This window comes from Nostoc sp. CCY 9925, assembly GCF_963920935.1.
Lineage (GTDB): Bacteria > Cyanobacteriota > Cyanobacteriia > Cyanobacteriales > Nostocaceae > Nostoc.
In genome coordinates, this window is the sequence record NZ_CAWUDO010000026.1 from 1 (window position 1) to 57,671 (window position 57,671).

Consider the following 57,671-nt stretch of genomic DNA (forward strand, 5'->3'; position numbering starts at 1 on the left):
TTCGTGGCAGTGCGGCATCAGCATTGGGCAACCTGGGAGAGGCGGCTACCAAGTATATCCCTGACATCCTTAACTTCCTCAAGGATGAAAAGGTTGACTCAAATCTTCGTGGCAGTGCGGCTGAGGCATTGGAAAATATAAAACAACTCAAGTTGGAAGAGGTTGTTGTAGTTTTGAATTATGCCTATGAACCAAACCAGTCAAGCCTTAAATCAGACGGAAATTTTGAATATTGGCGGTTTTTGACTTATTTCCTGAGTGGTGGCAATGATGAAGTAAAAACGCTACTCACATGGGTAGGCAGACCAGATAGAAAAGCAGTTCCTCCTAAACTTACCCACGAACAGGGCAAGAAAACACTAGAGGTTTTTCTCAAAGCCTGGGAACCTAGTCAGGAGTTCACAGAATTAAGTGAAGACTTAGCCAAGCAAATTTCCGAAGTTGCCACTAACAAAAACGTGCCTTGGAAATTAGATAATCTTCTCTTACTGCAAAGCCATTACAACAACCTCAAACAAGTCAACTCCACCCATGCGAATGCGGTGCAGTCAGTTATAGATAATCTGGAGGTGTGGCGATGGTTTGTCCGCGGCAGAAATACTATCCTCATCCATGCTGCCTTGTGGCTAGCCCTCATCTTTGCCTACCCCAAATTTCCCCAAGTCCAAGCCATCTTTTTTTGGAACCCGTGGGTACGCCGAATTTTTGGTATCGGCTATGTCGGCTTTCTCCTCGCCTGGGTTCCGTTCCTGCGCCGCAAACTGTTTGAGCCGTTCCAGCCTTCTCTATTAGCCGATGCAGGCTTAGATAACTTTAATGACCAATCATACTTCCCAGAGTCCAGAGTCAAAATTCCCGCCTCCGAAGAAATCCTCCCAGTCACCGCAGCATTACCCAGTATCAAAGGGCAAATTGTCTTAGAAGGCGATTCTGGTTTAGGCAAGTCGATGTTTTTGCGCCATCTGGTCAAAAACTCCCAGCAAATTCTTGTCTATCTCCCCGCCCAAAAGTGTCATAAAGGCGTAATTGAAGCCATCCAAGACAAGCTACACGGCCAAGCCCAAGATGCCGACTTCTTAAAAAACCTGATTTACAGTGGTGCAATTGACATCTGCATCGACGGACTCAACGAAGTCACCGCCGAAACCCGCGCCAAAATCTGCCAGTTTGTCGAAAGCTATTTCCGGGGCAACATTATAATGACTACCCAGCCCCTAGAGTGGACGCCCCCCTCAACAGCCAAAACCTACTACTTGCAGCCCCTCGAACAACAACAAATTCAAGAGTTTTTGATCTCCCGTCAGCCGCGACTTCCCCAAGATGCCAAAATTCAAGGTGCTGATTATGCCCAAGCTTGCACCAATTATTTAAAAGAAGTCCTCAATAACCAGCAATCCCAAGAAGAGTTAGATGCTGTCCGCCGAATTCTTTCCAATCCAATGGATTTAACAGTGGTAGCGCTGATGTTATCACAAGGCAAACACCCAAACTTGTTTCGCCTGCAAGAACAGCAATACAATTTAATGGCGGCAGAATACCTCAAAGAATGGAATCAAGAATTTCCCTTAAAGAAATTCTCCGCCGCTGTCTACCAAATGCGACTCGAAGACAAACAAGCCTTACCCGCAGATGAATTTTACCAAGTTGCTATGTCTTTAGAAGACGAAAAATACAAAATGGTAGTCAGCCGTCAGTGGCAAGATGAAAAAGGCGAAGCCAAGAAAGAATGGAACTTCCGCCACGATAAAATCATGGATTTCTTCTTAGTGCAAAACTTTCTGGGTGAAACTGATGCCGCCGAAGGACTATTAGTTGATAGAATGGGCGACCCCCGATTTCGTGGCGTTTACTTCCTGCTAGCAACCTTACTTGAGATAGATGCAGCCAAAAAATTGCGGGAAGAATTGATTCAATACGCCGCCGACACCAAAGACAATACGGTGAGTAATACTTTTGTACAGTTGTTAAGGACAAGGTAATGAGGCAAGGGGCAAGGGGCAAGGGGCAAGGGGCAATGGGCAAGGGGTAAGGGGCAATGGGCAAGGGGCAATGGGGCAATGGGGTAATACGGTTCAGTTAAGGGGTAATTGTACAAAATTGTGGGTTTTACCAGACGCGATAAATCGCCGTCTCTACAAGTGTTTTGGTCTTATACCATTTCACGAAAATTCTTTCTCCCCTGCTCCCTGCTCCCCTGCCGCCTATTTGTATCAATCTATAAGACTAGTATTTGATTTCGTGAAAAAACTCAGTACACCTTGAGCCGTCTTTTTTACTATTACCTATTGCCTATTGCCTATTGCCTATTGCCTATTACTTTCAGAGAATGTTAGGAGCGATCGCGGGTGTTGTTATCTTGCCAACTATTATCCTTGGTGTTAATGTGACCACTGTTACTACTTTTAGTCTGAAGAATGTTGTCACTAACTATTACACCCATAATACCAAAATTGATGCACATATCTGCGTGCAATCTGGCACAAGTGCGATCGCCACAGATATCCGCGTGTTTATTTGACGCCTCAAATCTCTTTAAAGTTGATTTTATATAGCTTTTGTCTGATGCTCGCCGAGCAAGTTTACAAGAATAAATGGTGATTTTTCAACAAAAAATTACTCTAACAACACTTTGCATACTTTGAAATTCATCTCGAATATAGAGAATATATAGCCAATTTTATTTTTTAATCAATGTTTTTAGTTAGTTTTAAATTCTGGATTCAAGTCCGTAATGTTGGCAATCGTGAATTAGTGGTAAACTGGACACCATAAACTAGAATTCTATCTGAAGGTTAATTATGTATAAATAAATTATTTACTATTTAATTAAATAATTTCATCATAAGTTAGAGGCAAAAAGGTTGATTTTGTATTCAAGAAACTTGAGGATATGCAAAAGGCACATCTCGGGGAGTGTGACTACTTGAAAATATATGCTAAATAATACCTTTGGTAATTGATTTGTCAGTATTTAAGATGGTAATATCACGATACAGTTGATTTTGAGTTGATTATTTTCAATAATTGATTTTTAATGTATCGAAGAGGGAAATTCATTAGTCTTGCCAATGAGTAGATTAGCGGTGTAAAAGGGCTATGTGTCTGGGTATCTAGACTTGATACCAATAAATTCATGAGGTTACATAGGAGTGAATAACCATGAGCAACTTAACATCTCCACAAACCGAAGTTCAAAAAACAAAGAAGAAAAGTTTAGTTGCAGATAAAAAAGCTCGAACTACAGATGATATTGTGCGTATTTATCTGCAAGAGATCGGGCGTGTAGATTTGTTGACTCGTGAGCAAGAAGTTATTTTTGCCCAACAAGTGCAGCAGATGATGAATTTAGTAGTAGCTAAAGAAGAATTGGCTGTGAAACTAAAGCATGAACCCACGCTGCAAGAATGGGCAGACCAAATGAACTTGAGTGTTCAGGAGTTGGAGCAACAGCTAAATACAGGACAGCAAGCCAAGCAGAAAATGATTCAAGCTAACCTCAGGTTAGTGGTAGCTGTGGCGAAAAAATACCAGCACCGCAACTTAGAATTTATGGATTTAATCCAAGAGGGGACTTTGGGTTTAGAACGAGGGGTAGATAAATTCGATCCTGCTCTTGGTTATAAGTTTTCTACCTATGCTTACTGGTGGATTCGTCAAGGAATCACACGAGCGATCGCTCAACAAGGACGTACAATTAGACTACCAATTCACATCTTTGAAAAACTGAATAAAATTAAGCGGGTACAGCGAGAATTATCTCAACAGTTAGGTCGCGTTCCCAGTACTGCTGAAATTGCCGAAGCTTTGTCTTTGACACCCAGCCAAATTCGTGAGTGTTTGTTTTTAGCGCGTCAGCCATTTTCGCTAGAAGCACGAGTTGGCGAACAACAGGATACAGAATTGCAAGACATATTGCAAGATGACGGACTTTCTCCCGAAGATTACGCCACTGAAGAATCCTTGCACCATGACTTACAAAACTTATTGTCAAAGCTATCTCCCCAGCAACGAGAAATATTAACCTTGCGTTTTGGGCTGACAGATGGACATGAACTTTCTTTAGCACAAATTGGCGATCGCATGGGTATTAGTCGAGAACGCGTGCGTCAGATAGAACAAAAAGCTCTGAGTCTTCTGAGGCGTCAAAAGGAACAAGTACGTAGTTATCTAGCTAGCTGAGATTGTTTTCGGGGTAGAATTCAGAATTCTGAATTCTGAATTCTTATAAGAAACCTATTTCAAAAAAATTTCATATGAGCAGTTCACAAACAGTACAACAATTGCAGGCGCAATGGGTAACGCCAGAAAACTTTTCGCCTTACGGACAGGTAATTTTTGCGAGTCAAGACGGCAAAGCTTATGATACTGAAGATGCCAACTTAAACTTGCAAAATGGAATTCCGCGATTTTATATCATGCGGTTGGATAAAAGGGGGCGAAAGTTTCATAAAATTACTCGCCACGTGCAATGTACTCAATGTTTGGGTTCTTTGGCAGGAAAAGATTGGTTAATGGCAGTTTGTCCGCCAAATAATGATGTGAATCAACCAGCGTTAGAAAAAATCGCTGCTTTCCGCATTCCCGGAAATTGTTTTATTAAATTACATCAGGGAACTTGGCACGCTGGGCCATATTTTGAACATGAAACAGTGGATTTTTATAATTTAGAACTAGCTGATACAAATGTGGTAGATCATTTCACCCATGATTTTCTCAATAGTCATCAGTTAGAGTTTGAAATGGTCTAACAGGCTGAGGTTTTGTGTAACAGTCTTAAGGTAAATTGAAAGAGTGGAAATCTAACCACTAAAAATTGAAGGGCAGATACAGTGGTAACGTCCATCGCTCTCAAAGCAAGATTGTCGCCATGAACAACTCAACCCCATTAGATGATAATAAAACTCTCCCCAAGAAAAAAGGTCGGTCGCTTCCTCCAAAGCTGATTATTTGGCTGGGGATGTTTGTTTGGACAACGCTTTGGCGGATAATGATGTCAAAGCTGGCTCCTACCAATAAATCGGGAGCATATATTCGTCCTAATAGCCAGTTTCGCAACTTCATCGGCACGGAAGAGGGGAATCCTTACCAACCAGCAGCTGGGCGCTATAGACTTTATGTTGGGTTGGGTTGTCCTTGGGCGCACCGAACTTTAGTAGTGCGATCGCTCAAAAAACTTGAAGCGGTAATATCAGTATGTATCGTCTCTCCTTCTCCCATCGAAGGCGGTTGGGTATTCAACGAAGAAGAACTAGGTTGTCGCACACTAGTTGAATTTTATCAGCGAGTAGAACCAGGCTACAGCGGACGCGTTACAGTTCCAATCCTGTGGGATAATCAAACAAAAACCATCGTCAACAATGAGAGTTCAGAAATTATTGTCATGCTCAACTCTCAATTTAACGAGTTCGCCAACAACCCAACATTGGATCTTTATCCAGAAGAACTCAAAGAAAAAATTGACTGGTGGAATGAGAAGATTTACCACGCGGTAAATAACGGCGTGTATCGCTGCGGCTTCGCCCAGAGTCAAGAAGCATACAATCAAGCCTGTAATGAAGTGTTCGCAACTCTCGATGAGATTGACACTGCATTGCAAACTAATCGATATCTCTGTGGTGATAATCTTACACTTGCAGATGTGCGTTTATTTACCACGTTATTTCGCTTTGATAGCGTCTATTACAGCTTATTTAAGTGTAATCGGCGACGCATTCGAGACTATGAAAATCTGGGAACTTACTTAAGAGATTTATATCAGCTTCCAGGTGTTGCTGACACCTGCGACGTAGAAACAGTCAAACGCGACTACTACGGTAACTTGTTTCCACTCAACCCCGGTGGAATTATTCCCGATGGCCCTGATATGTCCTATCTTAATCAACCACATAATCGCGATCGCATCAGCAAAGTGAATGCTTTATAAGCTACATTGAGAAAAATACCTCGATGGCTGCATAACAAAGTTGGTGCGATGTGAACCAAATGAATCGAGTTGCAATTATCGGTGGAACTCATGGTAATGAGTTTACAGGGGCTTATTTAATCCAAAAATTTGCCCAGTTTCCCGAATTGATTACTAGATCGAGTTTTGAGACAGTTACTCTATTAGCAAATCCTCAGTCCTTTGCAGCAACAAGGCGATATTTAGACAAGGATTTAAACCGCTGTTTTCTCAGACAAGATTTACAAAATCCGACTCTTAATAGTTACGAAGAATTGCAAGCTAAATCAATTCAAAGTAGTTTAGCATCAAATGGGGATAAACAAGCGGATTTCATCTTAGATTTGCATAGCACTACAGCTAATATGGGTCTGACAATTATTTTGGTAAACACTCATCCATTTAACTTAAAGCTGGCTGCTTATCTGAGCAAAATAAACCCTTTAGTTAAAGTTTATTACTGCTATTTTAAATCAGTTGAAGAAAATCCATTTGTAAATTCTCTGTGTGAATTAGGCTTTGCGATGGAGGTTGGTCCCATTGCCCAAGGTGTCTTAAAAGCATCGTTGTTCCAACAAACCGAGGAACTGATTCATGTGGTTCTAGACTATCTCGAACAATTTAACCAGGGTGAAATTCCAACAACTAATGAAACATTAACTATCTATCACCACTTATCTGTTGTAGACTACCCCAAAAAACAGGATGGTACAATCTTTGGCATGATTCATCCACAGCTTCAAGACAAAGATTACCAAGCCTTGAATCCAGGAGATCCAATGTTTCTCACATTTGATAACAAAACAATTGTTTATCAAGGGGAATCTACGGTTTGGCCTGTTTTTATTAATGAGGCAGCTTACTACGAAAAAGGAATAGCAATGGCTTTTACTCACAAACAGCAATTAAAAATTTAATTGTTCAGCAATTTGTTTGTTGGGGAAGCACTCTTCTATCCATCATAAAAACTATCCACTCTGATCTCCCGCCAAATATCAGAAGGTTGCCAGCCTGAGTTACCAACAGATTGAACTAAAGGATTGTCGCGTACTGGAATATAATTAGGTTCTTTATACTCCTCACTGATTACTCCATACTCCGAATTAATTAGTGGTTTCTCTTCAACCACACCTTCGGATAAATCAACGGTTTCACCTAGAAGAAGCAGATCTTCAGCTTCTTCCATTTCCTTCATTTTCTTCAGAGTTAGCTTTTCAGACTTTTTGATGATTTTCATATATTCTCAAGGTTTGGAAAAGAGGTCATAAAAAAAAGAGAATCTGGGCGTTGATTCTTTGAGAGGCGGATGTAGCCTTTCAACAAGGTTCAGCCAGATCTATAAGATGCTGTGATAGAGTTGAGTACTGAACAATTGGACAGAATAATTACAATACACCAAATTTGTGGAAAATACGAGTACTCGGCTGAAGAATTTATAACAAGAAGTGTGCGATTTGCAGCCCGCACATCACAGTCTCATTATCTGTAGGCGTCTTATGGCGAATTAGTATTACTTTCCTATAGGTGTAGCCTTAGTTGAGCTAAGTTAATGAACGATTCGCGAATTTGGGAATTCGGAGTTGGAGTGGCTTCAAAGTACACCACTCCAAGCGCTTCAACCATTTGATGATTATATTCCTCTGCTTCGTCTGGCGATCGCAACGATTGTTTATTCCAAGATGGAAAAATGCTCCCTTTGCGTGTTAGCAAAGCGGGACCGTAGCCCGGCAAATCCATATTCTTAATCAGCAACGCCATTCACTTAAGTTAATCTTAAATTCTCAGCAGATAAATGCTTTGCATTACGTCGAGGACAAACTCATTTTGTCGAAAACATCCATGATGGTTTGTGTTGCAAGCATATCCTTGTTTCGTGTCTAAGTACTACAGTATGTATTCCAATGGTTACTCACGATAAAACTTGTGCAGATGCCGCTTTGTATCAGGCAAAAGCACAAGGACGCGATCGCATTTAGGGCATCCAGAATAGCCAAAGTATTGCTGAGTGCGGACTGTTGAGCGTTTCAATGGTCTGCTCGTTAGTCCAATCCTTGGCGAATAAAAACTAATACCAATTCAATTAATGATTGCAACACATCCTTGGCTAAAGACGCGATGAATCGCGTCTCTACAGATGGTCTATTTGTCGCATTCTTTTTTCCAATTGGTATAACTTTTAATTTATGACTCCGGAAAGTGGGTGCAGTATTGTTAAATGAAAGCTATGCCTGGTTTCAATTTTCAGATATCTTTCTTGTAAGGGTTGCCACTGCTGCCAGGATTGGTAACGATTTTCAGTTAACAAACTAGCAAGAGTAGGTAGCTGAGTTTGAATTTCTGACTTGAAGACACCTTCCAGCCACTCACCTAAAACCGCAGTATCTTGCATGATACCCAAAATTTCTTGGATATTTTTGACTTCTGTCATATAAGCCTCGAAAGACTCGCCATATAAATCCGTAAATAACTCCATCTGATAGCGTATACGTTTAGCTTCTTTTCGCAAACTATGTAGAATTTCGCCTTCGGTTGTCAGTTGGTGTTCTATCTTTTCTCGTTCCCAGTTTTTCTGGACTTTCAACTCTGATTCCACAAATTCCGTGCCAATTAGCCAACCTGGATGCAGTAAGAAATTACTCACTTCCGGTAAAAGTAAATCTGGTAATACTTGCTGGATAGTAACAGATGCTAAAGGTTGATAACTGGGTTTCTCCAGCCACTTTTGGGACGCTTCTTTCAAAGACTTGTAAGACTCATCCTTTAACGTTTTCTGCACACTCAAGAGTACGTCTTCACGTTGTTTAGCCAAAGCTGCAAAAGCTGTTTGCAGTAATTCTTGTTCTTTGCGAGGTAAATTTGGTTTGTAATTGTTTTCCAAACTTTCTTTGAGTACGTCTAAATCTCTCAGACTACCAAGACGACGAGCTATTTTTCCGATATTCTTATCGCTGACTGGTTTGGGCAAATCTACCGCTATCCCAAACCTAGTTACAGCCGTGCGGAGACGACGCATTCCAACTCGCATTTGGTGAAGTGCTTCTGGATCTTCATCTTTCTTCACTGATTTTTCCCACTTCAAGCTTTTCTTAAAGTGTTTTTGAATCGCTTGGTAGGCGTAGTCCCCTAGAGTTTTTACCGTGGGTTGTGTGGCTAATTTCATAATTAATCTTAATGAGACACCTAATCAGGTTATTGCATAATAACATTAGTTAAAAAATTGCACCTGCTTTTGATATTTTTATTAAAAAATACTTTTAACTTATTATTCTACTTATTAAATATTGATATTTTTATCAAAAATACCAATATCTATCGAATGTAGAACCAGCAGATTATCCTTATAATTTGATATCAATGATAAGTAGCTGGGCGAAATTAAATACAAAATGTCATTGCGAACGAAGTCAAGCAATCTCAGTCTTTGCAATTGCTTCACTTCGTACCCTTCGGGAACACCAAGAGCGAACGCAATGATGAACTATCTTATATTTATTTAGATCCATCTACTTAATGTTTAGATATTTTCTAGAGATGTTAAATTATACATTATAGGAACACGAGCAATATTTTCGCAAATATATAGATGATTCAAAATGTCCGATTCACAGTTGCTTAATCAAGTTTTATTGACTTTTGTAGATACTTTTAAAGAACACATACAACAATTATCAGCGGTGCTATTAACACAGCAGAAGTATTTGTGGTTGGGGTCAGATGAAAGTTCCACCATTGAACGTTTGTCTTTAGTTAATGCTGATAAATTTACGGATCATCAACAATTTAGAGTAGCAGAATTTATCAACTTACCTGCACCAGAAGACGAGGAAATTGATATAGAAGGACTGGCTTATAGTGATTATTACTTATGGTTTGTTGGTTCTCACAGCTACAAACGCAAAAAACCAAAACCCGACAATACTGATACCAAAAACCTGAAAAGGCTAGCAAAAATTGAATCAGAACCCAACCGTTACCTCTTAGGACGGATTCCTTTAATAGACGGGAAGTTATTCTCATCTTGCCCACACCCCCAAAAGCCAGATATGCAGTTAAATGCTGCTAAGTTAGAGGTCACAAACCAGGGTAATTTACTAATGACAGCTTTGGCAGAAGACTCTCATTTAGGGTCATTTATTAAAGCAGCAATTCCCGGAAAAGATAATGGCTTTGATATTGAAGGCATAGGTATTTATCAAAATCGAATTTTTCTGGGTTTGCGCGGCCCTGTATTGCGGGGTTGGGCTGTGGTGCTGGAAATAGAGTTAGAAGATTCTAGTCCTGGACTTTTGAAACTAAAGCAAATTGGGGAATTGAAGGAGTTATATAAAAAGCATTTTATCTGGTTGAATGGTTTAGGAATTCGGGATTTGTGTGTAGATGACAAAGACTTATTGATTTTAGCCGGGCCAACGATGGATTTAGATGGTCCCGTGCAAGTTTATCGCTGGATAAACGGTGTAAATTTACGAGAAAATGTCTTCAGTAATCCAAATTTGGTACAAGATATCCCCTATGGAAATCGGGAAGAACATGCTGAAGGAATTACACTTTTTCAGGAGATCGCTGGCGTACCTTCGGTCTTAGTAGTTTACGACTCTCCAGCAAAAAATAGGCTGGTGGGTGATGCTGGTGTAATGGCAGATGTGTTTGGGCTGGGGTAATATCAATTTTGGATTGTTAAAGATTGGTAGAGATTGCTTGTACGGGACAGCTGGGAATACACTGTTCGCAGACAATACAACGCGATCGCGTGAATGTTAACTTATATGTTTCTGGGTTCAGAGTCAGGGCTTCCGTAGGACAAACCCCAGTACACAAGCCACAGTGGACACAGACATCTGGATCGATGGCAATTTCACCTAAAGTATGAGAAACATTAACATGGCGCGATCGCATCCACTCTATCGCCGCATCCAATTGATCGATATCTCCCGATAGTTCTAATACCAATTTGCCAATTTGATTTGGGGCAACTTGGGCACGGATAATATTGGCAGCAACATTGAACTCTTTAGCCAGTACATAAGTTACTGGCATTTGTACGGCGCGTTTGGGGAAGGTGAGGGTTACTCGTTTTTTCACAGGTTTAGCAGAGGCTTTTTTCTGTTGTAGCGTACTCAGAGCTTTATGACTTCAAAGCTTATTAAGTACTTTGAAGATACTACATATTTTTCTTTCTTCGTCATCTACCATAAGATATATAATTATACTAATTTTAGATAAACATTTGATAATCAAATCTAGTTTTTCTGTGTTGCTTCAAGCTCGATATGAAAGATAATTTTAGTATCGTATTTCGTTCTTTAACCCAACTTATTTTGATTATAAACAATTACCAAAGCACGACATTTCACCATTTTCTAAAATCTTTGCAATAGATAAATAGACTGTAGGGATGTATAGATGTACACCCCTACTTAATCAGGTATTTCCTAAAATGGTATTACAGTAGAAGAATCCAGAGGTTACCATCAAGTTAACCTTGGCGAAACACTTCTTACAGGCATTATATTTGCTGCTCAGTAAGCAGGTAGAAAAGATTCCACTGAAAATAAATCAATATTGATTGATATTTATTAATGAGTATTAGCCTAAAAGATAAAACTTGTCGAAAATGCTTTAAAATTCAAAGTTGATATTAATTATTTTGCTATTTAAATTTTCGCTGGTTATACAAATTGGAAAAAAGAACGCGACAGATACATACTCCCAAACCTTTCTTCTGTCTAGCTTTCTGAATTTTGAATTTTGAATTTTGAATTGGTATTATTTTTTCTATCCACTCCTGTTGGGAAAGCTTTTAAAATGAAAATTTTAGTTGTAGAGGATGATGAGTTCAATGCCTATGCACTCACTTCCGTTTTAACTAACCAAAACTATGCTGTTGAAGTTGCCAATGATGGTGATGTTGCTTGGGATTTCATCCAAACTTGTAATTTTGATTTAATACTTTTGGATGTCATGTTGCCCAAGTTGGATGGCATTAGCCTTTGTCGGCAGATCCGGTCTCATGGTCTGCAAGTCCCAATACTATTATTGACAGGGCGTGATAGTAGTCATGAAAAAGCGATCGGATTAGATGCAGGCGCAGATGACTATGTAGTTAAACCCTTTGACCAAGAGGAGTTAGTTGCTCGCGTCAGGGCCTTATTGCGTCGTGGAAGCGTAACTTTGCAACCTATCCTAGAGCGTGGTAATTTGCGCCTAGACCCTAGCAGCTGCGAAGTCAACTATGCTGGAAATCTGCTGCCACTCACCCCAAAAGAGTATGCTCTATTGGAACTATTTTTGCGAAATAGTCAGCGGGTATTTAGCTGCAGCATGATTTTAGAACATCTTTGGTCTTATGAAGATACTCCACAAGAAGAAGCTGTTCGCACCCATATCAAAGGGTTACGACACAAACTCAAAGCCGCAGGAGCGCCCAGTGATTTCATTGAAACAGTTTATGGTATCGGTTATCGTTTGAAACTACTCGAAGAGGGAGCAGGGAATGGGGAGCAGAGGGGCAGAGGGGTAGGGAGAGCAGGGGAAGCAGAGGAAGCAGGGGAAGAATTCCTAATTCCTAATTCCTCAGAGGCTAAACGCCCCGCTTCCGCTAACAGCACTCCCAATGGAACGCTAAGAGCGAACAAGTCGGCAAAGCCGCCCAACGCAGTGGCTCCCCAATACCCAATCCCTAGCCCCCAACCACAGCAACAAACATTAATGGCAGTTGCGGAAATTTGGCAACGATTTCAAAAGCGGGTGGACGAGCAGGTGAGGATGCTGGAGCAAGCGATCGCTGCTTTAAACCAAAATACTCCAAATCCTGAATTTCAAAGCCTTGCAGCCAAAGAGGCGCATACCTTGGCAGGATCTTTAGGTACTTTTGGCTTGTCTCTTGGCTCAAAATGGGCACGGAATATTGAGTTGCTACTCAGTTCTAGTCAAACTTTGAATAGATCTCAAATCAACAACCTGGAAACTTGGGTAAAGTTATTGCGTCGAGAAATTGAGGAAAAGAATGCAGCGGTAATATCTGCACCACCGACTATCCAGGTATTAGAAACTGCGACGCCGACGCCAGAAAATTCCTCGGACACAGAAACTAAAATATTGGTTGTGGACGACGATCCGCAAATTCAGGCATTGTTGCAAACCTTACTTAGTCCTTGGGGATTCAAAGCGATCGCTCTTGAAGATCCGCGTCAGTTTTGGGAAACCCTGCAAGCAGTTGCACCAGATCTACTAATTTTAGATCTGGAACTACCATTTACCAATGGTATTGAGCTTTGCCAAGTAGTACGCAACGATCCACACTGGAGTGAGTTACCCATCGTCTTCCTCACAGTGCATAACGACGCCGAAATAGTAAATCAGGTGTTTAGCGTTGGTGCTGATGACTTTGTTAGCAAGCCCATTATCGGGCCAGAACTAGTAACCCGAATTGTCAATCGTTTAGAACGGGTAAAATTGCGGCAACGTGTAGCCCAAAAGAGCAAGGAAGCCGGAAAAGCAAAACAAGAAAATACTACTACTCCCTCATCTCCCCAGTCCCCAGTCGCCAATCTCCAAGCGATCAACGAACTTGAATTGAGAGTAGCAGAGCGCACTGCTGAGTTAATTACCGTGAATCGACAGTTGCAGTCACAACTTGATGAACGTCAGCGGACACAGGAAGAATTACGGTTTTCTCAAGCCCGATTTGCACGCATCTTAGATATTGCTGATGATGCAATTATTTCCATTAACGGTTTCCAATGCATCACATTGTTTAATCAAGGAGCAGAGAAAATTTTCGGCTACTCTGCCCAAGAAGTAATTGGACAAAAACTTGACTTACTCTTGCCGCAGCGCTTTTACGAGGTGCATCGCCAGCATGTAGCTGACTTTGGCAAATCTCCTAATCTTGCCCGCCGCATGGGAGAACGGCGTGAAATATATGGTCGCCGCAAGGATGGCACTGAATTTCCAGCAGAGGCTTCCATCTCCAAAATCGACATGGCTGACGAAATATTTTATACAGTTATATTGCGTGATGTAACTGAACGCAAGCAAATCGAACGTATGAAAGATGAGTTTATTTCTGTGGTCAGCCATGAACTCCGCACACCTTTAACTTCAATTCATGGCTCTCTAGGAATGCTAGCCAGTGGTTTGCTACCGACGGACTCAGAACAGGGAAAACGCCTGCTACAAATTGCGACTGATAGTACTGAACGCTTAGTACGCTTAATCAACGACATCCTAGATATTGAGCGCATCGAGTCGGGTAAGGCGAAAATGGAGCCAGAGGTTTGCAATATGGTTGACTTAATCACTCAAGCTGTAAATGTCATGCAGCCTCTGGCTGATAAAGCAGGAGTGAAGCTAGTAATTTCGGATGTCTCCGGTCAAGTATGGGCAGATGGCGATCGCATTGTTCAGACCCTGACTAATCTCTTGAGTAACGCTATTAAATTTTCGTCTCCTGGATCTACGGTTTGGTTGCAAGTCCAACAACAAGGAGATGAAGTTTTATTAACAGTCAAAGACAATGGACGCGGTATTCCAACTGACAAACTTGAGAGTATCTTTGAGCGCTTTCAACAAGTTGATTCTTCTGATTCACGCAATCATGAAGGTACTGGTTTAGGCTTGGCAATTTGTAAGAGCATTATGCAACAGCATGGTGGACGCATCTGGGCTGAAAGTGTGTTAGGTGAGGGTAGCAGTTTTTACGTTACTCTCCCGTTGATCCGGACTTCCCAAAATACTAATAGAAATAATCAATTTAATGTAGATTTTGTTAATTGGGTAAATAAACCATTCTCAGAGAACCATTTGTTAGAGTCACTCAGACAAGTGTTAGCTAAATCTTCAAAGGGAGTCCGTGTTCTAATTGTTGAAGACGATACCGATTTAGCCCAACTGCTTATTACTCTGTTTGAAAGGCATAAGATCGAAACCTTCCTAGCCAAAACTGGACGAGAAGCAATCCGCTTGAGTCAAGAAGTGAATCCTGACTTCATGATTCTCGACCTGATCTTGCCAGAAAGTGATGGGTTTGCAGTGGTGGATTGGCTACAGCAGCACAATCATCTGTGTAATACTCCTGTGCTAGTATACTCAGCTAGGGATTTAGATGAGTCCGAACACAATCGACTGAAGTTAGGACATACAGAATTTTTGACTAAAGGGCGTGTGACTACTGAGGAATTTGAACAACGGGTGATGGAGTTACTTCAACGAATTACTCACAACCAACAAGAGGATAGCGGTAATGACAACAAAGCGAATTCTAGTGGTTGATAACGAGCAATATATTCAAGAAGTTGCCAAGATTTGCTTGGAAACAGTCGCAGGCTGGAAAGTAGAGACAGCGGGTTCTGGTGAAGAAGGTATAATTAAAGCCGAGACTTTCCAGCCAGATGCGATTTTACTGGATGTGATGATGCCAGAGATGGATGGCATTGCCACCTTTGAAAAGTTGCAAGCAAATCCAGTAACCAAAGAAATTCCGGTAATTTTATTAACTGCTAAAATCCAGGCTTCCGATCGCCGTCGCTATGCCCAAATAGGAACGCTCGGTGCGATCGCTAAACCCTTCAATCCCCTAGAATTAGCTCAACAAGTAGCAATAGCCCTGGGCTGGAACTTGGAGAAGTAATACCAATTCGTAATTCGCTGCGCCCTGCTGCACTAAATCAATTCATTGCTATATTCAGCAACGCCCAATTTTGGATTTATCTCGTGTCCCTCAATCCAAAATCCAAAATCTAAAATCTAAAATCCTCCAATAATGCCTGATTGGGCGTTAACTGAGTTTCAAAACGGCTGTAAACAATTTGGGTTGGATACCAAGAACAAAACCAATAGGAATCTTGAATAATTTGGTAAGAACTAGCCGCATCTGGAAACTCAAACTGAACCAAACCTAAGTTATTTAATCCAACTACTTCTCGCCCTTCTTGAAACCAGCGAGATTTCCAAAACATTAGGGGTTGTAAATATCGTCTTTTGGTATTTTTCGCTCGTTTCCAAGGAGCGATAAATGATGAAATATCTGCTGTGCAGTTAGAAGTCTGAGCGCGTTGTCGAATTAACCATTCCAATACACAATACCAGTCAGGGTCAGTTAATTGCTGTTGTTGGCGTAGCTGAGTGGGGTAGCGTTTGGCAGTAAAGGTATCGTGGTGTAATTTTTTGGCGGAAATTTCTACCATATTGGCTGGATTCATCCATCCAATCCAATATCGCAGCTTTTCTGCTAACAACCAATCTTTCATGCGTGTATGAATCAACCGTGTTAGTGCTTCTTCATTTTTGATGGCACTAGAAGTTAGCTGTACTAAAACCGATTGCAATTGTGAATGGGTGCGTGCATAAGACAGGCGAGCTGCAAAACTATAGTGAATATCGCCAGACAAAATAATCACTTGTTGACGTTGCTTAAATAAGGTATTTAGAAATTTTGCCAGTGCTTCAACATTGATGTTCCAAGCATCACCAACATCTGTGGAAAAAACTTTCTCTTGTTTTAAATTCCAATGGTGAATCCAATCAATTATTTGTGAACCAAATACATTAGTGGGTGCAATCACAAATGTGGCTAGAATCTGAGTTTCTTGAGCTACTTGCTGTAAAGGTAAAACTAGTTGTTGCTCAAAAGCTTTTGGACATAGTAGCATCGGTGGGGCGATCGCTTTTTGATCTGCTGGGTAACCCCGCCAAGTGCGTGTATCCAAGACAATCACTTCATGACAATCATTCTTGACTATGTAATTCCAAGTAAGTGCTTCAGGATGTCGAGCCAAAATGAACACTGAATCGTCTCGGACTAAAACAGGTAAACCCGTGTGAGGATCGTTGGGTGGCATACCAACATAACGAGCGATCGCTTCATCAGCCTTTGTATCTTTTCCTTCCTTAGCTGACCAAGCTTGTGCAGCAGCCAGCAGCTTTTCTCCAGATTGACCTTCTGCAAATTGTTCTGGTGTATTGCCCCAAGCTTGAAACACTGTGTAAGCTAACAGAGCATTTTGCACTACTCGCCGCCCCAAGGGACGCCCCAGGACTCGCAAACACCAAGCTTGGTTTAAATTCCAGTCATCACTGACATCATGGTCATCAAAGATGGTGTATACAGGAATATTGGCAAGGGCGCGGCGCACTTTGCCCAGCGTATAAATGAACTGTCGTAAATCTTTGACTGCCCGGTTCCAATTTTTAATCGCTCGGCGATCGCTTGTTACTTGGCGTCCTTTGGGAAATACCACCGGCCAGCACACTGGTGACCACGTTAATAAATAAGTAGCGTAATATTCACCCAGGCTCAGCAGATGACTGGCAACTTTCTCAGATTTATTATGTAATCCTGCGGTCAAGCCAGCTTCATTTGTAGCAACTTTAGCCCGTTCTCCGGGTAGCAGTTCCTTGGGAGTGCAGTACATTCCACCCAGAGGTAGTTGTTCTTCCCAACCCAGCAGGGCATCCCCAAGAGTAGTAGCAACCCACAGGGACGGGTCTGCTACATCATCACCGTAAATTTGATCCCCAGTCAGGAATAGCTGGTGAGGACGGCGCTTGGCTTGATTTGCAGATGCCTCAATTAAGCAATCGAGAATCGGTAGGGCATCAAACCCAGAACCATGAGGTTTACGACAGGAAGCATGGACAATTTGCAAATCTTCAAGACGGTTGGGCGGTAGGGTAAAGGTTGGTTTTTGATGTTCAAAGTAGCTGATGCTAACCGTAGGATAGGAGTTTGAGCATAATGCTTGTTGTAGAGTTTTGGGAGTCTGGTTAGCGACAGTTAACTGCAAGTCATATGCATAAATACGATTGTTAATTAGGCGATGTCTAACTGTAGACCGAGCCGTGACAGCAACAACGTGAAGATACTTGCCCAACGCAAAAGTAGAGCGTTCCCCCTGCAATAAGCATTCTCCCAGTACTTCACCATCATTTGTTGTGTCATAAACCTTGAGTTCTACCTGACAAGACTGTTTGAGCGCTACCCATACCGTTACTGATTCAGCTTCAGTATGTTTGAGAATTGGCCCTGCCAAAATCAGCGGTAGTCTTTGGAAAAACTCGTCTCCAACTTGGTACTTCATTACAAACAGCTGACAAAGTGATGATGTTTTGGATTATCTTGCTTTATTTACCCTATGTCACCCGAAAATCATAGCGATTTAAGAACTACTAAGTAGAAGGCAGGAGGCAGCACTTCGACTACGCCCTTCTCTACGAGACGCTGCGCCAACGGTTGCGCTACTTCGGGTTCCTTCTCTACGAGACGCACTCGCGTTCGCTCAGGACAAGCCGCTCAGCACAAGTCAGGCTCAACTCAGTGACCAGGCAGAAGGCTAAACCCTCAACAGTAGAAGGTTTCACTAATTTGGATTTTACATTTAATCATGTCTGCTTACTTATAAATACTCCAAGTGGAGATTTCTCACAAACATCTCAAAAATAAGAGTTCAAAACGGCGAAAATAATATATGGCAAAAGTAGTTGAACAGTTATAAAGCGGTTAGGGCCTTCAATATTTCAACTTGGCATTGCTTTAGGTTGATGTACTGGTATTTCAATTACAATTTTGAGGCCCTCTAGTATTGTGGAATCACACCATATCTTGCCATAATGTTTATCTGTGACTATTTGGTAACTGATGAATAAGCCCAAGCCTGTGCCTTTGCCGATGGGTTTGGTAGTGAAAAAAGGATCGAAAATACGCCCTCGCACTGCTTGAGATACCCCCGAACCATTGTCGGCGATGCCTTCGGCGGGCTTCGCCAACGCAATTGACACGTTCAATTAGATTGTTGAATGCAGTTGCGAGGACACCTGTTTCATCCTTGGTGGTTACAGGGGCTTGTAGGTCAAAGTTAGACTCTTGGGTGACTTGCTGCGCCACTTCTGTCACCAATTGCAGTGGTCTGGCAATACTGCTGGAAATATGGAATCCTAGAATCAATGCCAAAATCACACAACCTAAACTGGTAAGAGCGATCGCAATCATTGTCGGTCTAGCTTGGGCGATGGCGTTGTCATACAGCGATGACCACTCTAGAATGACGGCACCATCGACCTGATTTTGTTCGCCTTTGAGCTTCACGACAATGAGTTTAATTCCTTGGGGATAATCAACACTCTTTTCTAAAAAGGTTCTGACTTTACCATCCTGCATCGTTTTCTGGATTTCGTTACCTTGGTCATGGTCAAAAATAGTGCCGACATTTTCCGGAACGGCATCCGCCAAAATTAGTTTCTGCCGATTCACCACCACAATGTCGCGCTTTTGCAAATTGTGTAGCAAATTAGTGTAGTGTTGCAGCTCGTCCGAACGTTCAATAGAAATAGATTTTTTATCGTAATAAGCATCGTGGGCTATAGAAGTGGCAACTACTTGGGCAACGTGTTCAGCTTCGGCGATCGCTAGAGTTTCAGCAATTTTCTGGCTTTGGGCGATAGCAACTACACCAACAACATTCGTTAATAAGGAAACACCAACAAAGCTTACAAGAAGTTTGTGAGAAATTTTCATAGCGAAAGGTCAGCTATAATCGCGTCAGTATTAAGTTAGTGTTCCCAAATTGCCGCAGAAAATGATATTAAGGCAAAAAGCCTAAATATGGAATTTTTTACTACAAATTCTAGTAACGTTCCAGAAATGCCCAGTAGTCTGGGATAGGCAAGCCGCCTATCCCTCAAAAGTCATTTTTAGAAATTGATTAACTAATTCCGAGCAATACCTTCTTGACGTGCAGCGCGTTGCACAGCCCCAGCAACCGCAGTTACAACGCGTTGATCGAAGACTGAAGGAATAATGTGTTCCCGATTCAAGTCTGAAGGATTGACCAAAGAAGCGATCGCACTTGCGGCTTCTAGGTACATTGTGGTGGTAATTGCCTGTGCCCGACAATCTAAGGCACCACGGAATACTCCAGGAAAAGCTAAAACGTTATTGATTTGATTCGGGTAATCACTCCGACCAGTGGCGATGACAGCGACATGTTTGTGAATTAATTCTGGCTGAATTTCGGGAATGGGATTGGCCATTGCAAACACAATTGGGTCTTTGGCCATGGATTGCACCATTTCCGGTGTCAAAACTCCTGGTACGCTGACTCCAATAAATACATCTGCGCCTTGCATTGCACCTGCTAAGGTACCTTGAGCTTTCACAGCAAATTCGAGTTTTTCTTCTGTGAGGTCGGTACGACTGGTAGAGATTATTCCTTTGGAGTCACACATCCAGATTTTTTCTGCCCCAGCTTTCTTGAGCAACCGAGCGATAGCCACTCCCGCTGCACCTGCACCATTAATCACAATGCGGATTTCGCCGATTGTTTTATGTACCAACTTCAAGGCATTAAACAAGGCTGCTAAGGTGACAATTGCGGTACCGTGTTGGTCGTCATGAAAAACCGGAATATCTAATTCCTGGCGCAATCTCGCTTCAATTTCAAAACAACGCGGCGCGGCAATATCTTCTAAATTTACGCCACCAAATACCGGAGCAATATTTTTGACTGCCTGGATAATCTCATCTGTATTTTGCGTAGCTAAACAGATGGGAAAAGCATCCAGTCCGGCAAATTCTTTGAATAGCATTGCTTTGCCTTCCATAACTGGGAGCGCCGCGGCCGGGCCGAGATTTCCCAAACCTAAAACTGCACTACCATCTGTAACAATGGCAACAGTATTTTGTTTAATGGTTAACTTGTAAACTTCCTCTGGGTCTTGAGCGATCGCAGTACAAATTCTGCCGACTCCTGGTGTGTAAGCCATTGCTAAATCAGACACACTTTTTAAGGGAATTCGGCTAGCAATACTGATTTTGCCACCGCGATGCAAATTGAAGGTGCGATCGTAGACACTGAGTAACTTAATATCAGGCAGTGCTTTGACTGCCTGCACAATCGTCTCAGCATGTTCGGTACTAGCAGCATCAACAGTAATATCGCGGGTAGACTCTTTGCGGGTTTGCTCGATTAAATCAATTTGACCGAGATTACCGCCAGTAGTGGCGATCGCTTGGGTTACCGACGCCAACATCCCCACGCGATTGGGAATCTGCAGGCGTAGTGTCAAACTAAAACTAGAATTAGGAGTTAGATCTGCCATGTTGATTTGGGATTTTAAGTTTTAGATCTTATATTGAATTGCTTGGTAAAAATCTAGACAAAACCTAAAATATAACGTTTTTCTAAAGTCAATCTTAAATCCGTAAGCTACGTTCACGCAGCTTAACGTACCTTTGCCAACTAGTAAAACTCTACACAAGATATTTTTAGCTTGCCACACTCAAGTGAGAACTCCTTTGCAGCAGCCTCCACAAATCAAGGCTTTCCTTTGTATAATGACTGGTATCCAGATTTCCTGACTTAAGCACCCTTACTTTGTCATTCTTCAGAATGGGATAGACATAATTTGATTGACTCATTCATCAGTAGTAGAAGCTTCCCAAACGAGAATAAGTGCTTCAATCGCATCACTGATTGCTAAATTTTGGGAAAGAATTAAGACTCTTGAACTCGTTTGTGAGATGATAAACTCGCCAAACTCAACAGGTATTGTTCTCCTATCATGAGTTACAAAAACTTTACCATCCTGTGCTGCGATCGCCAATACCTCCGAATCTTTCTTACCTTCCAGTAGTGCTGCATAGGCTGATTGAAAATCAATGTTTGGTTGCCTACGTATCGTGCCAGTGACAATCGCTTGTTTCAGGTCTGCATCTGCTTGAAATCTAACTTTTGTCATGTCTGACTCTGCTTGTTTAGTTGAGCAGCTTTTAATTTCTGATACAAAAGCGGATTATCCTGTCGAAAAGATTCTTGCAATTTCTCAAACTCTTGCTCACCTGCTTTTAAATAATGATCAATTAGCTCTCGGTTGGCAAGATAAAAGGTAATAGCACCATAAACCTGTTCTAGTGAGAGTAATGGAAAGTTTTGAGCAATACTTTCTGGAGATTCTCCATTTAAGAAGGCACATACGACTGAATCGAGAGAAATGCATGTACCTTCGAGCCAATAGCCTTCACCTCGTTGTTCGATATATTGCTTTGCGATCTTCGGTGCTATTGTCATAAAACTAATGGTTAATCTTTCTCTAAATGTTAAGCGATCGCCCAACTTTTATTACGCCATCAATATCGGCTAAACCTGCGTTTGTTCTTATAGGTTGTGATTCTGTGGAAAATATTTGATAAATTTAAAGCAGTCTATTGAAATAATTTTACATAAATTAACACTTATTAATACCAAATTGTGTGTTGTGGCATCGCCTACGCAATTCTATTTTTAGTTTTCGATAGTAGTTGCTACAAATATTACTTATCCATTAGTATCACTTAGTGTATCTAGATTTTAAATTTTACTAGCCATAATTTTATTAATAAGTTCTTTTTTGGCAAAAATCTAAGCTAGCTCGACTCAACAGCAAATTCTACAGTCCGTAAATACAAAATTGCGAGTAAATAATATATCTTAAGCGGGAGGTTAATTAAAGGAATTGCTACACAAATTGATACAAACACACTTAAACTTACAAAAATTTGCTTTTACCTCATACCTAGTCGTGACATGACTTCACAATCTTCTCGCTCTGGCAAAATTCTGGTTGTTGATGACTCTCCTGATAATGTGTTTCTGATCAAAACTATTTTGGAGGAAGAAGGTTACACCATTAGTACCGCAGAAAATGGTATTTCAGCATTGGCACAATTGCAAGCATCTCCTTGTGACTTAGTTCTCCTGGATTTAATGATGCCAGGTATGGACGGATACGAAGTTACTAAGCATATTCGTGGAGATATGAAGTTGTCACAATATATTCCCATACTGCTAATCACTGCTCACGATGCGCCCAACGTCGCCCACGGATTAGACTTGGGTGCTGATGATTTTATCCGCAAACCTGTCACAGTAGATGAATTATTAGCAAGAGTGCGATCGCTTTTGCGTTTAAAGCACAGTATGGATGAACGCGATGAAATCGCCCGCCAGCGAGAAGATTTCGTCTCTCGCCTCACCCACGACTTACGCACTCCCTTAGTAGCAGCCGATCGCATGTTAATGCTATTTCAACAAGGCGCTTTAGGAGCATTGTCATCGCAAATGCAGGAAGTGATTGCGATTATGGCTCGTAGCAATATCAACCTGCTTTCTATGGTCAATACCTTATTGGAAGTTTATCGCTTTGAAGCAGGTCGCAAAACTTTGGCATTGCAACCTGTTAATTTAGCACAGTTACTAGAGGAGGTAGCTGGAGAATTGACACCCCTAGCTCAAGATAAAAAACTATCGCTAAATTTGGAATTAGCTGAGGATTTAAAAACAAACACAGTAATAGGCGATCGCCTAGAACTACATCGTCTATTCACTAATCTTATCGGCAATGCAATCAAATTTACTGACTCTGGTTCGGTGACTATTCGTCTGACTTTTCAAACCCCGTTTGGCAAAAATAGCGAATATCAATTCTCTGGAAAATCTAATTTTGCTGACTACGTTAGCATTGAAATAGCAGATAGTGGCCCAGGTATTCCTGCTGAAGAACAAACCACTATATTTGAACGATTTCGCCAAGGCAGTCACAAAAGTTCTGGTAGTGGCTTAGGACTGTACCTTGCTCGGCGAATTGTTGAAGCACATCAAGGCGTTATTTTGCTGAATTCAGAGTTAGGTAAAGGTAGTACATTTATTGTACTTATCCCCAAAAAGATATAAGAAATTTAGCAATTATCAATTACCAATCGATTAGTGTTTTAAATAGTTTTCTGGTACTAGAATTTTTTCCACCAAATTTGCGGGGGTTGGGGGATCTAAAACGGCGGGAAATTGAGTGTTTGATCTGAAATTAACACCAATGGTAAGATGCCACCCTACAAAAGCTTTGATGATCAGTAATATGCAAGTTAAATATCCAAGGCTTTGCCACAAATAGGCTGAGGCAGCGATAGGATTAAATAAGTAGTTGTTGATGGCACGGAAAAATGATTAACACTGAATTATCTAATATTCGGGAGATTATCGAGAATCAGCGAGAGTTTTTTCAAGCTGGCAAAACTAAAGATATAAATTTTCGCATCGATCAACTCCAAATACTTAAACGAGCAATTATTGAACATGAACAAGAAATAATTCAAGCATTACAAGCGGATTTACATAAACCAGTAGTAGAGACTTATCTGACAGAAATTGGCGTAATTAAGGAAATTGATTATGCCATTAAACATATCAAAACTTGGACGAAACCCCAAAAAGCACCAGTTTCCTTAGATTTTTTTTCATATTCAGCCCGCATTTATCCAGAACCACTAGGAGTTGTCTTAATTATCAGTCCTTGGAACTATCCATTTCAGTTAGCGATTTCACCCTTAGTAGGAGCGATCGCCGCAGGAAATTGTGCAATTATTAAACCTTCAGAAATTGCTTCCCATACTTCCAGTATTGTCGCTAAGATTATTAGCAAATATTTCAAACCAGCTTATATAACAGTAGTCGAAGGAGGCATAGAAGCTAGTCAAAAACTACTAGCAGAAAAATTTGACCATATCTTTTTTACTGGTGGTACAGCCGTGGGCAAAATTGTTATGGCAGCAGCGGCAAAACATCTCACACCAGTTACTTTAGAACTGGGTGGCAAAAGTCCTTGTATAGTCGATACTGACATTAATCTTGAACATACTACCAGACGAATTACTTGGGGTAAATTTATTAACGCAGGGCAAACTTGTATTGCCCCTGACTATCTTTTAGTGAATAAAAAAATCAAAAAAGATTTAATAGATGGGCTGGAAAAATGCCTAAAAGAATTTTATGGCGAGAATCCGGCAAACAGTCCTGATTATGCCAGAATTATTAGTCAAAAACACTTTGACAGATTAGTTCAGTTTCTTGGAGATGGTGAAGTTATTATTGGTGGAGAAACTAAATCTTCAGAGCGTTATATTGCCCCAACAATAATTGATAATATTTCGTTAGAAGATTCTGTAATGCAGGAAGAAATTTTTGGCCCTATTTTGCCCGTAATTGAATACAGTGATATTGCAGAAGCGATCGCCTTGATTAACTCTAGACCAAAACCCTTAGCGTTATACTTGTTTTCTCAAAATAAAAACCTGCAAAAGCAAGTTTTACAGGAAACATCATCAGGTGGAGTCTGTATCAACGATACAATCATGCAGGTTGGAGTTTCATCTTTACCATTTGGAGGAGTGGGAGATAGTGGTATTGGCAATTATCACGGCAAAGCTAGTTTTGATACCTTTTCTCATAACAAAAGCGTATTACAAAATTCCTTCTGGCTGGATTTAAAATGGCGGTATGCTCCTTATAAGAGCAAATTACCCCTAATAAAGAAACTTTTGGGTTAAGAGCCTATTTATCAAGTAAAAATTAAATAATTTTAGGGTGTGTTTTGCAAATATTTCGAGACTATTTCTCACGAAAAATATGAGATGAGGGCTGAACACACCCTCCTTAAGATTTACTCAAGGAATGATCTCTAAAAGTTATGAATTAGGAGTTATGAGTGGAAAATAAAAACCTATAACTCCTGACCATTGCTAACTTGAGATTTTGGATTTTAAATTTTTCCTTCAATCCAAAATCCAAAATCCAAAATCCAAAATTTAATGACTCATAATTATTAAAATCCAAACGCGCTACTGTAACGCTCCTCAGCCCAAGGTTCACCACGGCCATGGTAGCCATTGCGCTCCCAAAAACCAAGTTCTTGACTAGCTAAAAACTCTAAACCATTAATCCACTTAGCGCTTTTCCAAGCGTAGAGGTGAGGAACAACCAACCGCATCGGGCCACCGTGTTCAGATGGAAGATCTTCACCAAAAACTTTAAAGGCAAAAAAGTTTTCTTCCCGCATAAAGTCTTCAATAGAAATATTAGTAGTGTAGCCGCCATAGCAGTGTTCCATAATATGGGCTACTTTAGGGTCTAGCTCAATTAGACCCATAAAATCTGTTACTTTAATACCAGTCCATTTGACATCGAGTTTAGACCAGCGCGTTACACAGTGGAAATCTGCTGTGAACTCATGTTGAGGTAGCGCCATAAAGTCTGACCAATTAAAAGTAGCAGGTTTTGCTAAACCCCAAACCCGAAATTCCCATTCTTCAATGCTAACTTGGGGAGTTGCACCGTAAGTTAGTACAGGGAAACCTTTGGCTAAATGTTGACCTGGAGGAACACGTTCGTCGTCTTCTTTTCCTGGCTTCTGAAAGAATTTTCCTAACATAATGGGAGAAAAATAAGTTTTCTCAAAATTTCCAACTTTTTTGCTGAGTTACCAACAGCACTAGATACTTTACCCTTGGATATTATTAAGGTAAAACACATTGAAATTCCATAGTTACTCGATCTGGTTGTCTTTTATTATTTGTCATTTGTCATTTATCCTCTTTTACAAATTTCTGTACCCTGGGGGATAGCGAGAGATATTCCCGAAGCTGGCGCACGCTGCGGTAAGCAAGCTACAAACTTTGCGCTTTGTCCTTTGTTATTTACAAATGACCAATACTTCTGTACGAGAGGCTGCGCCAACGGCTTACCTCGACTTCGCTTAGGACAAGCCGCTCAGCACAAGTCGGCACAAGTCGCTCAGTACAAGTGACTAATTACTAATGACGGTCTTAACCAGAGAATGTATAACTTGGAAACACATTAGCTTACTTAATCATTACTCGTAAATGATAGGTAATGGGTAATGGATGTTCCCAATTACTCACTACCAATTTTTCTGGATTTAATAAGCTTGTGTAGAGTATCTATAATTCATTATCCAATCAGGAAAGCTAAGAAAAAGCATTTATCCATTAGTGATAAGTTTGAGCGGTGACTTTTGCCAATCAAATCTATCGATGCCATTCATGCTTTTCCTGACTGGAAAATTATGATTCTTCTTCCTCGTCTTCAGCAGTTGGATAGACAAATGTAGAACGCCCGGTCAAAATAGACTTGCCCAGAGACAAGGCTTTCTGAGCTTCGAGAACCGCTTTGTGCCTCCAAGTAGCTCGGCGTTTATCTCGTTTTGATTTGGAAGTTTTCTTCTTAGGAACAGCCATGTCAGCAGATATCGTGATTTTTGACAACCTTTTTATTTTAGGCCATTCACTGACGCCAAGGACGCCAATTTAGCCAAGAATTAAGTAAAGGCATGGGCAGAGGACAAAGGGACAAGGAGAATTGGGGGTAGGGGGAAAGGCTTATTGCAAGTTCTTACCTTCTCACCTTGTACCCTTTGCTTCTTTGCCCCTCCCCGCGTCTCTACAACCAGGCTGTTGGAACTAGATTGGCAGTTATCGCTATTTTTCAAACAACAGTAGCGATCGCGCAGTTTTGAAGTAAGTTGCCCAATTTTGGGCATCAGGACGGTTGCGCCATTCTGGACGACTGACTTCTAATGTCAGAACTGGTGCGATCGCTCCATAACTTTGTACGGAGACAATGATTGAAACATCTGTCACTAAAATATCTTGGTCGAAACTCCGCTGAGCAGCTGCTCTAGCGGCTGCTTCTGCTCGTCGCAGAATGGTTTCGTAGTTTTCTTCTGGCAGGCGATCGATCGCTAAGTCAACTCTGGCGGTGTAAGCTCGCACAACTTGAGGTGCGATCGCGTCGGTCAAAAACCACGCAGGAACAGTAGATATAAGCAAAAATGCTAAAGGAACTATCCGGATTCTTCTGGCAATTTGGCTAATAACTGAAGAGGAAGCGATCGATGATGGTATGTGAGCAGAAATTTGGCTCATGACCTTGTAGCTCCTTAATAACAATCTGTAAATTGAAATTACGTGAAAGTATTTTCCGGTCAATTAACGTAATAAAAATTACATTTTATCCTAAGATTCGATGAGAATCACCTAGACTAGAAAACATCAGGTTAGCTTTGTTTTTTGGGCAAAGCCAACCGCAATTTTCAGACCAGCAAACAATAACCGACAAAGAGCGGGATGGCAAATTACTGGGCGATCGCTATTGGCATCAATCAATATCAGTTATTTCAACCTTTAAGTTGTGCCCAAGCAGATGCTGAGGCATTAAAGGATATCTTGGTGACACAAGCAGGTTTTGTCCCCGAACATTGCCTGCTAATGACCGATACTTCAACACCAATCGCAGATAGATCCACCTATCCGACTAAAGAAAATATTTTGCAGCTGCTTGAGGATTTGGCAGCAACATATTGGCAACCCCAAGACTATCTATGGTTATTTTTTAGCGGTTATGGGGTCAACTACAAAGGCAAAGATTACTTAATGCCAGCGGAGGGTAACCCCGAACTCGTTCCAGAGACTGGCATAGAATTGCGATCACTAATGCAAAGTCTACAACTGGCTGAGTTGAATGTCCTGCTACTACTTGATATTAACCGCGCTTTTGGCACCCAAGCAGATGCTCCCGTAGGTGAAGAAACTATAGAACTAGCCCAAGAATTAGAACTTGCCACAATTTTTTCTTGTCAACCAGAGCAGTTTTCTCACGAAAGTAGCGAACTAGGTCACGGATTCTTTACAGCAGCGTTATTAGAAGCTTTGCGTTCTGGTAATGGCGACAACTTGGCAGATTTAGAAAGTTACCTAAGTCTTCTGATGCCAAAATTATGCCAGCACCACTGGCGTCCCATCCAAAACCCTGCCATTATCATCCCATCAAGACCGCAAGTAATTTTGCCAAAATTGGCAATGGAAAGCGATTTTCAAGAAGAAGCGTTGATCTATCCAGAAGAATCCTTTGCCATTGCACTTGCAGCTCCCCCTCTCGACAATTCCTCTAGAAATCGCGGCAGATGGGGAGAAACAACTATTAACTCCAAAGTCCAGAAGTCTAATCTTAAACAAATCCAGCAGTCGTCTGCTGGCTTAGTTTCCCAATCGCAAGCAAACACAAATCCACCACCAGAAACTTCCATAGGAATGAACACCAAGGGAAGATTTATCCCTGATTCCTCCCAAGCTCATGTCTCTCGATTCCCACAAAATCAGTCAAACACGCCTTTATGGAAACAGTTTATCTTGTGGAGTGGAGGCAGCTTGCTCGTAGCAGGTTTAATCGCCGTAGTTTTTCTGCGTAATCAAGAAACTTTTAGAATTAAGGAAATATCAAGCAGATCGCCCAATACTAATGCTAGTAGTCCCCAGGCGATCCAGAATTTATCAAATGACCCTTCGATAATTAAAAACACTCCCCCAGTTAGACCAAAAAATCAATCTAGTGTCCAAACAGCCTTGAGTTCCGAGTCACAAAAGCGCAATCAAGCAGTATTAGACTTGGCGAAAATGTCGCTCCAAGAAACTCAGGCTAGCGATTTGAGCTTAGCGATCGCTACGGCTAGGAGAATTAAACCTGGTGAGCCATTGTATGAGCAAGCTCAGGAAAATATTAAGATTTGGAGCCGGATGATTTTAGATTTAGCAGAGGGTCGTGCCAAGCAAAGACAGTATGCTAGTGCTATTGCTGCCGCTCGATTAATCACCAAAAACGAGCCGCTTTATGCCAAAGCACAAGCGGCAATTAATTTATGGCGGCTAGAAGGCAAGCAATATGTCAGCAACATAACTCTTTTAGATGCAGCTAACGCCTTAATTCAGCCCGGACAAGCATCTACTTACAATCGTGCCATCGAAGTTGCAAAAAAAGTACCACAAGGTGAACCAGGCTTCGATACCGCTCAAAAATCGATCAATAAATGGAGTGAGAAAATTTTAGATCTCGCCAAGCGTCGGGCCGCCAAAGGAGAACTCAATACCGCGATTGAAACTGCTACTTTAGTGCCAGAGGAAACAGCTTCTTATGAAGATGCTCAGGATGCTATCCAAAAATGGCGAAAAAACATAGTCAAAAAATAATTAGGAGTCAAGAGTTAAAAATAAAACTTATAACTCTTAACTCCTAATTCCTCACCGGAGATGCTTCGTCTCCGGCTTTGCTCCTAACTTAATTAACAGTACTGCGATACATCTTCGCCACATTCGTCGGCTAGATAGCACAGCGCTCGGAAACGTAAACCAACCACTTCTTCATATAACGGGTTGAGCTTACACATGGGTGGAATGTGAAATAAGGTTTTGCCGAATAATTTGACATCTCGCTCAAAGGGACACTGAGATGGAATCAGTTTGCACAAGCGGTGAGCTAGTTGGCGATCGCGGACTTGAATGCTATCTACCCGCTGCTTTAAGGGTTGAAGAATGTTCCAGTAGGACTTGGAAACAGGACGGCCTAGCTGGGTTCCTCGATCTTCACTAGTCTCTGATTGATTGATTGAGACCCAGCTTGCCAGAAAAATATTTTTTGTGGTATTATCAAATACCTTCATGGTTAATCCTCTGTATTATTGAGGCTGTTCACCTATCTGGTGAATGTATACAACGTGGCAACGAACTTTCCGGAATATTCGTGTCCTGACTCTGATATAATGTAATACCCGATTAGCCACTTCAGTCAGAAACTAATTTATTACTACGTCAAGTTAACCGCAATTTTCGCGGGATCGGTAGTGTAGTAATGTAATCTTGTTCGTAGCTTGACACAGTTTAAATTTTAATGAAGACATCCACCGTTGGATAGGTTTTAGTGTAACATTTACAAAACTTAAAATAAAATGTTTTTGAAAGTATTTTTTGTAAGTATAAATAACAGTAATACCCTGGTGGGCAGTCTTGGTCTCTGTGTTTTCGCGCTGTTGGGTGTTTGTGGTCTGTTAATTGCTAGCTAAATGCGGTAGAGACACAGAGAAAAATTCATCTTAGCTTTGAGTATGAGGCTACCCCAATAAAGTCTGCCTAACTAGAATAATCAGGCTAATATTTAGTGATTTTTCTATAATTTGCTACCTATAGCGTCTTAGGGCTAACTTACCTGGGGTTAGCATTGGCTACATTCAGGGTTTACGCGTTAACCGCACCACCATTGCTTTAGACGTTCTGAATTTACAGAAAGCATGGCAGGCTATTGATGCTAATACCATCGTGTTTCTGTTGAGCGTGATGGTAGTGAACGCCTACCTATCCTAATGTAGGGTTTTTTCGGCGATCGCTATCTGTAATACTGAGAGTGACTCGTAGTCCTTTAGTTTTGTTGATTGCTTTAACTTTTGGCAGTGGTATTCTTTCGGCCTTTTTTCTCAATGACACCATAGCGCTGATTTTTACACCCTAAGCTGAAAACACCTGCTGGGCTGTCATAGTTAGTTCTACGAATGTTTGAGAAAGAATCTCCTGGTTTCCAGTAAAAACAGTTTGCTTGTAACTACCGTTGTCTAGCAAACACACCGTCACCTTATTTTTTAAGGGGTCAACAATCCAATACTCAACCACACCAATAGCTGCATACTCAGAGGTTTTTTGGTTATAGTCCCGGTCAACAGATTCAGGACTTACCACTTCAACTAATAGGGGTGGAGCAGTTTTGAGGATAGCCGAAGTACTCTCAATACTTTGTGCCTGTTGGTTGGTAATCACACAAATATCAGGTCGCCTAGGTTGCTTATTGGTCAGCACCTCTGTGCCGTTAGGACGCGGTTGTAAAGGCAGTCCCATTTTTTGAATTTCCAAAAAGAAGCGAACTAACAGTAAAGTGATAATCGCCTCATGCTTACCAGTACCAGGAGGCATTTCTAGCAGCACTCCATCCTCAAGTTCATATTGCTTATCTGTGCCATCATCAAAATTGATGTATTCCTCAAGAGTACTAATTTGTATTGGTGTTTTAGTCATAGCGATCGCATCCAATAACTATAGGCAGGTAAGTACGAATTGCTAGGGTTTCTATCCCGATGATAAGAGACTATTCTGGCAGTGCGATCGCTTGCTCAAAACTGGACTGAGTAATTTATAAAGAACTACTTCAAAAATTTTCTTTTTTTAAGTAATTTTTCCTAAAAAATAAATTACTCTGGGCAAAGTTGGTTATACGCACTGACTTGACCTTGTAAAGGCAAATGATTTTTCTCTCAATCTCACACCAAAGCGCAAAGACGCTCAGAAAAACTCTGCGTCTTTGCGCCTTTGCGTGAGATTTTTATCTTAAAATTACCCTAGGATGCCACCTGAGCAGCAGTCCGAGTCCGCCGTCTTCTCCCATCGGCAACTTTCACCGGTGGCTCCTCAGGAATTTGCATCAACAAAGTCACAGATGGTTGACATTGTAATTCTCGACGGATGGAACGTTGCAATTCTCGCTCCAAAGTTCCTTGCAATCCACCCCAATCTATATCTGCTGCTTCACCTTCCCCAGCAGCAAATTCTGACCAGCGCACAGTGAGAATTTCTTCAATCCGCTGTTGTACCCATTTTTGCAACAGCGATCGCTCTAAACTTGTAACTACACCCCGGAGGTGAATTTCTGGTTTTGCCAACAGTTTACCGTTCCAATCGATGGCAGCTGCAATAGTAACAATACCTTCTTCTGCCATGCGTTGTCGTTCTTGCAACACTTTAGCACTCACCATACCGGAACTTGTGGTATCTACCAATTCAATACCAGATGGTACTTTACCAGCAACGCGGATGGAGTTTTCAGTCAGTTCTATAACATCACCATTTTGAATAACGATCATGTTTTCTGCTGGTATACCCATACTCTGAGCCGTTTGGGCGTGCTTCACCAGCATTCGATGTTCGCCGTGGAATGGCACAAAGAACTTCGGTTGAGTTAAGGCAATCATTAATTTTTGGTCTTCCTGACAGCCGTGACCGGAAACGTGAATTCCTTTATCCCGACCATAGACCACATTTGCCCCTTGAATCATCAATTTATCGATGGTATTGACTACAGCGATGGTATTTCCGGGAATCGGGTTAGCAGAGAATACTACTGTATCGCCTTGACGGATTTTGATGTGGGGGTGATCTTTATTGGCAATACGGGTCATTGCTGACATTGGTTCACCTTGGGAACCTGTAGTCAGAATCAACACATTTTGATCTGGCAGGTTGCGGACTGCATGTAACGGTTGCAGCAGATTATCTTCACACTTGATATAACCTAGATTACGAGCATGAGCAATCAAGTTCAGCATGGAACGTCCGACCACCGTAACTACACGGTTATGCTTCTTCGCTAGATCCAAAATCATATTAATACGATGGACACTGGAAGCAAAGGTGGTGACGAACAGTCGCCCAGTGGCTTGACTAAATACTCGGTCAAGATTAGGATAAACCGAACGTTCTGAAGGTGTAAATCCTGGCACTTCAGAATTAGTGGAATCGCTTAATAAACAAAGAACACCTTTTTCCCCATGTTCTGCTAGCCTTTGTAGGTCAAACTTTTCACCATCCACTGGCGTATGGTCAATTTTAAAATCACCGGTGTGAATTATCACGCCAAGTGGCGTATGAATGGCAACAGTGAAGCTATCAGCTATAGAATGAGTATTACGGATATATTCCACTAAAAAGTTTTTACCAATCCGTACCACATCACGTGGTAGAACCTTTCTTAATTCTGTGCGATCGCGTACTCCTGCTTCTTCTAATTTACCCTCTAGCATTGCCATTGCTAGTCTTGGACCATAAATCACGGGTATGTCAAATTGCTTGAGATGAAAAGCAATCCCACCAATATGGTCTTCATGACCGTGGGTGACAATCATCCCTTTAATTTTGTGGCGATTTTCCCGCAAATAGGTCGTATCTGGGAGAACAATATTGACTCCATGCATCGCCTCTGTGGGAAAAGCCAGTCCTGCATCTAACAGAACAATTTCATCGTCGTACTCGAAAACACAGGTATTTTTTCCAATTTCATGCAAACCACCTAAAGGAATAATTTTCAAGGCGGAATTACTAGCTTCGTTTTTAGCCATTTTCTCCTTAGTTTGTTTCTTTTTGTTAATTAAGTTGATAGTTAACGATTTTGTATTTCAAACAACCTCAGTTGTCTTTACAGCAGTCCCAAAGCAATCTTGTTTTAATTGAGATTTTCAATTGTTTATTCAATAAAAAGGACAATACACTAAAGGATTCATAGTATATCTATTAGTCCTAACACAAGTTTTTAAATAGTAATACCAAGTTTAAATTTCAAAATTGAATGGTATTAATAGATTCACATAACTCTTTAAAAGAAAAAAACTCTCAATTTAAAACCCACAATGGTATAACTTGTTAACTATTACGGTCATTGTTTATATCTATGTTTAGTAAGCACCAGATTAGCAGTACTCAACCAACTGGTGGCTAGATTAAACTAAGTTCTTTAAGAACTGCTTCTAACTTTTGAGTGACTTCGGAGTCTGCTTCGCATAGCGGCGGACGAGTCGAACCAACCTCCCAACCTTTAAGTATGAGTGCCTTTTTAATTGGAATGGGATTTGAAGTGAGAAATAAAGCTTTAAACAACGGGAAGAGTCGGAGATGAATCTCGCTGGCTACCTCAATTTTACCCGATCTAAAAGCTTGGATCATCTGCTGTAGTTGGTTTCCTACCAGATGAGAAGCCACACTTACTACACCCTTTGCCCCGAGCGCTAACATAGGCAAAGTCATGTAATCATCACCAGAGTAGATCTGGAATTCTTTTGGTGTCAAGCGCCGAATGTCACTTGCCCGATCTATGCTACCAGTAGATTCTTTTATGCCTACAATATTGCTCACCTCAGCTAACTGGGCAACCGTTTCTGGCTGGAGGTTTTGTCCGGTACGACCGGGGACGTTATATAACAACAAAGGTAAGTCAGGACAGGCTTGTGCTATAGCCTGAAAGTGTGCTTTTAATCCCGCTTGCGGTGGTTTGTTGTAATAAGGAACAACCTGTAAGGAACCGTGTACTCCTATTTTAGCCGCTTTTTGGGTAGCAGCGATCGCTTCTTTGGTGGAATTTGAACCACAACCTGCTATTACCTTGGCTTTTCCTGCCACAGCCTGTAACACTTCGACAAACAACTGGTATTCCTCGTCCCAACTGAGGGTAGGGGATTCTCCCGTTGTGCCACACACCACCAATGTATCTGTACCATTGTTAGCTAGATGTGCTGCTAGTTCTGCCGCTAGATGGTAGTTAACACTACCATCTGCTTTAAACGGCGTAATCATAGCGGTTAAAACACTGCCAAAATCTCCCACCCTCTTTGTCACTCCTAATTACCCATATTTTTGTATCTTGGTGGTTTTTTATTGTAATAACCTATTAGGAAATTGATTCAAAATGTCATTTTTTATTTGTCATTTGCCTTTTATTTATTCACTAATGAGCAATGACTAATGACTAATGACTAGTAACTAATGGTTTTAGTAGATTTTTCTCTACCAATAATTCGGCTATTTGTATTGCATTCAAGGCTGCCCCTTTCCGGATTTGGTCGCCACATAACCATAATTCCAAGCCACAAGGATGAGAAATATCCTGACGAATTCTTCCCACTAGAACTTCATCCCGACCCGTCGCTTCAATTGGCATCGGAAAATGATTAGTTTCCCAATCTTCTACCAATTTTACTCCTGGAGCAGAATTTAAAATTTCTTTAGCTACCTCTACACTAAAGGGAGTTGCAAATTCTAAATTAATTGCTTCTGAGTGGGCGCGGAGTACGGGAACCCGTACACAAGTCGCAGTAATTCTGATTTGCTGGCTGCCAAATATCTTTCGGGTTTCGTTGACCATTTTCATTTCTTCCTCACAATAACCCAAATCGTTTAATGGCGAGTTATGCGGGAATAAATTAAATGCCAATGGGTAAGGCAATACTTCGGCAACTGGTGGCTGTCCTTGTAGTATAGCGCTGGTTTGGGTTTTCACTTCTGCCATTGCTCTTGCTCCAGCACCACTAGCAGATTGGTAAGTCGAGGCTACAATACGTTGCACTGCTTTAACTTGATGCAATGGCCATACTGCCAAGGTCATTAAAATTGTTGTGCAGTTGGGATTAGCAATAATACCTTGGTGACTGGCTGCGGCTTGGGGATTTACTTCTGGTACTACTAAGGGAACTTCGGGGTTCATCCGAAAGGCACTGGAATTATCAATTACCACTGCGCCTTTTTCAACAGCGACGGCTGCCCAAGTTTTAGATATGGAACCACCCGCACTAGCCAGTACTATATCAACGTTTTCAAATGCGCGATCGCTCACTGACTCTACTGGTATATTTTCTCCATTAAAGCGCAGCGATCGCCCTGCACTCCGTTCTGATGCCAACAACTTTAATTCAGCAACGGGAAAAGCACGGTTTTCTAATAATTCCAGCAACTCCGTACCAACGGCACCAGTCGCTCCCAAAATAGCTACACGATAGGATTTAGACAAACTCGCTTCCTCCTTTAAGAGGTTTGTGTGTAATTTTTTAGAACAATTGTTAATTTACCTATATTTAATGGCGATACACTTCGGAAATACATTTTGAATAAAATTTAGATTTTTTTCTAATTTAGTAGATCTTTATCAATCCAATACATTTATTTTTTTATCAATTTATAAGTATGTTGCATTTTACAATCATTTTTGTTCTATTTTTACATTAATTTTAAATTATATATTAATATACAACAAAGCGGCATTTAATATCTTCATTTTGATATATCTGCACTTGAGCTTTTCAGAGCGTTCTACGTATAAACCCAATAAACGCCTTAGTTGCAAAATGCATTACCAAAATGACAAATATACTGTATGTTCCAAAGTAATCAAGCTAGCACAAGATTACATTTAGCTTTTGGGCTAGACAACAGATGCCCTCTGCTACAACAAGTTAATAGCTAGATTCAATACTATAACTATAACTTTAGAGTACTAACTAGTGGTTGAGAACCAGGATATCACGGTGTCAGCCCAGTGAATAATTAATTCATGAGTTCTCAGTTCATTTGTGGGATTAGGAAGTAGGGAGTGGGAAAGTTGAGGGAGCAGGGGAGATGAAAAGACAAGGAGCAAGACTGATGGCCAATGCCCCAATGACTAATTGTTATGAAGCTAAAGTGTCAAGTCTTTGGATATTGGCAGTACACTAGATCTTTGCCTAAGGACAACCATCCATTTTTGGATATCATAAAGCCTTGTGGCAACCTCCCATTGCCCCTAAGAGACATCAAGTCATAAACGCGATTACTTGCGTCTTGTGTGTACTCGGAGTTTAAAATACCAGAAAACTAGAGACTAAGCATGAAAGTCACCCAGGAAAAACTTCCCGCCAGCCAAATTGGCTTGGAAATAGAAATTACGCCGGAAATCACCAAGCAAACTTACGAACAAGTCATTAAAAACTTAGCGAGTACTGCCAATATTCCTGGGTTTCGTAAAGGCAAGGTGCCTCGGCCAATATTGCTACAACGGCTGGGTACGACTCGAATTAAGGCAGCAGCCCTAGAAGAACTAATTCAAGATGGCATTGAGCAAGCGGTTAAACAAGAATCCATCCAGGCAATAGGTCAGCCGCAATTGCGCTCCTCGTTTGAGGATTTGATTAATAATTATGAACCTGGAAAGCCCTTAACGATTTCGGCGGCTGTTGATGTCGAGCCAGAAGTAAATCTAGTGCAGTACACTGATTTGCAAGCCAAAGCTGAAGAAGTCAAGTACGAGCCAGAGCGAGTAGAAAACGCTCTAGACAAGGAACGTCAAGAACTGGCAACATTGATTCCGGTAGAAGGACGTGCAGCCCAAATCGGTGATATTGCCGTAGTTGATTTTAAAGGTGTCTTCTCAAAAGTCGAGGGTGAAGAGGAAACAGGCGAACCAGAGGCTATTCCAGGAGCCGAAGCGACTGATTTTCAACTGGAGTTGCAAGAAGATAAATTTATTCCAGGTTTTGTCTCTGGTATCCTGGGCATGAATCCTGGAGAGACCAAGGAAATTGCGGCGCAGTTCCCAGACCCATATGCTAATGAAGATTTAGCAGGGAAAGCAGCAACCTTCACAGTCACGGTCAAAGAACTTAAGGAAAAAGAGCTACCAGAATTAAATGACGACTTTGCTCAAGAAGTCAGTGACTTTGAGACTTTAGAGGAGTTACGCGCGTCTTTGGTAGAGCGATATCAAAAAGAGGCTGACGAAAAAACCAAAACCAATAAGCAAGAAGCCTTATTAACGGAACTGCTCAAGCACGTAGAAATTGACTTGCCGGCAACGTTAATTGAGAAAGAAGTGGATGCAATGCTGACCCAAACAGCAATTCGCTTGTCTCAGCAAGGGCTAGATGTCAGAAAGTTATTTACCCAAGATATTATTCCTCAATTGCGGGAGCGATCGCGCTCTGAAGCAATTGAACGCCTCAAACGCTCTTTATCCTTACGGGAAGTCGGCAAACGCGAATCTATCGAGGCCACACCAGACGAAATCGCAGCTAGAGTCACAGAACTTTTACAACAGTATCCAGATGAGCAAGACATTGATGAAGAAAGATTGCGCTCAATGGTGGAAAATGAACTTCTAACTGAGAAAATCGTTGACTGGCTGCTAGAACACTCCTCAATTGAACTTGTACCCGAAGGCTCCTTGAATCCAGCACAGGAAGCAGAAATAGCAGAATCAGATGCAGATGCAGATGCCAATGTACCTGACACTGAACAAGGCGGTGAACCTTCGATAGAAGCCACACCAGAGTGAGTCGTGAAAATCCTACAGCCATAATTCATCAGTTCTGAATTAAAGTGCTGGTGAATGGGTAAGCTAGAAAAGAACAGGGAGATGAGGAGGATGAGGGAGAAATAATCGATGCCCGTTTGGACAATACCCCAGTCCCCATGCCCCTAATCCCCACTCCCCAATCCCCACAATAAAAAGAATAAAGAAAAATTAAAGAATTTTCAGGAAATAGTGACACCGTTTGCGTCTGGGCTTGATACTGTGTTACACGAGAGGAATTTATATGAGGCATAATGGTTAACACGTAGCTTAAAGAAAAATCCCACTCGTCAACAAGGCGGCATCTGCTGCTTAGACCTTTGTCCCAACTATCGTTAAATCTTCTATGCTTGTATCGCAGTCGGGAAATTATCCCATCAGGAACTTAAGTAGAATAAACATTAACTCCCAGTTGAGCAGCCCTAACAACATCGTACCGATGGTAGTAGAACAATCTGGTATGGGAGAAAGGGCTTTCGACATCTACTCCCGCCTGCTGCGAGAGCGGATTATCTTTTTGGGAACGCCAATAGACGATGCCGTTGCCAACTCAGTTGTGGCTCAGTTATTATTCTTGGACGCTGAAGACTCAGAAAAAGACATCCAACTGTACATTAATTCTCCTGGCGGCTCCGTCTACGCAGGGATGGCAATCTATGATACAATACAACAAATACGTCCCGATGTTGTCACTATCTGTTTTGGATTAGCTGCGAGCATGGGGGCATTTTTGTTAACTGCGGGGACTGCGGGTAAGCGAATGTCTCTCCCCGACTCCCGAATTATGATTCACCAACCACTTGGTGGCGCTCAAGGGCAAGCCATTGACATTGAAATTCAAGCCAGAGAAATTCTTTACGTTAAAGCGAAGCTAAATCAGTTACTATCTCAGCATACTGGTCAACCTTTAGAAAAAATCGAAGCAGATACTGAGCGCGACTTTTTCATGTCGGCAGAAGAGGCCAAAAACTACGGTTTGATCGATCAGGTAATTTCCAGGCAAAATCTTCCCACAGCAGGGGAAAACGTCACCATTCTGAAATAAGAGGCTGGTATGTCTAAGTACGACTCCCATTTAAAGTGTTCATTTTGTGGCAAGTCTCAAGAGCAGGTGCGTAAATTAATCGCGGGGCCGGGAGTCTACATCTGCGATGAATGCGTTGACTTGTGTAATGAAATACTAGACGAGGAGTTACTCGATACAAATGGTGCAGCAACCCAACCTGCACCAAAATCGGAACCACCTCAAAAACGCCGTACCCGCTCTTCGAGTATTTCGTTTAATCAAATACCCAAGCCAAGAGAGATTAAAAAGTATTTAGACGAACACGTTATTGGTCAAGACGAAGCCAAGAAAGTGTTATCTGTCGCCGTTTACAATCACTACAAGCGGCTGGCGGTTATCCAGTCTAAAGCCAGTGGGAAAGCTGGGGCGGATGATGCCATAGAACTGCAAAAGTCTAATATTTTGTTAATTGGCCCGACTGGTTGCGGAAAAACTCTCTTAGCCCAAACGCTAGCGAAAATTCTCGATGTACCCTTTGCTGTCGCTGATGCCACGACACTGACGGAAGCAGGGTATGTGGGAGAAGATGTGGAAAATATTTTGCTGCGACTGTTGCAAGTGGCAGATTTGGATGTAGAAGAAGCCCAACGGGGAATTATCTACATCGACGAAATTGACAAAATTGCCCGCAAGAGTGAAAATCCCTCGATTACTCGTGATGTTTCCGGCGAAGGCGTGCAACAAGCTTTGCTGAAAATGTTAGAGGGAACGATCGCTAACGTACCACCCCAAGGAGGACGTAAGCATCCCTACCAAGACTGCATTCAAATTGATACCAGCAATATTTTGTTTGTCTGTGGTGGGGCTTTCGTAGGCTTAGAAAAAGTTGTAGATCAAAGAGTTGGCAAAAAAGCAATAGGTTTTGTGCAGCCCGGAGAAGGCCAATCGAAGGAAAAACGAGCAGCAGATACTCTTCGCCATCTAGAACCAGATGATTTAGTCAAATTTGGCATGATTCCAGAATTTATCGGACGCGTGCCAATGGTAGCAGTAGTAGATCCTCTAGATGAAGAGGCACTGATGGCTATTCTTACCCAACCACGTAGCGCCCTAGTCAAGCAGTACCAAAAACTGCTGAAAATGGATAATGTCCAGTTAGACTTTAAAGCAGATGCTCTGCGAGCGATAGCTCAAGAAGCCTACCGTCGGAAAACTGGTGCTAGAGCGCTGCGGGGCATTGTGGAAGAATTGATGCTGGATGTGATGTACGAGTTACCGTCTCGTAAAGACGTGACACGGTGTACAGTCACACGTGAGATGGTCGAGAAGCGATCGACTGCTGAACTGATCGTACATCCATCTTCACTACCGAAGCCAGAATCAGCATAAATTAAGTGCTGAGTGCTGTTAGTGATAGCGAGGCGTTTAGCCTGTGCTGAGTAAAGTTAGGAGTCAAGAGTAAGGAGTGAATTATGAAATCAAAACTCCGAATTCAAAATTCAAAACTCCTAACTTTTAACTCCTAACTCTTAATTTCTAACTCTCAAAAATGCCTTATATTAGAGTTCGTGGCGTTGAGCATTACTATGAGTGGGTGAAAAAATCATCTGGTTCTTTGGCAAAACCAGTGATGGTTTTCATTCACGGTTGGGCTGGTTCGGCTAGATATTGGCAAAGTACTGCTAATGCTTTATCTGAGCAATTTGATTGTTTACTCTACGATTTGCGCGGATTTGGGCGTTCTCGTGGCAAGCCAACCATAGTCCAAGCGAGTGAATCTGTTGCCGAGTCCGAGTCACTTCAGGAAGAATCAGACGCAATTAAAGAGTTAACGTATGAATTAGAGGAATACGCTGATGATTTGGCAGCTTTGCTAGATGGGCTGCATATCCACCGTGTTTATATCCATGCCCATTCAATGGGTGCTTCTGTTGCTACTTTATTTTTTAACCGCTACCCCCAACGAGTAGAACGAGGAATTTTAACTTGTAGCGGTATTTTTGAGTACGACGAAAAAGCGTTTACAGCCTTTCATAAATTTGGTGGTTATGTAGTAAAATTCCGTCCTAAATGGTTAAGTAAAATACCATTTGTTGACCGGATGTTTATGGCTAGATTTTTGCATAGCCCTATACCAAATTCTGAACGACAGGCTTTTTTACAAGATTTTCTTGAAGCAGATTATGATGCAGCATTAGGCACAATCTTTACTTCAGTCTCTAAGGCACAATCTGAATTAATGCCCGAACAATTTGCGAAGCTGATAGTCCCAACTCTGCTGGTAGCTGGTGAATATGACAAGATTATTCCAGCTGAGATGGGGCGTCAAGCAGCAGCACTAAGTGACAAAGTTGAATTTGTCCTGATTCCTAAGACAGCCCATTTTCCAATGTTGGAAGATGCGCCAACTTATTTGCGGCGAGTGCAAGAATTTTTACAAATTAATACACCAGAAGCACAACTGGGATGACGGCTTATAACGGTTTCTTAAACAGTTAAGTTTACTTGTGTTATGCCTTGACGCATTTGATATTGTCGTTTTAACCAAGACTTTTGAATTATTTTATCGAGGAATGGAGCAAGTTGAATCAACAGCGATCGCAGCAGGGGATTTTTTCGCAGTAGTTCGCCTTGTTTAGCTTCCTGTAACTGGAGTTGCTGGGCGCGGATAATTTCTGGCTCGCGTTCGGCTTGAATTTGCTGTAATGCCATATCAATCTCTTCGTGCCGGGCTTTTTTATGGAACAGTGGTACAAGATGATTGGCAGCCACAATGACATCACGCAATGCTAGATTAATCCCTTGGGCACGCACCGGAGACATTGGGTGTGCAGCGTCGCCCAAAAGTAGTATCCCTGGTGCGTGCCATTGGGGACAATAACCGACCACAACAGAAAGCCGAATAGGCGATTCTATAGTATCTGCATGATTTCGGAAATGCTCCGCTAGCCATGAGGGTGATAGCGATGCAAAAATCTCTGCCCAGTTGGTTTGCTTGGAATCAGTGTTTTCGTTCGCGGACATTATCCAAGCTAAATGCAGTTTTCCTGATTCGGCTCCATGAAAAATGCTAAATGCGCGATCGCTATTTAAAATAGTACGAAACACATTATCGCTGGCAAACTTGGAACTGGCAGCAAGCTTAAACCAGAGAATATCCACATTTTTCGGCTGGCGTACCAATTCCAATCCTATACGTTGTCGCACAACAGAATTTCGACCATCTGCCCCAATCACTAAGTCAGCAGCTAATTCTCTGCCATCGCTCAGTAATACACCTGCGACGCGTTGATTACTCCACCGTAAATCTTTAACAAGAACACCCTGGATAAATTCAAACCCATCATTGGTTTGAGCTTCCGAAATCAGTGCTTTGAGCAGTGGTGGTTGTGAAACCAGCGTACAAGGTTGGGCTGCCCCCATTGGTTCATCAACTCGAAATAACTGCTTGCCCCCTAAAATAAATTCCCACGCATCGAGTTTTCGATGGGGGATATGCTCCAATAATGCCGATAGACCCATTTGCTTTAGTGTATCTAAGCCACTGGGCATTAATCCTTCGCCACGAAATACACGGTGAAAGTCTCTTGCCGCTTCAATTAACGTTACAGCAATACCACGTTTTGCTAGGAGCAAGGCGAGTGTTGCACCTGTTGGACCTGCGCCCACAATCACAATCTGCACCACCGCATTCCTCCTTTCAAAGATGTTGGTTGAATTATCTTGAGATTAACTCAAACCTAGTTCTCGTTTTAGCAAGTTAATCGAGTTAGCACCGATATAATTCTCAACCTTAATCAGCTTTGGTGGACGAATAATATCTTCATCAGCTGCTTGCACTGCTGCTTGCACCATCGCAAAACTGGCTAAGTCACTGATAATTACCTCAGCCCGCTTGACCATTGCTTGAAGTTTATAAGCATCTTTTGGTTGGGAAGTCATAACTAGTAGTTCATCTCCCCGCAAACCGTGGAGGATGACTTCGGCCGCACGGGCAATTCCAGAACTGAGGCTGACTATGCCTACACAGTTTTCTTTTGGTAGGGTTTTTAAGAAGTTGAGTTCTTTGGTGTAATCGTAGATATCCAGAGGAATTACCCGTACAGCTTTGGGAGCAGCGATCGCTTCCACATCATTGATAAAATATCGACTGGTGACCACTGTTGCAGAAGTAGTTTTATCTAGCACAGCTGTTAGTTCTTCCATTGCTACCAACTGTACTGGTATTTTTAGCGATCGCTCTAATTCATACACCATCAACTCACCAGCACCCATATCATAAGATGGAACTGCAACCAGTACTCGCGCACTACAACGCAAGCGCCAGTCAATTTCTGCTAAAAATAACTCTCTAGCTTGACTCAGCGAAGATCCTTGGGAGAGTAGTTCATCTAGTGCTTGCTGGACAATTTTATAGGCATCGGGATGTTGTTTGAGAGTTGGTGATTGCAGCCTGCTACCGCCCTCATGACCTTGGGCACGCACATAAATTCCGGAACCAGCCAGACTTTCAACAAATCCGTCTTCTTCGAGTTGACGATAAACTTTGCTGATGGTGTTACGGTGTAACCCAGTTTGCATTGCCAGCGCCCGTGTACTTGGCAATTTGTAACCAGGTGGATATTGCCGGGAAGCGATGGCAAACCGGATTTGATTAAACAACTGCGTTGATGCGGGAATTTCGCTGTCTGGCTGAATACGGAATTGAATCATCACCAAACCTCCTGAATACTGAGTGGTGAACGCTGAGTCCTTGTTTCGTATTTGAGTACCTAGCACTTTTAAGTCGGCACTACTTTGGCGCTCAGCTGTATTTAGATGTCAAATATTTGATTTACATATGAAATTTTTCTAGTACAAATTTTGAATGCGCTCACTATGGTAATTGATAATTTAATTGGAAATAACCTAGACATACTGGCATAGTTATATCAAAGAAATACACCGCTAATCACATAATACTGGTAAAAATTATTATGACAGAGCAAGTAATAAATACCACAACGGTTAAACTTTTGCAAGACAATATTCAAGTATCTGCTTATCTAGCAGAACCAAAAGAATCTGGTGCTTATCCAGGAATCGTGGTGTTGCAGGAGATTTTCGGTGTTAACGTTCACATTCGAGAAGTTACAGAACGAATTGCGAAACTTGGGTATGTAGCGATAGCACCTGCACTTTTTGAACGTATTGCCCCTGGCTTTGAAACCGGTTACACCTCAGAAGATATTCAAATTGGTAGAAAATACGCTTGGGAACAGACTCAAGCATCAGAATTATTAAGTGATATTCAACTAGCAATTGACTACCTTAAAGGTCTGCCCCAAGTAAAAAAAGATGGCTTTGGCTGTATTGGCTTCTGCTTCGGTGGTCATGTCGCGTATCTTGCAGCCACCTTACCAGATATTAAAGCTACGGTTTCCTTCTATGGTGCGGGAATTACCACGCGCACACCAGGAGGTGGCGCTCCCACACTTACCCGCACCAGAGAGATCGCAGGTAGTCTCTATGCCTTGTTTGGTAAGGAAGATGCTAGCATCCCAGCCGAACAAGTAGATGAAATAGAAGCAGAGTTAGAAAAATATAAAATTCCTCATCGTGTGTTTCGCTACGATGGAGCTGACCACGGATTTTTCTGTGACCATCGTGGCAGTTATAATCCTAAAGCTGCTGCCGATGCTTGGGAGCAGGTGCAACAACTCTTTAGTCAATTGGTCATTAGTCATTAGTAGAGACGCGATTAATCGCGTCTGTACAATAGTTATTAGTAAAAGATAATTGACAAATGATTAAAGCCAAATGACAACTGACAAATCACAATCTAAACTCCAGTGGCATCAGCTCAAATAAAAATTAATCTTCAAAAGTCATGAATTCCGAATCGAAACTTTCTCAAACAGCCAATTCGTCGTTTACAATGGACGATTTTGCCAAAGCACTAGAAAAGCACGACTACCAGTTTCAAAAGGGACAGGTTGTACATGGCAAAGTGTTCCAACTTGACCATGATGGAGCTTATGTTGATATTGGTGGTAAATCGTCAGCTTTTCTGCCGCGCGATGAGGCTTCTTTGAGAGCAGTGACCGATTTATCGGAGGTACTGCCATTGCAAGAGGAACTGGAGTTTTTGATTATCCGAGATCAGGATGCAGAAGGTCAAGTCACTCTTTCGAGAAAGCAGTTAGAAATTCAGCACATCTGGGAACGATTGGCGCAAATGCAGGAAAATGCCCAGACCGTGCAAGTAAAAGTTATGGGTGTGAATAAAGGTGGTGTCACAGTCGAGGTTCTGTCTTTGCGGGGATTTATTCCGCGATCGCACTTGGCTGAGCGCGATAATTTAGAAGCACTCAAAGGTCAAACTCTGACTGTAGGCTTTTTGGAAATTAATAAAAACACCAATAAACTTATTCTTTCCCAACGTTTAGCAACTCGTTCTAGCAACTTTAGTTTGTTAGAACTCGGTCAATTGGTGGAAGGCAAAGTTACTGGGATTAAACCTTTTGGTGTGTTTGTCGATTTAGATGGAATGAGCGCTCTACTTCATATCAAGCAGGTAAGCCAAAAATTCATTGAATCTTTAGAAAAGGTATTTAAAATCGGTCAGCCAATTAAAGCTGTAATTCTTGACTTGGATGAAGGCAAAGGGCGGATTGCTCTTTCAACCAGAGCTTTGGAAAATTTCCCTGGGGAAGTGCTGGAGAATTTCGATGAAGTGATGGCTTCAGCTGAGGCGCGTGCCAATAGAGCTAGTAACAAAGTATCTGAATAGTTTTAACATATAATCACCGCCAAACGCAGTAACGTTCTGGCGGTGGGCTGTTTGCATAGTATGGATAAATAGTGCGATCGCATAAATTAATCAGTCAATAAGACCAGAAATTTCCAAATTTGTAGCTTCCATGAAATTAACAACTATTAAGATAAATAAAGTGTGACCTATTGGCTTAGTTGGCATGAGGAGATCTTGAGCATAGTTACAAAGTATAAAAATATGCACATGTTTCCTGTTTAAGTATTGAAAAACAAGTTCTGAGCATATAGCAAGCATTTCGAGAACTATAAACACTGTAACTATTTAATTTAGGTATTTATATGTTTCTAGTAACTGGAGCAACTGGAGGAATTGGTCGCAGAGTTGTGCGCCTCTTACGCCAACGAGAGCAGTCTGTGAGGGCATTTGCCCGTCTTACCTCGCGCTACAGCGAGTTAGAACATCGGGGTGCAGAAATTTTCCTCGGCGATTTAGAACGGGAAAAAGATATTCAAAAAGCTAGTCAAGGTGTGAAGTATATTATCAGCGCCCACGGTTCTGATAGCGATGCTTTATCCTTAGACTACCGTGCCAATATTGAACTGATTGACCAAGCAAAAGCAAATGGGGTGCAGCACTTTGTCTTCATTTCCGTGCTGGGAGCCGATCGCGGTTATGAAGACGCTCCTGTTTTCAAAGCTAAGCGAGCAGTAGAGCGATATTTAGAAGCTAGTGGCTTGAATTACACAATTTTACGCCCAGCTGGATTAGCATCTAACTTGCTGCCACTGGTAGAACGATTCCGGGAAACGGGATTGTATTTGTTGATTGGCGATCGCAAAAATCGTACCTCAATTGTCAGTACCGATGATTTGGCAAGGATAGTAGTGGATTCTTTTACAGTTGAAGGCGCTCGCAACCGGATTTTACCAGTGGGAGGGCCGGAGATTTTATTAAGAGAAGATATTCCCCGGATTTTTGGTCGGATCTTCGCCAAAGAGCCAGTAATAATAAATTCACCGCTATTTGTCATTGATGGGTTACAAGGTGCATTGGGTTTATTTAATCCCCAAGCCCAAAAAGCTTTGGGAACCTTTCGCACATTGCTAGCAAATGAATTTTTCTGTACAAAAGATGAAATTGCCAATTTAGAAGCGATTTTTAACTTCCAATTGGAGACATTAGAAAGTTTTTTGCGGCGCTATTTAGCAGTTTGAATTAAATACGAGTCATTAGTCATTGGTCATTAGTCATTAGTGAATAACCAAGGACAAATGACAAATGACAAAGGACAAATGACAAAGGACAAAGGACAAAAATGAGATCTCCCCTAGCTGTAAATGCTGCTCAAGCACGTCAGACAAAAGAACGATTTGCCCAACCTGAGGAACAACTCACCTATGAATTAGGGAAGGCTGTACAGGAATTACCACCTCTGTACACAAGATTATTAGCGGGAACGATTAGCGTTATAGTATTTGGGGCGATCGCCTGGGCCCACTTCTCCCAAATCGATGAAGTAGCAACAGCACCAGGGGAATTAATTGCTTCTACACAGGTAAGACCGGTGACATCCTTGGGTGGAGGATCAATTGTCGCCGTCAAAGTGCAAGAAGGCGATCGCGTTACTAAAGGTCAAGTTTTGGTGCAAAAAGATCCAGACTTGCAGAAAACTGATGTTTCCCGTTTAGCCAAATCTACTAGATTGATTCAGGACGATTTGCAACGTTTGGATGCAGAACGCACTGGAAGCAAAATTACTGGTACTAAACTGCAAGATGAACTTTTAAGCTCCCGTTTGCAAGATTTCCAAGCACGTCAAGCTGGAGCCGAAGCCGAAGCGAATCGCCAGCTAGCGCTCATCGATCAAGCCAAAGTCCGTTTGACTCGGTTGCAAGACAACTTAGTTGCTGCTAAAAGCAGCGTCACCAATGCTAAAACCAACCTTGTCAACGCCCAAAGCATCCGTACTAAAATTGAAAGTAATTTGGCGATCGCTCAAGAAAGAGAAAAAAGTCTACGCACCCTAATTACTCCTGGCGCTGTACCAAGAGTTGATTACCTAGAAGCCCAAGAAAGATTAACTCGTGCAAAGACAGAAATCACTAGAGCACAAGATGAAGAAACTAACGCCCAGAATAGAATTATTGAGGCTGAAGATAAAGTCACATCATTAGAAAAAGATATTGCTGCTCAAACCCAAGAAATTCGCCAAGCCCAAGAAGCTTACAAAGCTGCACAAAATCAAGCCCAGCGCGTAGCATCAGAACGCCAAAGTGAAATTTTGACCCAGTTAAACAAGCGTAAAGAAGAACTGACAACTGTTCAAGGTCAATTAGAGCAGGCGAGAAAGCAGCAAGCTTTGGAAACCATCGACGCTCCCGTTAGTGGTACGATTTACAGAGTCAAGGCCACTAAGGGACCAGTACAACCTGGTGAAGAATTGCTGTCAATTTTGCCAGAAGGGGAAGAAATGCTCCTAGAGGTGAAAATCCTCAACCGCGATATTGGGTTTGTTCGCCAGGGAATGAGAGCAAAAGTGAAAATGGCAACTTTCCCCTTCCAGGAATTTGGCACAGTGGATGGCGAAGTTTTACAAGTCAGTCCCAATGCAATTGTTGATAAAGAATTGGGCTTAGTTTTTCCGACAAGAATTAAGTTAAGTAAACACTCAGTTAACGTCCGGGGTCAAGAAGTGGAATTTACACCAGGGATGGCTGGTACAGGTGAAGTTGTCACTCGTAAAAAGTCAATTTTGACCTTCATTACTGAGCCTGTAACCCGGCGATTCAGCGAGGCATTTTCAGTGAGATAGGGTTGTATTAGGGGTTTAGGATTACTAAACCCCTAAATTTATTGGCGATAGATGAGCGATCGCTACTTAATCTTCTTAAACAAAAGAAAATTAAACTAATTTCAAATAAGATGCTGAATATTCTAGCTAATGCCCAGATTTATACAATTTGGCGAAATATCTGATACAGATAGATCCCAATACTGCTCGCTTTGTGCATTTTTAACTCGGCATTGGATTTGGGGAAAAGGTTAATGGTTCGACAAGCTCACCAACCGGGTAAAGGTTAAAGGTTTTTTCTTTCCCCCTTTCCCCTTCCCCTTTTCCCCAAAACCCGACAAGTATTGAGATAGATCCTGAAAATTACTACAATTCTCAACCGAAACCCAAGAATTTTCTAACCTGTTCTAATTGTTCTAATTGTTTTTGCATTTGCTCTATTAGTTTGCCAAAATCAACATTATTCTCATCTTGATTATTCTCATTGCTATTGATGTTGCTGAATATTGGCTCGTAGTTTAGAGATTGGTACGAGAATTGTGGATTAACTAATCCATCATTATTTTCAGATGATGTCAAATATTTTGTTGTTTCCATAATTGCTTGATTGTTCACATAATCAATCTCGAAATTATCAAAACTAGAGATACTCTCTGATATCGCATAATTTGTTGTTTCTGTAAACGTCTGATTGATGATATAACCGAAATCAGAATTATTAAAACTAGAGATAGTCTTTGGTGTTAAATATTCTGTTGTTTCTGTAATTGCCTGACTCGCAAAAGAATTCACATTAGAAATGTTCAAACTAGAAGTTGTACTTTGTGTACTATTTCCTGAGGTTTCTGCAACAATCTGACGTACTTGGGCATCAGTCAGGTTTGAGTTAGCACTCAGCATCAGAGCAACTACACCAGCAACGTGAGGAGCAGCCATAGAAGTGCCGCTATAAGTGTCATACTGATTATTCGGAACTGTGGAGTAGATATTAACTCCTGGGGCTGTGACGTAGCTGATTTCGCTTGTTCCAGAACGGTTAGAGAAGTCAGCTATGTCATTGTTTCTATCTACTGCCCCAACAGCAATTCCTGACTTGGATGCATAGCGGGCCGGATAATCTGGTGATGAGTCACCATCATTACCGGCAGCCATGACGACAACTACTCCTTTGCTACTGGCATAATTAATAGCTGACTCTAGAGTACGGTTAGAATATCTGCCTCCTAAACTGAGGTTAATGACATCGGCTCCATTGTCCACAGCGTAGCGAATGCCTTTAGCTATAGAACTATACGAACCGGAGCCAGAGTCATTCAAAACTTTGACAGGCATGATTTTGGCATTATAGGCAATGCCAGTGACACCATAGTTATTATTCTCTGCTGCGATCGTGCCAGAAACATGAGTCCCATGGCCATTTCCGTCTAAGGTGTTGTTGTTGTTACCAGAGAAATTCCAGCCATAACTATCATCAACATAACCATTGCCATCATCATCTATTCCGTTATCTGCAATTTCGTTGGCATTCGTCCAGATATTATTTCTCAAATCCTCGTGGTTGTGGTCAACCCCAGTATCTACAACAGCAACAACAACGCCTTGACCTGTGTATCCCTGTGCCCAAACTTCTGGGGCTTTAACAAGGTCTGCTCCCCAATTATTCCCACCAAGATCGGGAACATCAGCAAAGGTATTTTGACCAGTAACTCTAGCCACTGCTGCTGCTGAATTAATTAAGCCATAACCGGTAGTAGGATTATAAGTTCCACTGGTAGCGGCAGTATTGTTAGTGCTAATTTTTGATTTATTTTTATTTAGCAAGTGCACATCAGCATCAGTTGAATTGTAGCTACTATGACCACTGAGATTCAAAGTGTAGTTATCTTTAAGATTAAACGTATTCAATGAGGATATTGAATTAGTATTTAATGCTTTATTAGAAAATGAATTGTTATTCACATCATCATTGAACATGAGTATTTATTCTCAAAAATAGCAATAGTTTTTGACAGTCTGAAGCGTTAAAATCTTTGAAAAAAAGATTTTAATCTGTGAAGAAGCTCTATTGTCAATAATTACTATGTAATTTCAGAAAAAGTTGCTAATTTTACTACAAAAAAATATTTTAAACTTAGGGAGTTTTATGAAGATGGAAATTATCAATTAAATATTAAAGTTTTATCATAAAGTCATAGTATTTTGATACTTTCAACCACCAGATCCCCAACTTCAAGAAGAAATTAGGGAGCCAATAGTGCTCGCTTTGTGCATTTTTAACTCGGCATTGGATTTGGGGAAAAGGTTAATGGTTCGACAAGCTCACCAACCGGGTAAAGGTTAAAGGTTTTTTCTTTCCCCCTTTCCCCTTTTCCCCAAAACCCGACAAGTATTGATTAGGGAGCTTGTTTATGAGGCATTATTTAGGATTGGTATACTTCTTTGCCCAGTTTTGTAAAATAAACAGGAATCAGAATACATAATTTATAATTCTGAACTCTTCTTTTTAATCGAAGAGGGTTCAGTTAAGGCTAAAACTCTTTGTTATAATTATTTTTTTAACAACCGCCAAGGATGCAAATAAATAAGAGTTTCAGAGAGTTTTTGCATAAGTCCTCATCAAAAGTAGCAAGGCTATGGAGATGTATGCTTTAAGGATTTTTGGGGTTGCTGAATGATGGGATGATTGAGGCTGAGGCTCTGACGCAAACACACCAGAGATAGTGGCGTTACTGATTTCATCTATGAAAACGATTGTGCATTATATCAACAAAATCCTTGTAGAGACGTTGCATTGCAACGTCTCTACATCTGGATTTATAAGCTAATGAGCATTTAAGTTGCATAAAACCAGGGCTAGAGCTGCTTACTACAAGCGAATCACTCTGGAAAAATGAATGACGACTAGCTTACCGCAATTCAGCAACGCTCAGGTAGTGATTATGTATTCATGCAAATTCTCAAATCTTCCTGCAATTATGCAACGCCGGATTTTTCTACGCCAAACTATTTCCTGCTGTTGTTGTGACAATCTGACGCACTTGGGCATCAGTTAGACCTTTCTTGGCACTCAACATTAAAGCTATTACCCCAGCAACGTGGGGAGTTGCCATAGATGTTCCGTCTTTAAAACCATAGCTATTGCCTGGTAATGTAGAGTAGATATCCACTCCTGGAGCTGTGACGTAGGGGAGCGTAGTTGCTCCAGCTTCGTTAGAGAAGTAAGCCATCTCTTGATACTTATCAATTGCCCCAACAGCCAGCCCCCAGTTCTTGGCATAGCGGGCAGGATAAATAGGTTCTGAACCGCTAGAATTGCCTGCTGCCATGACTACAATCACCCCTTTACTAGCGGCATATTGGACGGCTGATGCTATTTCACTGTTAGGTTCATCGCCACCCAAGCTGAGATTAATGACATTAGCTCCATTATCTACGGCGTAACGAATGCCTTTAGCTACCCCACTATCCTCGCCAGAGCCACTATCACCCAAGACTTTGACCGGCATAATCTTGGCATCATAAGCAATGCCTGTAACGCCAACACCATTTTTTACTCCAGCGATAGTGCCAGCGACATGGGTGCCATGACTATTTCCATCTAGGGTATTGTTGTTATTGCTGTCAAAGTTCCAGCCATAAACATCATCAATGTAGCCATTACCATCATCATCTTTGCCGTTACCAGCAATTTCCTTAGTATTCTTCCAGATATTATTGCTCAAGTCTGAATGATTGCGATCGACGCCAGTATCTAGCACAGCGACAACAATACCCTTACCTGTGTATCCCTTTGCCCACACTTCTGGAGCTTTTACGAGGTCGGCTCCCCAATCATTACCACCAAGGTTAGGAACATCAGCAAAGGTAGTCTGGCCAAGGGCTTTAGCGACTGCTGCTGCTGCATTAATTAAGCCATAACCATCGGTGGAGTCATAACCGACATTTTTGATGATGGTAATAGCTTTGGCAACAATGTTGTTAGTTTCATTGCTTTCGGCAATATTGTTACTACCATCAGCTTGATACAATATGTAGTAGCTACCCCCGGCGATAGTTTTGCTAATCTGGATTGAAAATGTTTCGCTGCTGTAACTTCCAGATGCAATGCTGCTGGTGTATTCAGAATTCAATAAGATATCTTCATTGGTGAGAATTTGATCTTTGGATAGATAAAGCTTGGTGTAGCTATAACCAGCATTACCAGCACCTTGATTCTTCACTTGATAGCTGATTTGAATATTACCACCCGTTAACCCACTAGTAGAATTGACTGCATTTTGGATTATTAAATCAGCTTTTTTAATGCTAATAGCTTTAGCAACAATATTATTGGTTTCATTACTTTCGGCAATATCATTATTACCATCAGCTTGATACAGCAGGTAATAATTACCTGTGGCGATGCTATTACTGATGTTAATTGTACTTGTTATGGCACTGTAAGCACCCGCAGCAATTGGACTAAAGAAGTCATAACCTAAGTAAGTATCATCACTGCTCAAGGTTGTATTTGTTGAGAGATAAAATTTAGTTTGGTTATAGCCAGCACTACCCGCACCTTGATTTTTTACTTGATAGCTGACTTCAAGACTTCCACCCACTGACCCAACAGTGGGATTGATGGCATTTTGGATTATTAAATCGGCTTTTTTAATGGCGATCGCTTTAGCAACAATATTATTACTTTCATTACTTTCGGCAATATTGTTATTACCATCAGCTTGATATAGCAGGTAATAATTACTTATAGCAATGCTATTGCTGATGTTGATTGTACTTGTTACGGCATCGTAAGCACCCGCAACAATTGGGCTGAGGTAGTCAGAATCTAAGTAAATATCATCATTACTCAAGGTTGTATTTGTTGACAGATAAAACTTAGTTTGGTGATAGCCAGCACTACCCGCACCTTGATTTTTTACTTGATAGCTGACTTCAAGACTTCCACCCACTGACCCAACAGTGGGATTGATGGCATTTTGGATTATTAAATCGGCTTTTTTAATGGCGATCGCTTTAGCAACAATATTATTACTTTCATTACTTTCGGCAATATTGTTATTACCATCAGCTTGATATAGCAGGTAATAATTACTTATAGCAATGCTATTGCTGATGTTGATTGTACTTGTTACGGCATCGTAAGCACCCGCAACAATTGGGCTGAGGTAGTCAGAATCTAAGTAAATATCATCATTACTCAAGGTTGTATTTGTTGACAGATAAAACTTAGTTTGGTGATAGCCAGCACTACCCGCACCTTGATTTTTTACTTGATAGCTGACTTCAAGACTTCCACCCACTGACCCAACAGTGGGATTGATGGCATTTTGGATTATTAAATCGGCTTTTTTAATGGCGATCGCTTTAGCAACAATATTATTACTTTCATTACTTTCGGCAATATTGTTATTACCATCAGCTTGATATAGCAGGTAATAGTTACCTGCGGCGATGCTATTACCGATGTTGAGCGTAGTTGTTGAGGCACTATAAGCACCCGCAGCAATTGAGCTAAAAAAGTAGTCAGAATCTAAGTAAGTATCATCATTGCTTAAGGTTGTATTTGTTGACAGATAAAACTTTGTTTGGTGATAGCTAGCACTACTACCAGTGCCTTGATTTTTTACTTGATAGCTAACTTCAAGACTTCCACCCACTGACCCAACACTGGGATTAATGGCATTTTGGATTATTAGATCTGGTTGAATAGCAGCGACAACAGCACTTGAGGTTACCAGAGATATCGCCTGTGTAGTATTTTTATTATTTTCACTACTCTTAGCTAAGTCTTTATACGTTTGATCTGTAGTGTAACTACTGCGATCGCTAGCTCTAAAACTATTTATACCACTCACGTTGGAGCTAAAGTAATTATTAGAATTATCAAAGATATCAGCTACTTTTAAAGATAAATTACTAGTTTCTATACCAATATTTTGATTATTAGAATTACGCTCTCTAGTAAAAAGCATCAGCTGTTTAACTCCATATATTCAAACAAATTTGCACTATGTAACCGCTCAAATCCTTATTCTTTAGGAACTTGAGCCGGAGAAGTATCTTAATATAAGACAGATACTACAAATACATTTGACTAGAAAATAACATAATTTAGTTAGTAATTTTACAATTTTGCGTATTACAAAATTTATCTTTTACTCTAATTTGTAAGTCATAACTTAATATAAATTTGTAATACTACATTTTTTGTTGATATTAAATTCTTCAACCAATATCTTAGGAAATAATCGGGGAGAACTAGGGGAGAAAATTTATAAGAAACCTCGTTAAAAAACTTCAGAAATTTAAAAGGCGAATGGAGTTATTTTCCATTCGCCAAAAAATATTCTTAAGCTACTCTCCAAATATTTATGTTTTAGGTAGTCACAAGCTTTTAAGTCGTTAAATCTACTATATATTTGCTTGCTGCCGTTGATATAGTGACCAGTACAAACCTTTTTGCTGCAATAACTGTAAGTGAGTACCACGTTCGGCAATCACGCCTTGCTCTAACACCAAAATCAAATCGGCACGTTTGAGGGGAGCAAAGCGGTGAGCAATCAGAAAGACGGTACGGTTAGCAGAAATTTTTTGCAGGTTTTGTAGTACTTGTTGTTCAGTTTCACTATCCAAAGCGCTGGTAGCTTCATCCAAAACTAAAATCGGGGCTTGAGAAAGAAATAACCTTGCTAGAGCAATGCGTTGTCTCTGTCCACCGGATAAAGCTGTCCCGCGTTCGCCGACATTAGTTTCGTAACCGTAGGGTAATTGACTGATGAAGTCGTGTGCTACGGCTAGTCTTGCTGCTTCTACCACTTGCTCTGCGCTAATGTCGGGATTGCCGAGAGTGATATTGTCCAAAATAGAACCGTTAAATAAAAAGTCTTCTTGGAGAACTACACTAATTTGTTGCCGCAGTGATGCTAAATCGGCACTTTTAATATCAAAACCATCAATCAGGATGCGTCCTGATTCAATTTGATAGAGGCGTTGCAATAATTTTGAAAGGGTACTTTTACCAGAACCGCTACGTCCGACAATGCCAACAAATTGTCCGGGGTCGGCATTGAAAGATATTCCCCGTAGAACTGGTTCAAAGTTAGGTCGGTAGCGGAAAAATACTTGGTCGAAGCTGACTTGACCTTTCAGGGGTGGTAAAACTAACCCAGTTCCCTGTTCCGCTTCTGGAGAGACGTTGAGAATATCACCAATGCGGTCTACAGAAAGTAGGACTTGTTGGAGGTTTTGCCACAATTGCACTAAGCGCAAAAGCGGGCCTGTGACTCGACCGGATAACATCTGAAAGGCAACAAGTTGTCCGACTGTGAGCTTTTGCTCAATGACTAACTTCGCTCCAAACCAGAGAATCAGCATGGTGGAAAAATTGGTGAGAAAGTCACCAATATTGCTGCTGATGTTGGAGGTGGTGGAGGCTTTAAAACCTGTGCGAATGAAGCGAGCAAATAAGCCTTCCCAGCGATCGCGTGCTACAGGTTCTGCTGCATGGGCTTTAACCGAGTGAATTCCGGTGATTGTCTCGACTAAAAAAGATTGGCTATCAGCAGAACGGTTGAAAGTTTCGTTGAGCCAGTTACGCAGAATTGGTGTTGCAACTATCGTCAAGGTAGCAAACAGTGGCAATACCGCTAAAGCTACAAAGGTGAGGGGGATATTATAGTAAAACATCAATGCCAGGTAGACCACAGCAAAGATGCTATCTAAAATTACAGTTAATGCTGTACCTGTGAGAAATTGTCGAATTTGTTCGAGTTCTTGGACTCGCGCCACTGTGTCTCCCACACGCCGTGACTCAAAATAAGCCAAAGGCAATCGCATCAGATGGCGAAACAGCTGTGCTGATAAACTCAAATCCAGACGCCGAGCTGTGTGAGTAAAGATAAATAAGCGCAGAATGCCGAGTATAGACTCAAATATGGCGACAAAAAGCAGGGCGATCGCCATGACATCAAGAGTCGGCAAACTCTCCTGCACCATCACTTTATCAATAACAACTTGGGTAATCAGTGGTGTTGTTAAGCCCAAAAGCTGCAAGGTAAAAGATGCTAACAATACTTCCCCTAGCAATCCCTTATACTTCCAAACTGCTGGGGTAAACCAACTGAGGTTAAATTGTTCTTGCTGGGATATGAGTTCTACTTGCCAGAGTTGTCCATCCCAACACGCCTCAATAACTGACTGGGGCAAACTTTCACAAGCATGATCGGGATTTAGAGGATTAGCGATAATCAGGCGATCGCCTCTAACTCCATAGGCTACCACCCAGGAGGGACTCTGGGGTAAGTCGGAATTCCACAACAATAAAGCTGGAAATGATATTTGCCGCAAGTCACCCCAACTCACTTGCAACCGCCGCAACATTAACCCCATCTTTTCTGCTGCTTCCACAACATTTTTTGGGCGTTGTCCTCTCAGTTGGCGTTGCACCCATTCCAGTTGCACGGAATTTTCTAATTGTTGCGCCACCATTGTTAAACATGCAGCGGCAGTGTTCCAACTGGCAACAAAAGGATAATTGGGAACGATTTGATTGGCGGCTGGAAGTCCTTTTTGGGTTTGGAGGGGGAGAGTTCCCTCGGCAGCTGGGGGTAGTGGAA

At 41.5% G+C, this 57,671-nt stretch carries 43 protein-coding genes and 2 pseudogenes (1 of these 45 running past the window's edge); 21 read left to right on the top strand and 24 right to left on the bottom strand.

The window, feature by feature from the left end:
• The 6 genes and pseudogenes from ACM0OY_RS15555 to ACM0OY_RS15580 form a co-directional block, all read left to right on the top strand.
• Positions 1-1,979, top strand: a pseudogene (locus ACM0OY_RS15555) (PBS lyase); the annotation flags it as partial.
• Between the two features lie 320 nt (positions 1,980-2,299).
• The gene (locus ACM0OY_RS15560; RefSeq protein ID WP_414569744.1) at positions 2,300-2,518 is read left to right on the top strand and encodes a DUF3172 domain-containing protein; all 219 of its coding nucleotides are present in this window, start codon (positions 2,300-2,302) and stop codon (positions 2,516-2,518) included.
• A 641-nt stretch (positions 2,519-3,159) separates the two neighbouring features.
• Positions 3,160-4,179 carry an RpoD/SigA family RNA polymerase sigma factor gene (locus ACM0OY_RS15565; RefSeq protein WP_414569746.1) on the top strand — a complete coding sequence of 340 codons (1,020 nt, stop codon included), beginning with the start codon at positions 3,160-3,162 and terminating at the stop codon, positions 4,177-4,179.
• Between the two features lie 74 nt (positions 4,180-4,253).
• Entirely contained in the window at positions 4,254-4,748 is a 495-nt protein-coding gene (locus ACM0OY_RS15570; RefSeq protein ID WP_414569747.1) for an ureidoglycolate lyase, read from the top strand.
• A gap of 119 nt (positions 4,749-4,867) precedes the next feature.
• Positions 4,868-5,923, top strand: coding sequence for a glutathione S-transferase family protein (locus ACM0OY_RS15575; protein ID WP_414569748.1), 1,056 nt, complete (start codon positions 4,868-4,870; stop codon positions 5,921-5,923).
• Positions 5,924-5,973: 50 nt separating this feature from the next.
• Positions 5,974-6,858: an aspartoacylase gene (locus tag ACM0OY_RS15580; RefSeq protein ID WP_414569749.1), complete on the top strand. Its 885-nt coding sequence runs from the start codon at positions 5,974-5,976 to the stop codon at positions 6,856-6,858.
• 35 nt (positions 6,859-6,893) lie between these two features.
• On the opposite strand, the gene ACM0OY_RS15585 is transcribed toward ACM0OY_RS15580, so the two are convergent.
• The 4 genes from ACM0OY_RS15585 to ACM0OY_RS15600 form a co-directional block, all read right to left on the bottom strand.
• Entirely contained in the window at positions 6,894-7,178 is a 285-nt protein-coding gene (locus ACM0OY_RS15585; protein WP_414569750.1) for a hypothetical protein, read from the bottom strand.
• Between the two features lie 281 nt (positions 7,179-7,459).
• Positions 7,460-7,678, bottom strand: a complete 219-nt coding sequence (locus tag ACM0OY_RS15590; protein ID WP_414569751.1) for a hypothetical protein — start codon at positions 7,676-7,678, stop codon at positions 7,460-7,462.
• A 168-nt stretch (positions 7,679-7,846) separates the two neighbouring features.
• Positions 7,847-7,969, bottom strand: coding sequence for a hypothetical protein (locus ACM0OY_RS15595; RefSeq protein ID WP_414569752.1), 123 nt, complete (start codon positions 7,967-7,969; stop codon positions 7,847-7,849).
• A gap of 148 nt (positions 7,970-8,117) precedes the next feature.
• Positions 8,118-9,101, bottom strand: a complete 984-nt coding sequence (locus tag ACM0OY_RS15600; protein ID WP_414569753.1) for a CHAD domain-containing protein — start codon at positions 9,099-9,101, stop codon at positions 8,118-8,120.
• A 433-nt stretch (positions 9,102-9,534) separates the two neighbouring features.
• Between ACM0OY_RS15600 and ACM0OY_RS15605 the strand changes: the two genes are divergently transcribed.
• Positions 9,535-10,602: a DUF3616 domain-containing protein gene (locus ACM0OY_RS15605; RefSeq protein ID WP_414569754.1), complete on the top strand. Its 1,068-nt coding sequence runs from the start codon at positions 9,535-9,537 to the stop codon at positions 10,600-10,602.
• A gap of 16 nt (positions 10,603-10,618) precedes the next feature.
• Here the strand turns inward: ACM0OY_RS15605 and ACM0OY_RS15610 are convergent, their stop codons facing one another.
• Positions 10,619-11,023, bottom strand: coding sequence for an NIL domain-containing protein (locus ACM0OY_RS15610; RefSeq protein WP_414569755.1), 405 nt, complete (start codon positions 11,021-11,023; stop codon positions 10,619-10,621).
• A 723-nt stretch (positions 11,024-11,746) separates the two neighbouring features.
• On the opposite strand from ACM0OY_RS15610, the gene ACM0OY_RS15615 reads away from it, so the two are divergent.
• Both ACM0OY_RS15615 and ACM0OY_RS15620 read left to right on the top strand, forming a co-directional pair.
• The gene (locus tag ACM0OY_RS15615; protein WP_414569756.1) at positions 11,747-15,214 is read left to right on the top strand and encodes a response regulator; all 3,468 of its coding nucleotides are present in this window, start codon (positions 11,747-11,749) and stop codon (positions 15,212-15,214) included.
• Complete coding sequence (locus tag ACM0OY_RS15620; RefSeq protein ID WP_414569757.1) at positions 15,186-15,572, top strand: response regulator; 387 nt, start codon at positions 15,186-15,188, stop codon at positions 15,570-15,572. Before ACM0OY_RS15615 ends, ACM0OY_RS15620 begins: the two co-directional genes overlap by 29 nt.
• 109 nt (positions 15,573-15,681) lie before the next feature.
• On the opposite strand, the gene ACM0OY_RS15625 is transcribed toward ACM0OY_RS15620, so the two are convergent.
• The 6 genes from ACM0OY_RS15625 to ACM0OY_RS15650 form a co-directional block, all read right to left on the bottom strand.
• Positions 15,682-18,021: a PhoD-like phosphatase gene (locus ACM0OY_RS15625; protein WP_414569758.1), complete on the bottom strand. Its 2,340-nt coding sequence runs from the start codon at positions 18,019-18,021 to the stop codon at positions 15,682-15,684.
• 436 nt (positions 18,022-18,457) lie between these two features.
• Positions 18,458-18,640 carry an ATP-binding protein gene (locus ACM0OY_RS15630; protein WP_414569812.1) on the bottom strand — a complete coding sequence of 61 codons (183 nt, stop codon included), beginning with the start codon at positions 18,638-18,640 and terminating at the stop codon, positions 18,458-18,460.
• The gene (locus ACM0OY_RS15635) at positions 18,555-19,454 is read right to left on the bottom strand and encodes a HAMP domain-containing protein (RefSeq protein ID WP_414569759.1); all 900 of its coding nucleotides are present in this window, start codon (positions 19,452-19,454) and stop codon (positions 18,555-18,557) included. The genes ACM0OY_RS15630 and ACM0OY_RS15635 overlap by 86 nt, the downstream gene beginning before the upstream one ends.
• A 191-nt stretch (positions 19,455-19,645) precedes the next feature.
• The gene (locus tag ACM0OY_RS15640) at positions 19,646-21,037 is read right to left on the bottom strand and encodes a malic enzyme-like NAD(P)-binding protein (protein ID WP_414569760.1); all 1,392 of its coding nucleotides are present in this window, start codon (positions 21,035-21,037) and stop codon (positions 19,646-19,648) included.
• A 315-nt stretch (positions 21,038-21,352) separates the two neighbouring features.
• Entirely contained in the window at positions 21,353-21,676 is a 324-nt protein-coding gene (locus ACM0OY_RS15645; RefSeq protein ID WP_414569761.1) for a DUF5615 family PIN-like protein, read from the bottom strand.
• On the bottom strand, positions 21,673-22,005 hold the full coding sequence (locus ACM0OY_RS15650) for a DUF433 domain-containing protein (protein ID WP_414569762.1): 333 nt from the start codon (positions 22,003-22,005) through the stop codon (positions 21,673-21,675). Before ACM0OY_RS15650 ends, ACM0OY_RS15645 begins: the two co-directional genes overlap by 4 nt.
• A gap of 495 nt (positions 22,006-22,500) precedes the next feature.
• Between ACM0OY_RS15650 and ACM0OY_RS15655 the strand changes: the two genes are divergently transcribed.
• A complete protein-coding gene (locus ACM0OY_RS15655) occupies positions 22,501-23,646 on the top strand; it encodes a response regulator (RefSeq protein ID WP_414569763.1) in 1,146 nt (381 codons plus the stop codon).
• Between the two features lie 266 nt (positions 23,647-23,912).
• Positions 23,913-25,295 (top strand): aldehyde dehydrogenase, encoded by a 1,383-nt coding sequence (locus ACM0OY_RS15660; protein ID WP_414569764.1) that lies wholly within the window; start codon positions 23,913-23,915, stop codon positions 25,293-25,295.
• Positions 25,296-25,570: 275 nt separating this feature from the next.
• On the opposite strand, the gene ACM0OY_RS15665 is transcribed toward ACM0OY_RS15660, so the two are convergent.
• From ACM0OY_RS15665 to ACM0OY_RS15675, 3 genes are all read right to left on the bottom strand, one after another.
• Positions 25,571-26,176 (bottom strand): sulfite oxidase-like oxidoreductase, encoded by a 606-nt coding sequence (locus ACM0OY_RS15665; protein WP_414569765.1) that lies wholly within the window; start codon positions 26,174-26,176, stop codon positions 25,571-25,573.
• Between the two features lie 652 nt (positions 26,177-26,828).
• A complete protein-coding gene (gene rpmF, locus ACM0OY_RS15670; RefSeq protein ID WP_414569813.1) occupies positions 26,829-27,002 on the bottom strand; it encodes a 50S ribosomal protein L32 in 174 nt (57 codons plus the stop codon).
• 240 nt (positions 27,003-27,242) lie between these two features.
• Entirely contained in the window at positions 27,243-27,689 is a 447-nt protein-coding gene (locus ACM0OY_RS15675; RefSeq protein ID WP_414569766.1) for a hypothetical protein, read from the bottom strand.
• Positions 27,690-27,890: 201 nt separating this feature from the next.
• On the opposite strand from ACM0OY_RS15675, the gene ACM0OY_RS15680 reads away from it, so the two are divergent.
• Positions 27,891-29,786, top strand: coding sequence for a caspase family protein (locus ACM0OY_RS15680; protein ID WP_414569767.1), 1,896 nt, complete (start codon positions 27,891-27,893; stop codon positions 29,784-29,786).
• Positions 29,787-29,878: 92 nt separating this feature from the next.
• On the opposite strand, the gene ACM0OY_RS15685 is transcribed toward ACM0OY_RS15680, so the two are convergent.
• Positions 29,879-30,256 (bottom strand): Mo-dependent nitrogenase C-terminal domain-containing protein, encoded by a 378-nt coding sequence (locus tag ACM0OY_RS15685; RefSeq protein WP_414569768.1) that lies wholly within the window; start codon positions 30,254-30,256, stop codon positions 29,879-29,881.
• 542 nt (positions 30,257-30,798) lie between these two features.
• On the opposite strand from ACM0OY_RS15685, the pseudogene ACM0OY_RS15690 reads away from it, so the two are divergent.
• Positions 30,799-31,095 (top strand): annotated as a pseudogene (locus ACM0OY_RS15690) (SLC13 family permease); the annotation flags it as partial.
• Here ACM0OY_RS15690 and ACM0OY_RS15695 read toward each other — a convergent pair.
• The 4 genes from ACM0OY_RS15695 to ACM0OY_RS15710 all read right to left on the bottom strand — a co-directional run bounded on the left by ACM0OY_RS15695 (position 31,095) and on the right by ACM0OY_RS15710 (position 36,186).
• Entirely contained in the window at positions 31,095-31,655 is a 561-nt protein-coding gene (locus tag ACM0OY_RS15695) for a Uma2 family endonuclease (RefSeq protein ID WP_414569769.1), read from the bottom strand. The pseudogene ACM0OY_RS15690 and the gene ACM0OY_RS15695 sit on opposite strands and share 1 nt — an antisense overlap.
• 320 nt (positions 31,656-31,975) lie before the next feature.
• Positions 31,976-33,748 (bottom strand): ribonuclease J, encoded by a 1,773-nt coding sequence (locus ACM0OY_RS15700; RefSeq protein ID WP_414569770.1) that lies wholly within the window; start codon positions 33,746-33,748, stop codon positions 31,976-31,978.
• A 373-nt stretch (positions 33,749-34,121) separates the two neighbouring features.
• Positions 34,122-35,006, bottom strand: coding sequence for a 4-hydroxy-tetrahydrodipicolinate synthase (gene dapA, locus ACM0OY_RS15705; protein WP_414569814.1), 885 nt, complete (start codon positions 35,004-35,006; stop codon positions 34,122-34,124).
• A gap of 142 nt (positions 35,007-35,148) precedes the next feature.
• Entirely contained in the window at positions 35,149-36,186 is a 1,038-nt protein-coding gene (locus ACM0OY_RS15710) for an aspartate-semialdehyde dehydrogenase (RefSeq protein WP_414569771.1), read from the bottom strand.
• 852 nt (positions 36,187-37,038) lie between these two features.
• Between ACM0OY_RS15710 and tig the strand changes: the two genes are divergently transcribed.
• The 4 genes from tig (at position 37,039) to ACM0OY_RS15730 (ending at position 41,975) form a co-directional block, all read left to right on the top strand.
• Positions 37,039-38,481 carry a trigger factor gene (gene tig, locus ACM0OY_RS15715; RefSeq protein WP_414569772.1) on the top strand — a complete coding sequence of 481 codons (1,443 nt, stop codon included), beginning with the start codon at positions 37,039-37,041 and terminating at the stop codon, positions 38,479-38,481.
• A 364-nt stretch (positions 38,482-38,845) separates the two neighbouring features.
• A complete protein-coding gene (clpP, locus tag ACM0OY_RS15720; RefSeq protein WP_414569773.1) occupies positions 38,846-39,544 on the top strand; it encodes an ATP-dependent Clp endopeptidase proteolytic subunit ClpP in 699 nt (232 codons plus the stop codon).
• A gap of 9 nt (positions 39,545-39,553) precedes the next feature.
• A complete protein-coding gene (gene clpX / locus ACM0OY_RS15725; RefSeq protein WP_414569774.1) occupies positions 39,554-40,894 on the top strand; it encodes an ATP-dependent protease ATP-binding subunit ClpX in 1,341 nt (446 codons plus the stop codon).
• A gap of 160 nt (positions 40,895-41,054) precedes the next feature.
• A complete protein-coding gene (locus tag ACM0OY_RS15730; protein ID WP_414569775.1) occupies positions 41,055-41,975 on the top strand; it encodes an alpha/beta fold hydrolase in 921 nt (306 codons plus the stop codon).
• Between the two features lie 17 nt (positions 41,976-41,992).
• Here ACM0OY_RS15730 and ACM0OY_RS15735 read toward each other — a convergent pair whose 3' ends face one another.
• Both ACM0OY_RS15735 and ACM0OY_RS15740 read right to left on the bottom strand, forming a co-directional pair.
• Positions 41,993-43,192: an FAD-dependent oxidoreductase gene (locus ACM0OY_RS15735; protein WP_414569776.1), complete on the bottom strand. Its 1,200-nt coding sequence runs from the start codon at positions 43,190-43,192 to the stop codon at positions 41,993-41,995.
• Between the two features lie 42 nt (positions 43,193-43,234).
• Entirely contained in the window at positions 43,235-44,218 is a 984-nt protein-coding gene (locus tag ACM0OY_RS15740; RefSeq protein ID WP_414569777.1) for a GntR family transcriptional regulator, read from the bottom strand.
• Positions 44,219-44,481: 263 nt separating this feature from the next.
• Here ACM0OY_RS15740 and ACM0OY_RS15745 point away from each other — a divergent pair, with 263 nt between their 5' ends.
• From ACM0OY_RS15745 to ACM0OY_RS15760, 4 genes are all read left to right on the top strand, one after another.
• The gene (locus ACM0OY_RS15745; protein ID WP_414569778.1) at positions 44,482-45,234 is read left to right on the top strand and encodes a dienelactone hydrolase family protein; all 753 of its coding nucleotides are present in this window, start codon (positions 44,482-44,484) and stop codon (positions 45,232-45,234) included.
• 140 nt (positions 45,235-45,374) lie between these two features.
• On the top strand, positions 45,375-46,277 hold the full coding sequence (locus ACM0OY_RS15750; RefSeq protein WP_414569779.1) for a S1 RNA-binding domain-containing protein: 903 nt from the start codon (positions 45,375-45,377) through the stop codon (positions 46,275-46,277).
• 323 nt (positions 46,278-46,600) lie between these two features.
• Entirely contained in the window at positions 46,601-47,476 is an 876-nt protein-coding gene (locus ACM0OY_RS15755) for an SDR family oxidoreductase (protein WP_414569780.1), read from the top strand.
• Positions 47,477-47,577: 101 nt separating this feature from the next.
• Positions 47,578-49,074, top strand: coding sequence for an HlyD family efflux transporter periplasmic adaptor subunit (locus ACM0OY_RS15760; RefSeq protein ID WP_414569781.1), 1,497 nt, complete (start codon positions 47,578-47,580; stop codon positions 49,072-49,074).
• Between the two features lie 354 nt (positions 49,075-49,428).
• Here the strand turns inward: ACM0OY_RS15760 and ACM0OY_RS15765 are convergent, their stop codons facing one another.
• The 3 genes from ACM0OY_RS15765 to ACM0OY_RS15775 form a co-directional block, all read right to left on the bottom strand.
• A complete protein-coding gene (locus tag ACM0OY_RS15765; protein ID WP_414569782.1) occupies positions 49,429-51,027 on the bottom strand; it encodes a S8 family peptidase in 1,599 nt (532 codons plus the stop codon).
• A gap of 1,019 nt (positions 51,028-52,046) precedes the next feature.
• Positions 52,047-55,028: a CARDB domain-containing protein gene (locus ACM0OY_RS15770; protein ID WP_414569783.1), complete on the bottom strand. Its 2,982-nt coding sequence runs from the start codon at positions 55,026-55,028 to the stop codon at positions 52,047-52,049.
• Between the two features lie 439 nt (positions 55,029-55,467).
• Positions 55,468-57,671: the 3' portion of a peptidase domain-containing ABC transporter gene (locus tag ACM0OY_RS15775; protein WP_414569784.1), read on the bottom strand. It continues 523 nt past the right edge of the window; the window shows 2,204 of its 2,727 coding nt (coding positions 524-2,727); the start codon falls outside the window, past its right edge; the stop codon is at positions 55,468-55,470.

Excerpts from the sequence above, each read along its gene's own strand:
- ACM0OY_RS15615 (WP_414569756.1), top strand. The coding sequence starts at position 11,747 with ATGAAAATTTTAGTTGTAGAGGATGATGAGTTCAATGCCTATGCACTC.
- ACM0OY_RS15635 (WP_414569759.1), bottom strand. The coding sequence starts at position 19,454 with ATGAAAATTTCTCACAAACTTCTTGTAAGCTTTGTTGGTGTTTCCTTA.
- ACM0OY_RS15625 (WP_414569758.1), bottom strand. The coding sequence starts at position 18,021 with ATGAAGTACCAAGTTGGAGACGAGTTTTTCCAAAGACTACCGCTGATT.
- ACM0OY_RS15600 (WP_414569753.1), bottom strand. The coding sequence starts at position 9,101 with ATGAAATTAGCCACACAACCCACGGTAAAAACTCTAGGGGACTACGCC.
- ACM0OY_RS15755 (WP_414569780.1), top strand. The coding sequence starts at position 46,601 with ATGTTTCTAGTAACTGGAGCAACTGGAGGAATTGGTCGCAGAGTTGTG.
- ACM0OY_RS15650 (WP_414569762.1), bottom strand. The coding sequence starts at position 22,005 with ATGACAATAGCACCGAAGATCGCAAAGCAATATATCGAACAACGAGGT.
- ACM0OY_RS15655 (WP_414569763.1), top strand. The coding sequence starts at position 22,501 with ATGACTTCACAATCTTCTCGCTCTGGCAAAATTCTGGTTGTTGATGAC.
- ACM0OY_RS15620 (WP_414569757.1), top strand. The coding sequence starts at position 15,186 with ATGACAACAAAGCGAATTCTAGTGGTTGATAACGAGCAATATATTCAA.
- ACM0OY_RS15660 (WP_414569764.1), top strand. The coding sequence starts at position 23,913 with ATGATTAACACTGAATTATCTAATATTCGGGAGATTATCGAGAATCAG.
- ACM0OY_RS15675 (WP_414569766.1), bottom strand. The coding sequence starts at position 27,689 with ATGAGCCAAATTTCTGCTCACATACCATCATCGATCGCTTCCTCTTCA.
- tig (WP_414569772.1), top strand. The coding sequence starts at position 37,039 with ATGAAAGTCACCCAGGAAAAACTTCCCGCCAGCCAAATTGGCTTGGAA.
- ACM0OY_RS15680 (WP_414569767.1), top strand. The coding sequence starts at position 27,891 with ATGGCAAATTACTGGGCGATCGCTATTGGCATCAATCAATATCAGTTA.
- ACM0OY_RS15590 (WP_414569751.1), bottom strand. The coding sequence starts at position 7,678 with ATGGATTTGCCGGGCTACGGTCCCGCTTTGCTAACACGCAAAGGGAGC.
- ACM0OY_RS15570 (WP_414569747.1), top strand. The coding sequence starts at position 4,254 with ATGAGCAGTTCACAAACAGTACAACAATTGCAGGCGCAATGGGTAACG.
- ACM0OY_RS15585 (WP_414569750.1), bottom strand. The coding sequence starts at position 7,178 with ATGAAAATCATCAAAAAGTCTGAAAAGCTAACTCTGAAGAAAATGAAG.
- ACM0OY_RS15740 (WP_414569777.1), bottom strand. The coding sequence starts at position 44,218 with ATGATTCAATTCCGTATTCAGCCAGACAGCGAAATTCCCGCATCAACG.
- ACM0OY_RS15640 (WP_414569760.1), bottom strand. The coding sequence starts at position 21,037 with ATGGCAGATCTAACTCCTAATTCTAGTTTTAGTTTGACACTACGCCTG.
- ACM0OY_RS15605 (WP_414569754.1), top strand. The coding sequence starts at position 9,535 with ATGTCCGATTCACAGTTGCTTAATCAAGTTTTATTGACTTTTGTAGAT.
- ACM0OY_RS15565 (WP_414569746.1), top strand. The coding sequence starts at position 3,160 with ATGAGCAACTTAACATCTCCACAAACCGAAGTTCAAAAAACAAAGAAG.
- ACM0OY_RS15695 (WP_414569769.1), bottom strand. The coding sequence starts at position 31,655 with ATGACTAAAACACCAATACAAATTAGTACTCTTGAGGAATACATCAAT.
- ACM0OY_RS15760 (WP_414569781.1), top strand. The coding sequence starts at position 47,578 with ATGAGATCTCCCCTAGCTGTAAATGCTGCTCAAGCACGTCAGACAAAA.
- ACM0OY_RS15685 (WP_414569768.1), bottom strand. The coding sequence starts at position 30,256 with ATGAAGGTATTTGATAATACCACAAAAAATATTTTTCTGGCAAGCTGG.
- clpP (WP_414569773.1), top strand. The coding sequence starts at position 38,846 with ATGCTTGTATCGCAGTCGGGAAATTATCCCATCAGGAACTTAAGTAGA.
- ACM0OY_RS15730 (WP_414569775.1), top strand. The coding sequence starts at position 41,055 with ATGCCTTATATTAGAGTTCGTGGCGTTGAGCATTACTATGAGTGGGTG.
- ACM0OY_RS15765 (WP_414569782.1), bottom strand. The coding sequence starts at position 51,027 with ATGTTCAATGATGATGTGAATAACAATTCATTTTCTAATAAAGCATTA.
- ACM0OY_RS15575 (WP_414569748.1), top strand. The coding sequence starts at position 4,868 with ATGAACAACTCAACCCCATTAGATGATAATAAAACTCTCCCCAAGAAA.
- ACM0OY_RS15770 (WP_414569783.1), bottom strand. The coding sequence starts at position 55,028 with ATGCTTTTTACTAGAGAGCGTAATTCTAATAATCAAAATATTGGTATA.
- ACM0OY_RS15745 (WP_414569778.1), top strand. The coding sequence starts at position 44,482 with ATGACAGAGCAAGTAATAAATACCACAACGGTTAAACTTTTGCAAGAC.
- ACM0OY_RS15645 (WP_414569761.1), bottom strand. The coding sequence starts at position 21,676 with ATGACAAAAGTTAGATTTCAAGCAGATGCAGACCTGAAACAAGCGATT.
- ACM0OY_RS15750 (WP_414569779.1), top strand. The coding sequence starts at position 45,375 with ATGAATTCCGAATCGAAACTTTCTCAAACAGCCAATTCGTCGTTTACA.
- ACM0OY_RS15665 (WP_414569765.1), bottom strand. The coding sequence starts at position 26,176 with ATGTTAGGAAAATTCTTTCAGAAGCCAGGAAAAGAAGACGACGAACGT.
- clpX (WP_414569774.1), top strand. The coding sequence starts at position 39,554 with ATGTCTAAGTACGACTCCCATTTAAAGTGTTCATTTTGTGGCAAGTCT.
- rpmF (WP_414569813.1), bottom strand. The coding sequence starts at position 27,002 with ATGGCTGTTCCTAAGAAGAAAACTTCCAAATCAAAACGAGATAAACGC.
- ACM0OY_RS15700 (WP_414569770.1), bottom strand. The coding sequence starts at position 33,748 with ATGGCTAAAAACGAAGCTAGTAATTCCGCCTTGAAAATTATTCCTTTA.